A 57671-nucleotide genomic window follows, 5' to 3' on the forward strand; every position below is an offset into this window, starting at 1 on the left:
TTTTATCAATTAAATAAATAGTAGGCGTACCCAACACTGCGTAATTCTTAAAATTCACACCACTTTTACCTTTAAAATCACAGTACTTTCTTGCCCATGGATGTGTATCAGAAGATCTCCTAAAAACCTCTTCACTGGTATCTGAGGAAATGGAAATCACTTCTATCTTTTGCTCCTTTAATTTTTCGTAATTACCTGGTAATTGTTGCATTAACATTTCGCAGGGTCCACAACCGGATTCGTAAAAGACTAATAAGGTTTTTTCAAAACCCTTTTGCGCCAATTGGTTGCTTGGTAAAATGGTGGTTTTATGATTGTGATCTGCTACCTTACCCAGATGTTCTGTAAGTACTAAATCTGGGGCTTGTTTGCCTAATTGTACCTTTTTAGCAGCATATATCTGAGCTACTTTACCACTACCCTTTAACAAGCGCGCATCTGAGGTTTCAGTTAAATAATCTAGAATTTCGGTTTGTGCATCACCCCAATTAAACTGCTCGGTAATTGAGAAAGCTGCTTCAGCCAGTTTAGTATAGGCCTCTGGTTTTTGGGTACGCTCTAGCGCGGCTATCATGTCTGTACCAAATAATGCATGGTAAGGTGACGATGGGTTATAAGCCCCAAGCACTTCGTTAATTTCAGCAAACCAAGCTTCATCATTTTGATATATAGCTTCAAAATCTAGTTCATGTACTAGTTTTTCCCTTAAAATTTGTATTTGTGGCCTAAAATCTTTCATGTTTAAGGCGGCTAATACTTCTGGCGCAGCTTGTTCTTTAATATAGGTTTTGGCATCGTCTTGCATTTTTTCAATATCGGTGCTTTTAGCCATACCACTAGGTTGGTTATGGTATAAATAGCTCTGGTACATGGCAGAAAGTAAAGGCACATTGGCTACCAGTGGATTTTTTAAATCCGTAAACTGGAACAAATTTTTAGCACGATAAGTTTGAAACGCTTCATAGGTCATATTTTCTTTAGGCACCACTTGCTGGTACATTGATGCGTACAAGTTCATATAGGAGCCTTTAGAGTATTGTGATGCTATGCTTTGGCAATAACTGTTGTATGCCATAGTTTTTTCTCTGTAATTACGCATTAGCGCGGTACAAAACGCATCATTTTCGTTTAACAAGCCCCACAATTGCTCCATAGACGTAAGCACTTTTTGGGTAGATTGTAATTTTGTATTTAACGCCTTAATGTGGTTGCTTGCCTCACCACCTTTTATAAAGCTTAGGTAACCTGTTTCTTGGCGCCAAGAGGTTTGGTAACTTACATCTCCACCCATATACACAAAACGTATACTACCGTGCGGATGCGGATTAGCAATATTATTATTCTGTTTATACTCGCCTTCTGAGGCTACCACATATAAGGTGTTTGGGGTATAGATGGCTGGGTTCAACTGTTTGGTAAATGTGCCTTTTTGATCTAGTTGAAGGCTATCCATTAACACATAGCTGCCTTTTTCGTATTTGCCTATGTAATAGTTTTTATACAAATAGCCTTGGTAATCGCCACTAAGGGTTTGTGCCTGTACTAAAACGGTACTGCAAAAAATGAATATACTTATTAGTGTTTTAAAAATCATATTGATGCAATTTAAATGAAAAAATCGGTGGCATACGCCACCGATTACTACTATTGTTAATTTTTATAGTTAAAAGCTTATTCTGCTACACAACGTATGGGTAAACCGTAACCTTGTTAAAGTATGTAGTGCCTTGAAAAGATGGGAAGATTTGCATGTATTCTGCTGTGGTAGCTAAGTCACCGTCAGTAGAAGACCAGTTTAGTCCAAGAGTACTTCTAGATACTAAAGAGCCATCAGTGTTAACGCGAAGACCCGCAGCTCTTACTCCTTAGCATTACAAATGATTTCAAGCTATTCATAAATCTTGCATCTTTAAGACAGCTAGCACTTCTAATACAGGTTAGTATAGCGGCACTTTAAATTTTCACAAAACACTTTATAGTGTATTCTAACTTATTATACCAATTTACATTCCTAATGTCGCACTTGAACCTGAACAAAGGTATATTATAGATGACAGCAGTAAACAAAATATCCCTGTACTGTTGTACCGGGATATTTTATAATTTACTTTAAAAAGACTTACACTAATAGCAATAAGCATGATAAGGCTCAACTAGAATGATATTCTAGCTAAAATTAATCCTTAATACAACGTACTTTTAAAGTACAAGAAGTGAACAATGTAGGGACTGTTTTTTTACAAGTACCCGCCAATTCATCTACGTTAGCAACTAAAATGCCACGCACAGATGTAGGCGCACCCATTTATTTATTAGTTACTGCCGCTGCCAATAATGGCGATTTTACCAATGAAGCTAATGTGACCAAAATAGAAATGACGCTCAACGGAGATTATCTAGAGGCTACCTACAACTTTACAGACGGTGATTACTTTACTTTTGCTAGTGAGGTGAGCTGTATAGGACCTGCAGGTATTGCCAGTAATTTAGAACTGTGGTTAAAAGCAAATGATGGTACCGATGCCACCGCACAAGACGAAGTCATAGGCACTTGGACAGATGCCTCAGAAAAAGGAAATCACGGTACTGGAAGGAATAATCCAGAATTTCAAGCTACTGGTGATGGGGTTGTGAACTATAATCCTTCGGTAGCTTTTAACGGAACAAGTAATTATTTTGAACTGCCAGATGGTTTTGAAGACTTTACCGGCGGTGCCAGTAGTTTTGTGATTCGAAAAGATTTTGGTACACGAGATAGCTATGGTCGCTTTTTTCATCTTTCTACTGGAGGTATGAATAATGCGTATATATTTGGAAGAAATGGCACGACTAATCAAAGTTACTGGACCGTCAGATCAGCTACGGCAGGAAACCCATTTACTTTTACCACTACTACAAATCAGTTACCTTTTTCAGATATACCTAATTTACTAAGTTATACTCAAGAAGGTGGTTTTCCACTAGAAACGGGTAAAGAGCTCAGGTCCTTTTTTAACGGTGAGCTAGACATCACCACAAACAGCGCCGTGGTGCCTACCAAGGTACTTAGAACACTTAATAACATCGGTAAGTCTCATACTACTGAGTATATGAACGGGTATATACCAGAATTCATTATATACACCGAGCAGTTAACTGATTTGCAAGCACAAAAGGTAAGTACCAGTTTAGGGCTTAAATATGGATTATCTTTTAATCATAATTATATATCACCTGCTTATGATGGGACTAATGCTGCTACAGAAACCCTTTATGACATTACTAGCTATAACAACAGGATATTTGGAGTAGGGTATGATAAAATGGGTTGCTTATCGCAAAACCAATCTACCAGTCAGTTAGACGGTAGTTTAATACGCATAAGTGTAGATGGTGTGCTGAATCCGCTGAATTCTGCCGACAATACTGTTTGGACCGCAGATAGAAGTTTTATAGTCATGGGAGACGATGATAAGGATATTACAACCTTTGTGAAGGCAGGCCAAGGCGCTAACGAGCCCTTACCAGCCATTTATGAAGACTGTTTTATTTACCGATTAAATAGAAACTGGAAAGTGCAAGTAAAAGGAGCAATAGTACCTGATGTATTTATCTCAATTCTGGCAAACTCATCTTCAGAAGACACAAAACTACCTACGTTCCCTGATTTAGGAACGCTACGTAGTTATGAATCAAATAGTGTTTATGTGGTGTTAAACGATAATCAAGACTTTACCGTAAACGCAAACATGCAAGAAGTGGCTTTAACCTATAATGCTACTACTGATGCCTATGAAGGAACTATTACAGTGAATCCATCAGAGCTGGCTAACCACACGTTTTATTATACCGTGGTAAGTAAAATATCACCTTCTAGAACCTGCTGTCTCAAGTCTAATAACAATATAAAAAATGCGTATGAATCTAATTAAAGATGCAGTAAGCATGTTGAACTCATCAGGCACTGTGTAGTACCCATTTATTATTTTAAATTAGACCTGTCCGACTAATACAAATGACCGCTATCGCTGATAGACGAAAGACTTTAATTTCAGTGCTTTATAAGTTTTAAAATTTCATAAACAACCTATCATTTTTGCTTTTTAACAACCTTACAAGCACACAATGACAGCTTCCTAATAACTCGTATCATCCAGCTTCACTTTACCGTGAAATGTTTTATACAAAAACAGGAAATAGCCGGCTAAAAGCGGTGCTCCTATCACTACAATAGTGAGCATAATTCCTAGTGATTTTTGAGAAGAGGCTGCGTTATAAATAGTGATATGATAAGCTGGATCTATAGTAGATGGCAATAATACAGGATACAATTGAACGGCAACCAGCATCAATAAAAACGCCATCGTTAAAGAGGAAAAGACTAAGGCATTTGCATACTTCTTTTTAGAGACTAATCTGGGAACATTTGCAACCGCTAGAAATGCTAAAACTGGAATGGTAAAAGATACCGGATATTCTTTAAATCGATCTGTCACTCCTGGTAAAAATACTAAAGTATAAAGTGATGTTGCCGCAAAACTTATAATAAAGAAAATCATTCCCTTTTTGAGTAAAAAGGTAAGTCTAGTGTGTAAACGTCCTTCCGTTTTAAGCAGTAAAAAAATAGCTCCTTGAGTCATAAATAAAGACACCGTAGTGAGCCCTACCATTATAGCATAAGGTGTTAAAAATGAAAAGAACAAACCACCTTTATATGTTAACTCATCACCTATAGCAAGACCTTGTAATAAATTAGCCAGCACTACTCCTAGTAAAAACGAGATGAGTATGTTAGAACCAAAATAAATAATATCCCATGTTTTACGCCACCATAACATCTCCTCAGCACTTCTAAATTTTATAGCCGCAGAACGTAAAACCAGTAACATTAAGAATAACATAAATGGTATGTACATAGCAGATAACATGGTGGCATACATTACTGGAAAACCTGCAAATAATGCGCCACCACCTATAACTAACCATACCTGATTTGCATCCCATAATGGACCTATAGCGTTAATAGCAATACGTCTACTTAAATCTTTTCTAAAAAATAAGTGCCAGGCACCAGCACCATAATCAAAACCTTCTAAAATAGCATAACCAGAAAACAGTAATCCTACTACTAAATACCAAAGCGTTGGGTAATCTATACCTAAAAAATATTCCATACCTATTTTATTAAACTATTTCTAATGAATTTTTAGCTTCATCATAAGGGCCGTGTTTTATCTTTTTGTTTAACGAGTAGATAAACAAAAGAAATAGTAAGGCATACACTACTAAAAATAATATTAATGAAAAAAGAATTTGATTAGAAGATACCTCTTGCGAGAAACCTTCACTAGTTCTTAAATGCCCATAAACAATCCACGGTTGCCTACCCATCTCAGCCGCAAACCAGCCTACTTGATTTGCTATTTGTGGCAGTAATACAGAAAATGCAAAAATCCTGAGTAGCCATTTCTTTTCAAATAAAGTGCCGCGCCACCATAAAAAACTAGCATAAAGCGTGAGCCCAATTAGAAACATACCTATAGCTACCATAATGTGATAAAACTGAAATACGGCATTTACCTGACTAGGTCTGTCTTCTTCTACAAACGCATTTAAACCTGTTACAGGTGTCTCAAAATCTTGATGGAGTAAAAAGGACAAACCACCAGGCATTTTGATACCAGTTACCTCTTGTGTTTCATTATTTACCCAGCCAAAAAGATATAAATCTGCTGGAGCTGATTTTTCATAATGACCTTCCATAGCAGCTAATTTTGCTGGTTGATGTTGAGCTACAATTTCAGCAGACCTATGTCCTGAAAACAGTTGCGTTAACGCTATAATGGTAGCAATACCTAATGCTATTTTAAAAGCCTTTTTTGAAACTTCAACATATCTTCCTTTAAGCAAATAGTAAGCATGAACACTTAACACTAAAAAGGCACCAGCTAGAAACGCACCTTGCCATACGTGAATAATACGATCTACACTAGACGGATTAAAAACCATAGCCCAGAAATCTGTAACCTCTGCCCTAGCATCAAAACCTTCACCTACAATGTGGTATCCTGAAGGTGTTTGCTGCCAGCTATTTGCTACCACAATCCAAACGGCTGAAAACATAGAGCCTATCAATACACCTATGGTAGAAATAAAGTGAACTTTAGGTGAAACACGGTTCCAACCAAAAAGTAAAACACCTAAAAAGGCACTTTCTAGACCAAAGGCAAACAAACCTTCGGCAGCGAGTGCGCTACCAAAAATATCGCCCACGTACCTAGAATACACCGACCAGTTAGTACCAAATTCAAACTCCATTATAATTCCCGTAGCAACGCCAATACCAAAAGTTATGGCAAATATTTTTAACCAAAAACGCGTTAATACTTCGTAGTGTTTATTTCCTGTTTTTAAATACAGTCCTTCCATTATCGCCATAATCAACCCTATACCGATACTCAACGGTGGATAGATGTAGTGAAAGGCAATGGTAAAAGCAAACTGTATGCGGGCAAGGATTTCGGTATCCATCTTGTTCATTTTAGAGCTACAAAATTAAGATGCCATATAGATATTATGTGTTACATAGGTTACTTTAGACTGTTATAATTGTAAACATTACGCTTTCGCGAAAGCGGATACCAAAAACTTTAAATAATGTGACAAATGTCACTTACCTGAAAAATAATACTCGTTATTTTTGCACCGTGAAATTGACTTTAGTTTCCATATTATCCATTTTAATACTGAGCAATATCTTGCGTGTGACTGCTATTTACAGCTGGTATGCACTAGATATGGACAGCTTTGTAGAACAACTTTGTGAAAATAAAGACAAACCTCAATTAAAATGTAATGGAAAGTGCTACCTGAGTAAAATGATGGCCGAAAGTTCTAAGAAAGAAAGCCCATCTCCTTTACTAACAGAATGGGAACCACAGTTTTTTTATGATGCTAGCCGTATAGTTTTACCAGAGCTTGCACCTGTAACAATGCAGCGTAACAATTTTTACTATCTATTTCAAGTATCTGATACTGATTTAGCTTCAGTTTTTCATCCACCACGGAATTCTTAATTCATACCTAGATCAATAGATTAGAGCGATAGTTTATTCTATCTCTCAACGGTGCTATGCCGTAAACTAAGAATTAAGAAAAATGAACATAAAACACATTGCGCTGTTAAGCGTATGGATACCTGTGGCTTTATATGCGCAAGAAAACAAACCCAAAGCGCAAGACACCACCGCTACTAAACCAGTAGCCTTAAATACTGTAATCATTACCGGGCAAGGAACAACAGATCCAGTGCTTACTACAGTAAAAACAGATTTAGTTAAAAAAGTAGTACAACCTAAAAATGTGGCTGACTTATTCAGCGATTTTAACGGTTTCTCACTCATTAAACGTGGAAATTATGCAATTGATCCATCGTTTAGAGCCTCACAATATGAGCAACTCAACATTCAGTTTGATGGTGGAACTAAGGCTATGCACGCCTGCCCTAACCGTATGGATCCTGTTACCACACACGTTGTTCCTGAAGATATAGAACGTATAGAGGTTATTAAAGGACCTTATACGGTACGATATGGTGCCACCTTTGGCGGTATTATTAATCTAGTAACCCAGAAACCGCAACAGTTAGATAACGGTTTACACGGTAGCGTTAGTAGTGGCTATGAGAGTAATGGAAACGCCTTAGTATCTTCTTTAAAGCTGCATCAAGTTACTGAAAAGTATGATATCACTGCAAATGCTGGCTATCGTGATTTTGGTAATTATAAAGATGGAGCTGGCACTGAAATCCCTTCAGCCTTTAGAAGTCTGGACTATGGCTTGAGATTAGGTTATAACATTAAAGATAACCAGCGCATACAGGCACACTGGAGACAATCTTATGGTCGCGATGTGCTTCACGCAGGATTACCTATGGATACTGATGAGGATAATAGCTCTATTTTATCATTAGATTATAAACTTTCAGATTTAAAAGGTTTTGTAAAAGAAGTAAATGCAAAGGCTTATTATTCTTATGTAGACCACATTATGTCTAATACCAGAAGACCATCTTCCATGATGACCGATGCGATATCAACCATAGATGCGACTACCGCTGGTGGAAAAGTAGAGTTTAAAATGAAACCTACAGAAAAATGGATCTTATATAGCGGTATAGACGCCTTACTTATAGCACGAGATGGTGGCAGGACACGTAGCGTAAAACGCAATATGATGGGCGACCTCTTACCACAACCTATGGTGTTTCAAGATAAAGTATGGCAAGATAGTTATATAAATGATTACGGACTTTTTGCTGAAAATAAGTATGCATTTTCAAATAAAACCATGCTTACCGCAGGTGTGCGCTATGATTTAGTTATTTCAGAAACACAAGATCCTGAATTAAATTTTCAACAAATGTACCCTAACTTAGAGCAGCGTGAAGAACACAATGTGTCTGCCACAGTTTCGGTAAAGCATCAACTTTCAGAAAATAACAGGCTAGAAGTAGCTTATGGGCGTGGTGTACGGTCTGCAAATATGATTGAGCGGTACATTAACCATTTTACCGTAGGTCAAGACCCTTTTGAATATGTAGGAAACCCTAATCTAGATGCTGAAGTAAATACCCAATTTGAAATAGGTTTTAAAGGAACAACAAGCTTTGAAAAAGGAATAGATGCTTTACAGTATAGTATTTCTGGATATTATTCTATTTATGAAAACTACATTGTTCCTGTGGTAGATCCTAGCTTAGATAGAAGGTTTATGCCTACTGCACAACCGCAAGAAGTAAAACGATTTATGAATTTAAATAGTGCTTTTAAAACAGGTTTTGAAGCAGAGGCAAATGTATCCTTTGCTAACTATTTTAATTTCAACACGGCTTTTTCTTATGTGTATGCTAGAAATAAAGATCTGGACGAGTCTTTACCTTTAACGCCACCATTTATTACAAGATTAGGACTAGGATTTGAAAAGGAGAAATTCTGGGCAAGCCTAGATTATACGATCACGTCAAAACAAGATGAAATTTCTACCAGTTTTAGAGAGACAGAAACCGCTGGTTATGAAACTTTAGACTTAAGATTAGGTGTTAAACCTTTAAAAGATTTGCAATTAGGTGTTGCAGTTTTAAATATTTTTGATGAAACGTATAACAACCACCTGAATTTTTCATTTACTAATCAAGCAGATTTTGGTCGTGTACCGATCAATGATCCAGGAAGAAACTTTTCTGTATTTGCAAAGTTTGATTTTTAAATAAATAGACTAAAATTAAAAAGCCCTTTTGATCGTTTGAAAAGGGCTTTCTTTATTTTTTGATACCCATAAAACGTATCACCTCAGCTGTTCCTTTGTGGTAATTACCTTCGGCAAGTGTAATGGTTTCTTCTTTTAAAAGCTTAAAATCGAGTTCAGGAAATTCATTTTTAATTTCTTGAATGGAAAATAACATCTCAATATTTTTAGGGCCACCAGAAGGTTTTCCTAATTGCGCTTTGGCGAAAGCTTCAAAAATTACAATCCCATTAGGTTTTAAAAATTTTAAGAGTTGTAAATGAGCTTCTTTTCTTATGCCAACAGGAAAATGGGCATAGCTTAATCCTATAACGTCAAACTGTTTTTTCGTTTCAAAATCCAAAACACCAGCAACTTTATAATCTATCGTAACCTCGAGTTGCTTTGCCAGCTGGACGGCTTTCTCCTTTCCTTGCTGGCTAATATCAAAAGCAGAAACATCCCAACCTTGGGAAGCGGCATAAACGGCGTTGCGTCCTTCGCCTTCGGCAGGAAGTAAGATGCTACCTGGCTTTATTTTATCGAGTTGTTGTTTATAAAACGCATTAGGTTGCGTGCCATAGACAAATTCTTTTTGGATATAGCGATCGTTCCAAAAATTTGCTACTTGCTTATTCATACGCTGCTATTAATCTTGATATGCAGATAGCATCCATACCAGTTTTTCTTGTTCTACAATATAGTCGCTCATTAAGGCAACGGTACCTTCATCATTAGCCTCTGAGGCTATGGTTAAAATAGCTCTTTCTTTAGTTAATAATGTTTTTAGAGCTTCGAGAATACTATTTATGGCTAGCTCTCCATCTGTTATGTTTTCTGCTGGTTTAATGGCAGTAGTCTCAAGATATTTTTCAAAGGAATGAAGTGGTGTTGCACTTAAAGTAAGTACACGCTCTGCAATTTCATCTACTTTAATTAGAGCGTCGTTATACAATTCTTCAAATTTAAGATGGAGTTCAAAGAATTTCTTTCCTTTTATATTCCAGTGAAATCCTCTTAGATTCATGTAGAACACTTGATAGTTAGACAGTAAATCGTTTAATTCTGTCGCGGTAGTTTGTGATGCTTGCGCATCTAAGCCTATGTTGTTTGTGCTTTTCATTGTATTGTTTTTTAAAGATTAAAAAAGGGCTTTAGTATTATAACGTAAAGCCCTTAGTTTTAGTTTTAGATATCCTTTTTTGCAAGATACCAAGTTATTTTTTCAACAGAATTATCTGCTAGTCTTTGGTTTAAAGCATCTAAAGATTTTGGTGGCGGACAAATAGCTTTATCACCACGTTTCCAGTCTAGCGGCATGGCAACCTTATGCTTGTCTGATACTTGTAATGCATCTAAGGCACGTAAAATCTCGTCCATATTACGACCTACATTTAATGGGTAATACATTATTAAACGTATTTTTTTAGATGGATCTATGAAGAATACGGCTCTTACGGCAGCAGTTTCACTCTCGTTAGGTTGCAACATTCCGTACAGTTTTGATACCTTCATATCAATATCTGCAATAATTGGAAAATCAAAGTAAACGCCTGTATTTTCTCTTACGTTTTGTACCCAACCTAAATGTGCGTGAATACTATCGATACTTAATCCAAGTAATTCAGTATTTAGTGCATCAAACTCTGCTTTTCTTTCAGCAAAGCCACTCATTTCTGTGGTACAAACTGGTGTAAAATCTGCTGGATGCGAAAACATAACTGTCCATTTGTCTTTTGCAAATTCAGACATTTTAATGTTTCCTTTAGTAGTAACCGCTTCAAAATCTGGTGCAGTATCACCTATTCTAGGCATAGATACTAGGTTTTCTTGTAATTCATTTTCATTATTCATAATAGCTAAAATTTATTGTTTTTAAATTCGGTATAAAATTAAGCTATATAACAAGCATTGTTGGTAACCTAGGTTACATAGTAGTATTTTTAGTTTTAGAGCTACGCTTTCGCGGAAGCGTAAATTGAAATGATACTATTAAAATAAAATATTTTCCGACTTTTTCCCAAAAGCTACTAGCAACACAGCAACTTTTAAGACGGTAATAGTAACAAGGATAACTCTTTAAAGAACTCTAGTGAACACCAAATATTATAAATTAGAGGAATAAGTAGTTTATAAACTAAAAAAGGTTACAACATAAAGCTGTAACCTTTGAGTTAAACATCTACTTTAAGTTAAACGTTCTCTCCTTTCATCATTTTATTCCAGTAAAGGAATGGCAGCCCGAATTTTTTGAGCATCCATAATCTCCAATGTTCTTTGGCACTATTAAATACTAACATGCGTTTTAATTTAGGATCTGGTGTAAAGTTGCCTTTGTAATCAAACTCAGCTAAAGTCATTTTTCCGTAACCAGTAACAAGCGGACAGCTAGAATAGCCGTTATACGATTGTGTACCTATTTTATTTTGCTTTATTAATAAGCTCAAATTATCTACTACTACTGGAACTTGCTTACGCACAGCGGCACCTGTTTTTGCAGTAGGTAAACCTGCAACATCGCCTAATCCAAAAATATTAGAATATCTATTATGTTGTAAGGAGTGATGATCTACATCTAGCCAACCAGCTTCGTTTACCAAAGTTGATTCTCTTACAAATTTAGGCGCTGCTTGTGGTGGCGCTAGGTGTAACATATCAAAAGGAATTTGAATGATGTTTTCTTCAGTAGATACTTCACCTATATCATTATCTTCATTAAGAACACACTGGTTTTCTTCAGGAGCTACATGTTTAAAGTAGGCTATTTGTTTTTCGGCATCTATTTTAAAAGGTGCGTAAAACGGTTTAAAGTTAATACCATACCTACCTATTACTTTCATTAAAGTATCACGTATAGGTTTTACACCAAAAATAACACTACCAGGTGTAGCAAAAATGACATTGGTATTTTTAAGAATTCCTGTTTTTCTAAAATAATCTGAAGCGAGATAAGCTATTTTTTGAGGTGCACCACCACATTTAATAGGTGTAGATGGTTGAGTAAATAAGGCGTTACCACCTTTAAAATTCTTTATAACATTCCAGGTATGTTCAGGATCTGTATAATTACTACAAACCACACCTTTATCTAGTGCTTCAGGCAAACCTTCTATCATTGATGGTTCCATAACCAGTCCTGGAGCTACTACTAGATAATCATAAGTAATGGCGCCAGTAGCTTTAGTGTTTACCGTGTTATTTTCAGGGTCAAAAGTTGTGGCAAAATCTTTAATCCAGGTAGCACCTTGAGGCATTACCTCTTTCATAGGTTTGCCCGTTTTTTTAAAATTATAGGCTCCAGCACCTACGAGTGTCCACGCTGGCTGGTAATAATGCGTTTCTGCTGGTTCTATAATCGCAACGCTGCTAGACTGCTTTTGTTTAAGTAACTGTGCCGCTGTCATGATACCAGCTGTTCCACCGCCTATAATTAAAACTTGATAATGTGATGCCATAAGTATGCTAAATTTGTTAATTCTATAAAATTACTAAATATAAATTAACAATACTGTAACTTTGGTTACATAAGAATAATAATTTTAGTATTAGTCTTTGGTTAGGCATTATTTAAAAAAACAGAGTTCTAACTAAACTAAAGAACTCTGCTCTTAACAAAAATTACTCTTTAGGAAGAAGTCTTCCACTAACAGGTTCAAGATCATACATTACAAATGTCTCGATAATACTTTCCATATCCTCACTTTCACCGTGGTCGTTTTTACCTTGTTCAGTTTCAAGATAATTGTAAAGTGTTTCCTTTTTGTCATAAGTTGACCATACAACTACGGTGTTTCTTTCTCTATCTACGCTTACTTGATAAGCTAGTAGACCGTCAGATTGTTTGTCCATTTTGATAGTTGGAGCTTTGGCAATTCGGATTAGGTCTTCAAGTTTCCCTGGTTTAGCCGTTGAAACTGACACAAATGTGTACGTTGGATTGTTCATTGTTTTTTCCATTTTTTGATTTTCTATTTGCTTACAAGAGCACGACAATAATAGTATTGCTACTATAACTACTTTATTCATATTCATTGTAAATTTTATTTATTACCATGTTTATGATACAAAATTAGGTATTTATTTCAAAAACACAATATATTTTGTAAATTTGTTCAAAATAGAAGTAAAGTTTAAAGATGAAATACACATTACTCAAGGAATTAATAGCGTATACTGAGGAATATCAAGAAGGAAACGCTTCAAATAAAGTTGAAGATTTTACAATTTGGCTCAACAACAAATTATTTACTAGTAAAAATAAATCTACACATTCAGAACACGATGAATTGCTAATCGCTTTTAAATTGATGCATTTGAATAAGTCATTAAAAAAACAAACGAAAACCGTTTTGTCAGAATCGAATGTTTCTTCTATTGATGAGTATAGTTTTCTTTTGCACTTAGATTATCAAGAAAGCTATAGGAAAATGGAATTAGTTGAAATGCATAATCTTGAGGCACCAACAGGAATAGAAATTATTAAAAGACTTATAAAAAATAAGTTTGTAGAAGAGTTTCCTGACGAAGAAGATAGAAGAGCAAAACGTATTAAAATAACAAAAAACGGAATTAAAGAACTAATAGAAATTAAGCCAAAAATTGAATTGATTTTTACTAAATTCACAGAACCTTTGAACCTTAATGAAAAAATTAGAATTAGTGGAATTTTAGACAAATTGAATACATAAATAATAGTAACGAGTAAGAATAATAGACCCAGAAAGATTATTGGTTTTATAAATACCTAAGAAAATTATGGAGTTTGAATTAAAAAACAATAACGGCTTACTGCGTTATAATATTAAATCTAAGTAATGCAACAAAATTTGCTAACACAACTTATAGGAAAAACAGATATCTACATTGTGGACCAGATAATGAAAGCGCGTTATCTTAAAGAAGATAAAATTCTGGACGCTGGTTGTGCTGAAGGTCGTAACTTAAAATGGTTTTATACTAACGGTATTCATATTACTGGCATTGATACAGATAACGAGCGGCTTGAAGTTGCAAGAGAACACTACCCAAAAGCGGCTGCCCATTTTACAGTAGGTAATGTTGATGCTTTACCGTATGATAATGATTCTTTTCATCACGTTATTTGTAGTGCGGTATTGCATTTTGCAAAAAATGAAGCGCATTTTTATAAAATGTTTGCAGAACTAGTACGCGTTTTAAAACCCAATGGATCGTTGTTTATTAGAGTCGCTTCAAACATAGGACTAGATGGCAATACACCGTATTTAAAAGAAAGTAAAACCGACAGAGAAGGTACTTTTTTTATTACCAGAGCCATTATTAATCAAGTACTAGAAAACTATAATCTAGAATTAATAGATCCTGTAAAAACTACAAATGTGCAAGATATGCGTGCTATGACTACGCTTGTATTGCGTAAAGTGTAACATCTTTACAATTTTAAACCTACACCCAAACCTATGTTCCAGGTATGATAACCATCAAACCGCTGGTCTAAAAACAAATTAGGTAATATGTATAGTGACTTATTTATATCCTGTTCATACTCAATACCTACACGCATTAAATAAAAAGATTCATTTTTTTCTAGCTCTATACCAGGACCTAGCGTCACCACAAAGCCACCACCAAACTGATACAGTGCATCAATAGTAAAAACCAGCGGATTTACACGTTCTACCTCTTCGTTTTCTGAATTTTTTATAATAAAGGTTTCAATCTCCATATCGTTGTGCATGCCTATTCCCCATTTATGGTTAAACCAATACTCTATATCGAGTCCCCAAGATGGCACAAAAACGTTATCCATACCTTCATTATTAACTAATGTATGCCCTATAATACCAGCAATTCTAAAACCGCTTCCATCACCATTGCTCTCGTGATGTTCGTCTTGATGTTGCTGTGCATTACTAGTTAGAGCAAGTAAACCTAACAGCATTATAGTAGCTAATTTTAGTAGTTTCATTTTTTAAATTTTATAAGTTAATGTAGTTTCCCAAATTCGGTTATTTATAAAAATGTCACCTCTTTTTGCATAGATATCGTGATAGCCAGAACGTATTTTAATATGCTCGCTTGCGCGAAAGGATACACCTAAAAACATCCAGTTTTGGTCTAGTTTTTCTGGTCTTAAACCAGTACCAAAATCTATGTGCGCCTCATCATATAAAACAAGACCTAGTGAACGATTAGTAGTAAAGGTGATTACAGGAACCGTAATCTGAAACTTATAGCGAAATCTGTTTTTATGGGTAGTGCCGTCTGTTACAAACTCATTAGTTGAAGTAGCTACAATGTTTTGTGCAAAACGTTCTTCAAATCGTAATCTGTGGTGTAATGAAAATCTTGAAAACTTATGTTTAATGGTAAGTTGCTGGAAGATGTTATGTTCTAAAGCATCAATAGGCTTGCTGTAGTCTGAATAGCTGTAGTTTTTAATGTAACTATAACCTATGGCAATATCTAAGTCGTTTTCAAAAGTGTAGTGAATAAATGGTCTAATAATAAACTGTTCCCAGTCTTTAAGAAAATTTGTTCTTCTAAAATTTAACTCTGTATTTACAGACCATTTGTTATTAATTTCTTTCTGAATATTAATAGTATTCCAGCTGCTATAATGCGTTTCTTGATCTTGAGCTGTGTTTAAAAATGAGATGAAAAAGAAAAATAATACTACTAAACCTTTCATTATTCCTCATTATAGGTAATGCTCCACATACCGCGTACTTCGTTAACAGCATATCCTGTAGCCATATCTTCTGGATACAAATTGTTAATAGTGTTTAAAACCTCAGGCTGAATTTCTTTTTCTGGACTACCGTGACATTGCTGGCACATGGAGTTAGTAGTAATAGGCGCATAAAAATGTACTTTACCATTTACAACTTCTGTAACAGGTGTGTATTCTTCATTTTTAGCGATGGCATTTTTAAACTGTGCAATTAACTCTAATTCTTTTGTATTGGCTTTATTTTTAGGATTTCTAGGCTTATCAGACACACGTTTAATGGTGGCATTTTGGGCAACCGCCATACTATCTGTTATAGGATATGCTTTTTTATTACAAAAGGTAACAGCCTTAAGAGTACCTTTTTTCTGAATGGTTCCCATTAGGTTTTTACCCAATTCTTTTTTGGTGTTTAGGGCATATTCCATTCCTGTTTCAGCATGGTTTTTTGGGTCTGCATGAACTTTACCATCACTATTAATTGTTTTACCACTGTTGCGATACTGCATTTTTCCTTTACTTTCTTCTTCAATATGTTCTTTAAACCATTCTGGTTCGTCTATTTTAAACTCATACATATAATTTGCTATGAGTTTTATATCTTCTTCAGAAAATTGCTGGTACGGCATCACGCCAAAACGCCTAACAGCGCCACGCATTTTAGATTTATCTTCAGATGGTTTCTTTACAAAATTCCAGATGGCGTCTGCAAATTCTTCTTTAGACATATCATCTGTCATATAATGCGATTTCATGGCAACCATAGGTGGCGCTATGCGGTTATCATGATCTGCAGAAGGATTATGACACACATAACACTTTGTTTCCATGAGTTTTTTACCAGGATGATTACTTGCCGTATAGCTAGAAGTTGAAGCAACGGCAGCCGTTGTGTTACTTGATGTCTTGTTGTTTTTACAACTGGTAATAACAACAATAAGGCTTAAAAGGGTGATTATTTTATTCATTAGTTAGCAAGTTTTCCTGTGGCACAGCTTACAAATGATTTTGCTTTAGAAAGCACGCCATTTGTATCTTCTATAGAAGGATAGCCCAATGTTTTTAATTTATTTTTTACCTCAAGGGCATCATTTGCATCTTGAGCTATAAATGAAACGGTTGAGCTGTTAGTATCTACCGTTATTTCAGATATATTTTTTAGTTCAGTGAGTTTATTTGTAATGGTTGTTGCGCAACCACCACATTTTAAATTTTGTACTATAATAGAAGTTCTCATAGGTTAGTAAATTATAGCAGCAAGATATTGCAAAAGCATTTTTACCGCAGTAACATAGGTTACATACAGAAGTATAAAAACTAAAAAAGTGAAGTATTTCTACCTCACTTTTCATATAATAAGTATCTTATTCTTTTAATTCCAGTTCATATAACCACCACGTAAATCGTAGATATTTTTAAAACCTAGACTATCTAATTTTTGTGCAGCCTTATTGCTTCTGTTTCCAGATTTACAATAAATATATACAGGTTTTTCTTTATCCAGTTTCTCAAAAGCTTTTACAAATGCTGTTTGATTAAAAAAGTCAATGTTAATAGCATTTTTAATATGGCCACTAGCATACTCATTAGGTGTACGCACATCTACAAGTTGAACCTTGTGAGCAATAGCATTTTTAAATTCGGCTTTATCAAGCACAGTTATGGTATCTATTTGTTTTGTGTTACCACCAAAAAGGGAAGAGAAAAAGGACATAAGTATAAGTAAGGTTTTCATTAGTAATGATCAAAAGTAGTATTGCGATGTGTATTTATCAGTAACTTAGGTTACACTCACGGTTTTTATTAATTATAATAGTCGTGTCTGACTAAGACAAAAGACCGCTTTCGCTTATAGACTAAAGACGAATGATTTTAATTACTCCTTTTGGTATTAAAACATTCATAAAACTTTAATAGGACACTAATGTAATTAGAATAGGGTTGTATTTATTACGCTTTAACGCTTTGCTCTTCCTACGGTCGTGAATCTCACGAGTTCGATTTCGCGAAAGCAAAAAACAAAAAAGAGATTGCCTTAAACAACCTCTTTTTTAACCAACCAATAAAAATTACTATGAGTTTTTATAAAGTAGAAGGACAAACAAATTCTGAAACAGGAATTCCAGTCTCTTTAATTGCTTTAAAACCTCCTTTTACATCTATTACATTATGTATACCACGACTTTTTAATATAGAAGATGCTATCATGCTTCTATAACCACCAGCACAGTGTAAAAAGAATGGATTCTCTGGGAATTCTGCTAAGTGATCGTTTATAAAATCTAGCGGTGTATTATTTGCATCTAGTACATGCTCAGATAAAAACTCACTTTCTTTTCTTACGTCAAAAATGGGTTTTTTATCTTTTGCTACTTCGTCTTTAAATACCTCAGCAGTAACAGAGCTTACTACATCATATTCTTTTGATTCTTTTTTCCAAGCGTCAAAACCACCTTTTAAGTAACCTAAGGTATTATCAAAACCTACTCGAGATAATCTGGTTACGGTTTCTTCTTCGCGACCAGGTTCTGTAACTAACAAAAGTGGTTGTTTAACATCGGCTATAAGCGCGCCTACCCAAGGTGCAAAGCTACCATCTAGACCTATAAAAATAGATCTAGGCACATGGCCAGCAGCAAAGTCGTCTTGATGTCTTACATCTAGTACTACTGCGCCAGTTTCGTTTGCAGCAGCTTCAAAAGCCGCAGGCGATAGTGCTTGCGTTCCTCTGTTTAACACGTCTTGAATGTCATCATAACCTTCTTTATTCATCTTTACGTTTGCAGGAAAATATTGTGGTGGTGGCAATAAGCCATCTATAACTTCGGCAATAAATTCATCTTTAGTCATGTCTGCACGTAAGGCATAATTCATTTCTTTTTGATTACCTAGAGTATCAACTGTTTCCTTCATCATGTTTTTACCACAGGCAGAACCAGCACCATGTGCAGGATATACAATTACATCATCTGCTAGTGGCATAATTTTAGTGCGCAAGCTATCGTATAAATAACCAGCTAAGTCTTTCTCTGTAATAACGCCCATTTTTTGAGCTAAATCTGGTCGTCCTACATCACCTAAAAACAACGTGTCTCCACTAAAAATAGCGTGGTCTTTTCCGTTTTTATCTCTAAGTAAAAAGGTTGTGCTTTCCATGGTATGACCTGGTGTATGTAGTGCTACTATGGTAACATCACCTAGTTGAAACGCTTGCTCATCTGTGGCAATAATAGCATCAAATGCTGGGCTAGCATTAGGACCAAAAACAATAGGTGCGCCCGTTTGTTTTGCAAGTGTTACGTGGCCGCTTACAAAATCTGCATGAAAATGCGTTTCAAATATATATTTTATGGTAGCATTATCTTTTTGTGCTCGGTTAATATAAGGTTGTACCTCGCGTAATGGGTCTATAATGGCTACTTCGCCATTACTTTCTATATAATAAGCACCTTGTGCTAGACAGCCTGTTTAAATTTGTTCTATTTTCATAATAAAAGTGTTTTAAATAAGAGCTTTTAAAGCTAAAAGCATTAATATAAGGTAAATATATGTGCTGATTTGATGGTTTACAGTAACTAATGTTACATAGTGTTAAACAATTTAAAAGTCTATTTATTAAAGTGTTAAACAAAGAACTCCATATAAAAAATGAAAACAGCCATAATGAATATAAAGTAACCAAATCCTTTTTTTAGTTTCTTACCATCTATAAAGTTGCTTAGGTAACTACCTATAAAAATACCTGCAAATGATATGCTTGTAAAAATGGATAGAAACACCCAGTCAATATCCATCGTTAAGGCGTCACCTAAAAAGAAACCTAGTAACGATTTAAATGCTATAATTACTAGTGATGTACCTACGGCAACTTTCATTTCTACGTTTGCTAAAATGACTAAGGCAGGAATTATTAAAAAACCGCCGCCAGCGCCTATCATTCCGGTAATACCGCCTACTAAAAGACCTTCGCCTATAATTAATGGATAGTTGTATTTAACGGTACCATCGCCTTTTGGTTTTTTATCTTTACGTTCTTTAAGCATAGAAAATGCCGCAGGAATCATAAGTACTGCAAAGAGGCCAAACATTGCCATTCTGCGTGTAAATTCAAAATCGGCTACTGTAAATAAAACATCAGGTAGTGCAGGCACTACAAAACGTCTTACAACACTAACACCTACAATAGCTGGTAAACCAAAAACTACAGCGGTGCGCCAGTCTACATAACCTTTTAAGTGTTGTTTAAGACCACCAACTAAGGCACTTGCGCCAACAATAAATAGTGAATATGCGGTGGCTACTTTTTCGTTTACAGAAAACAGATATGCTAACACTGGTACAGCAAGTATAGAGCCGCCGCCACCTATTAAACCTAAAGATATTCCTATTACTAAGGCACTTAAATAGCCTAAAATTTCAACTAATTCCATTAATATATTCGTATTGGTTTTAGGCGAAGGTATTGTGACTCTAATTATTTAAGAGTAACCTATGTTACATAATTAGTCTAAATGTATAACCTCAATAGAGTTTCTGTGAAGTATGATGTGTTTGAACCCATTTGAATTTAATAAGTCGTTGCTTTAATAATTACTTTTCTCGTGAACTACATCACCCTACCATTTAAAGTCATAATTTAGTGGTATGAATAAAATAGCACCTTTTCTTTTTATTATTTTGATTTTTTTAGGCTGTGACACAAATGGTAATGAAGATGACCAGAGCACCAGCCCTAGCTCCTTTTATAAAGGAATGGATCTTTCTTTTATGGAAGAACAGCTGGATAAAGGTGCGGTTTATAAAGATGAACAAGGTAATAACATATCCAACTTACCTAGCTACCTATCTGATCAAGGCGTGAACTTAATGCGTATCAGATTATGGATTAACAATAGTGATGGTAAATACAACCTCAACTATGTAAAAAGACAAGCGCTAATTGCACAACAAAACAACATGGATTTCTTGTTGTGTCTGCATTTTTCTGACACGTGGGCAGATCCTGGAAGTCAAGACACGCCAGCGGTATGGAGCTCTTTAAACATTAACGAACTTGCCGCTGAGCTGGAAAACTACTGCACCATCGTACTAAGAGAATTACGCGACCAAAACACCTTACCTCAACTAGTTCAAATAGGAAACGAAACGAATAACGGCATGTTATGGCCAGTAGGACAAGTTTACACTAATGGAACTGAGAATTGGGATAACTATATACAACTTACTAAGGCTGCCATAAATGGAGTAACATCCATTAGTCCTGATTCTAAAATCATGATCCACCATGCTGGGATTTCTACCGCTAGTTATTTTTACAATCAGCTAGAAAGCAACAATGTGGTTTACGATATGGTAGGTTTAAGCTATTATCCATGGTGGCATGGTAATGATCTAAACACTATGGAATCAGACTTAAGATCTTTTACCATGAATCAGGATAAGCCCGTCATGATTGTAGAAACCTCTTATCCGTTCACCTTAGACTGGAATGATAACACTAATAATAATATAGGTCTTACCAATCAATTAGCTCCAAGTTATCCTGCTACACAAAATGGTCAATTCCAATTCTTACAACGTATCAATCAGGTGGTAAAAAATCTACCAGATGATAAAGGAATAGGATTTTGCTACTGGGCACCAGACTGGATTGCTATAGATGGAGCAAGTGAAGGATCTAGCTGGGAAAACATGGCGCTTTTTGACTTTATTGGCGCCGCAACTTCTGGCCTAGAAGTATTTCAAGAAGATTAATGTAACAAATCGATTCTTTGGCATACTAATCTTTCAAATCCAAAGAACTCATATTATGTTACTAAGCCTTAAGAACGTATCTAAAACTTATAAAAATGGTGTCAAAGCACTAGATGATGTTACGATAAACATCGAGCAAGGAATGTTTGGTCTACTAGGACCTAACGGTGCTGGTAAATCATCATTGATGCGCACCATAGCAACCTTACAATCGCCTGACACTGGTGAGATTCACCTGGATGGTTTAGATATTTTGAATAATAAAAATGAGTTTAGAAAGACCTTAGGGTATTTACCGCAGGAATTTGGCGTGTATCCTAAAATGAGTGCGCATGATTTACTGCATTATTTTGCGACACTTAAAGGCGTTAGCTCAAAATCAGATCGTAATGCCATCGTAGATAAAGCACTAGAAGTTACTAATCTAAGCGAGGTACGTAATAAACACGTGGCAGGATATTCTGGTGGGATGAAACAGCGTTTTGGGATCGCACAGTTACTATTAAATGATCCTAAATTAATCATCGTAGATGAACCTACGGCAGGACTGGACCCAGCAGAACGTCGCAGATTTTTAAATGTATTACGTGAGATAGGAACTAATCATATTGTGATATTCTCCACGCACATTGTAGATGATGTAAAGGAATTATGTACTGATATGGCCATTTTAAATGGTGGAAAAATCCTAGCTCAAAGCACGCCTAAAAACATGGTTACCACTTTAGAAGGAAAAGTTTATACACAAATTATTGATCGTGAAAGTTTGGAAGATTTTGAAACGCAACACAATGTCATTTCTACCAGCTTTAATGAAGATAACGAGCTTATGGTTCGTGTATTTAGCGATGATGTTATGGATGCCGCTTTCGCGAAAGCGAGTCCTACACTAGAAGACGTCTATTTTACGACCTTACGTAATGAGCAGCCTGTAGTTGAATCTTTAAATGCCTAATCATGTTTAAGACCATATATTTTCATGAACTGAAGACCTGGTTTAAAAAACCGGCTCCTTACATTTTTGCTGCTTTATTGTGGTTACTAGCACTAGCGTTGAGTGCTGCTGCAGTAGGTGTTTTTGATTTCACAGGTGCAACGGTAGTCGCTACTGTAAAAGTAAACAGTGCACTAGCTATTTATAGCATGCTAGGAGTATTTGCTATTTTATTATACTTCCTACTTCCTACACTAGTAGGTGGAACACTACAGCGGGATTATCGTAATAATATGCATAACGTATTGTACAGTTACCCGATGACAAAAACCAGCTATCTACTAGCTAAATTTTGTGCAGGATTTACAGTTGTATTATTAATAGTTTTAGGAACTATTCTGTTTGTAATCATAGGTTGTTATTTACCTGGATCAAATCCAGATAATTTAGGACCATTTAAATTAATAAATTTCCTACAACCTTTTCTAGTTTACACCTTACCTAATATGTTCTTTTATAGCACGATTATTTTTGCTATAACTGTATTTTTCAGGAACCTAAACGCTGCGTTTATTTTTGTTTTGATATTATTCATCATGCAAATTGCATCTGGAATTGCTGTAGGTGAAATGGAAGATACGTACTGGTTTCAATTATTTGAACCTACTGGTGATATTGCCCTAGCAGAAACTATTCAATACTGGACACCAGATGAGCAAAGTAATAAACTTATACCTCTAGAAGGAACTATTTTATACAACAGACTGTTATGGCTCACTATCTCTATTTTAGTATTTGTATTTACCCTATTCAAATTTAACTTCTCGCAACACGCAACGGTAATAAAGCTTTTTAAATCGGCTAAACAACGTGTGGTTAAAAGTAACTTTGGTGTAATTCAACGCGTTGAAATGCCTAAGGTTAACAGAGAGTTTGGTTTTAAAAATCAATTACAATCTTTATGGAAAATGGCTTGGGCAGATTTTGTTTACATTGTTAAAAGCTGGCCATTTATCATTATCACCTTGTTTGCTTTTCTATTTGCCTTCTTGAGTATGATAGACATAGGAAGTGTTTTTGGCACCTCATCTTTACCTAAAACCTGGTCTATGCTATCTAATGCTGGTGGATCGTTTAAGGTTTTTGGTGTAATTCTAATCATGCTATATGGTGGATTCTTAATTAACAGAGCACGACTAGCACACATGGCACAAATCATAGATGCTACACCGGTGAAAAACATAACCATGTTGCTTTCTAAAGGGTTAGCACTATTCATTATGGTAGCATTATACCATTCATTTATTATGTTATGTGGTATAACCGTACAAACTATAAGAGGTTTTTATGAATATGAAATAGGACTATACCTTACCGATTTATTTCTAGTAAACATCTGGTGGTTCATCCCATGGATCGGTCTATCATTACTAGTTCATACGATGGTAAAAAACAGATGGGTTGGCTTTATACTATTACTAGCATCGTTATTAGTTTTAAACCCTATTCTAGGAGCCATAGGTGTAGAACAAGCCATGTTCAAATTCAATAATGGTGGTTCTGGATTAAGTTCTAGTGATATGAATGGATATGGATTTGTCAATAAATTCATTGCGTATCGCTTGTATTGGGGCTTGCTAGGTATAGCTAGTTTAATTACCGCTATCGCATTGTACCGTCGTGGTACTGGTGTACCTATGAAAGAACGTTTTTCTATTGCAAAAGAACGTTTTAAACCTGCCATGCTAGGAACCTTAATCGTATGTTTTATTGGATTTTTCACCATTGGGACTATGATCTGGCGATCTAATAATGTAGATCGTAAAAACCTAACTGGTAAAGAAAGAGAATTGCTGCGTGTAGAAGCAGAACGCGAGCTGTCTAAATACCTCAACGCTCCGCAACCTAGAATTGTTGCTGTAAACACCACTGTAGACATCTATCCCTATAAAGGTGATTTTAAAGGAACTGCTATTATGACCATGGTTAATAAAACTGATGTTGCCATAGACAGCCTACACGTGAACAATGCAGATAGTCTCACGAATATTCACATGAGTAGAAGTGCTCATATCGTTTATGACAATCGTGATTATGATTACACGATTTATAAATTTGAAAAACCGTTATTACCTAACGATACGCTAGAGTTTACAGTAGATGTATGGAATAGAAAAGCGAGTTTATTAAACAATTACTCGCCAGTGGTTCAAAATGGTACTTTTCTAAACAATAACATCTTTCCTACCATAGGATATGATGATCGTTTTGAAATAAGAAATACTAAGCTGCGTGAAAAATACGACCTACCACCTAAAGATCGTTTACCATCACCAGATGCTCCTGGTGCAAGAGATAATAATTACATAGGTGGAAATAGCGACTGGATCGATTTTGAAGCAACGGTAAGTACCGCTTCAGATCAGATTGCTATAGCACCTGGTTACTTGATGAAAGAATGGGAAAAAGATGGTCGCAAATACTTCCATTATAAAATGGATAGTAAAATCCTTAATTTCTATAACTTCATGAGTGGTCGTTATGAGGTGTTAAGAGATGAGCACGATGGAGTGAAGTTAGAAATTTACTATCATCCAGATCATGACTACAACGTAAATCGCATGATGAGCGGTTTAAAAGATGGACTAGATTATTATAATGATAATTATACACCATACCAGCATAGACAGGCACGTATCATTGAATTCCCTAGAACTGGTGGTGGATTTGCACAAGCCTTTCCTAATACCATTCCGTTTAGTGAAGCCATAGGTTTCATAGCAGATGTGGATGAAGACGACCCTAATGGTGTGGACGTTCCTTATAGTGTTACCGCACATGAGCTAGCTCACCAGTGGTGGGCACATCAAGTAATAGGTGCAAATGCAAAAGGGATGACCTTACTTTCAGAAAGCCTTTCAGAATATAGTTCACTTAAAGTCTTAGAAAAAGGAAGTGGAAAAGATCAAATGCGTAAATTCTTAAAGAATGCCATGGATCGTTATTTACTAGGTAGAACCGTAGAATCCATTGGAGAGAATCCATTGATGTATAATGAAAATCAACAGTATATTCATTATCAAAAAGGATCACTCGTCTTATATGCAATGAGTGACTATTTAGGTGAGAAAAAATTCAATGATGTGGTAAAACGATTTGCAGAGAAATATCAGTTTAAAGGAGCACCATATCCAGTATCAACAGAATTTGTAGATGATATAAGAGCTGTGACTCCAGATTCACTACAGTATTTAGTGACTGATATGTTTGAAACTATTACTCTTTATAACAATAAAGTTAATGAAGCAAATTATAGGGAACTTCCAGATGGTACCTATCTAGTAACTTTAGATGCTCAAGTCATTAAGTACAGATCAGATAAAAAAGGGAAATCGGTTTACAAAAATGAAGCTGGTGATAGCTTAAGTTTTACTCCAGAAGGTAAGACACGAGCACTTAAATCACTACCACTAGCCGATTATATTGAAGTAGGCGTATTTGCAGCAGCTGATGAAGAAACGGGAAAGGAAAAAGAACTGTATCTTAAAAAGGTGAAGGTGACTGATATCGATAATAGCTTTGACATCATCGTAAGTGAAAAACCTGCTACTGCAGGAATCGATCCTTACAATAAACTCATCGATAGAAACAGTGATGACAATAGACAGGTCATCAGTGAAAAAAGGAAAAACTCAGAATAATTCTTTAATCACAAATACTAAAAACGCGGTCCTAATGACCGCGTTTTTTATTGAGTCACTTTTAACAGGTTTCAGTGGTATACTCACTATCTTTAAAGCTATGAAAGTTCTACTTACTGGTGCAAATGGCTATATAGGCGTACGCTTACTATATGAACTACTAAAACAGGATCATGAGGTGATTTGTGCCGTGCGCAGCGCTGCCAGACTTTCTGTTCCTCAAGAGATAAAAGATCAAATAGAAATCGTAGAAATAGACTTTCTTAAAGTTGATAAAACGACTAGTCTACCTCAAAACATAGACGCTGCATATTACTTGATTCATTCCATGAGCAGTAGTACGGACAGCTTTGACAGTCTAGAAGCAGAAAGTGCGCAACATTTTGTAAAACTCATCAATGCCACTAGCTGTAAACAAATTATTTACCTCTCAGGTATCGTTAATGAGGATAAGTTGAGTAAACATTTGCTTTCGCGAAAGCGTGTTGAAGAACTACTTTATCAGGCAGATTGTTCCCTTACTGTATTACGAGCTGGAATCATTGTAGGTAGCGGAAGCTCATCCTTTGAAATTGTGCGTGATTTATGTGAAAAACTACCCATTATGATCACGCCAAAATGGGTCAACACCAAAACTCACCCTATTGCTATACGTAACGTAATGAGTTATTTAACTGGCGTTTTAGGACGTACAGACTGTTATGATCTTAGTTATGACATCGGTGGGAAAGATGTGCTTACTTATAAAGAAATGATGACGCGTTATGCTGCTATGCGTAAGATCCAACTCTATATTTTTACCGTTCCTATAATGACGCCTAAGTTAAGTTCCTACTGGCTCTATTTTGTAACCAGCACTTCTTATAAACTCGCCCAAAACTTAGTCAATAGCATGACTATAGAAGTTGTTGCTACAGAAAATGATCTGACCCAAAAATTAGACATCCCATTATACACGTATGAAGAAGCGCTGCACATGGCGTTTGCAAAAATTGAACAAAACCAAGTTGCCAGCAGCTGGAAAGACTCTATGGTAAGCGGTCGTTTTAAGTATAATATTAATAAGTATAAACAAGTACCCAGCTATGGTTGCCTTAAAGACGCACAGCAATTAAAAACTGATGATACGGCAGCAGCTCTGGAACGTATCTGGTCCATAGGCGGTAATAACGGTTACTACTACGCTACCTTTCTATGGAAAATAAGAGGTTATGTGGATAAGCTTTTAGGCGGTGTAGGATTGCGTCGTGGTCGTACTAATGCAAATACTATATATGCTGGAGATTCATTGGACTTTTGGCGTGTTCTCGTAGCAGATAAAAAAGAAAAACGATTATTACTGTTTGCCGAAATGCGCGTTCCAGGAGAAGCCTGGCTAGAGTTTGAAATCGATGACAATAATACCGTTCATCAAACAGCCACTTTTAGACCTCGTGGAATATGGGGCAGATTGTACTGGTACAGTATGCTGCCGTTTCATTACTTTATTTTTGCTGGGATGATTAGGCATATTGCAAATGGGAAGTAACAATCGTAAACCAATATGATTCTATTAGTAGGTAATATCTAAAAAAAAGTGCTCTGTCATTTTGAGTTTAGCCAAAAAATCTACTGCTATAGCTACTCAATATTTTGTTATTTACAGAGATTCTTCATTTCATTCAGAATGACAGCTTTCATAAAACCTTGACGACTAATAAGAACTAATACAATTAATCTCTAGGCAAAAAAACCTCGGCCATCATACATCTTACAGAGCCACCACCTAATGTTTCTATGGTCTCAATAGATGGGTGCACAATCTCGTTATACTTTTCTAATTTATTGATTTGGTCAGTAGTTAAAGACTGGTATGCCTGGTCGCTCATTACCAGCAATCGTTCTCCTGCGGTATTATGAACCTGCATCATATTCCCGGCAAAGGAGTTCACTTGAGCCTCAGTAATAGCTATGACTTCTTTACCATCTTCTTTGAGATGTTTTAGAACGTTTTTACGTTCTGTTTTATCATCTATACAATCCAGACAGATCACCGCATAATTTTCTCCTAGAGCCATCATCACATTAGTATGATAAATAGGTAAGCGCTTCTCCTCTACCGTTTGATAAGCTGTAAAAATCACAGGAGTATATTCAAAATCTTCACAGAATTCAATCATTAGCTCTTCATCTGCTCGTGGAGAGATGCTGCAGTAGGCTTTTTTATTCACTCGGTCTAATAATAGACTTCCTGTTCCTTCTAGAAAAAAACCTTCATCCTCAGCACTGGTGTAGTCTATAATATTTAAAATTGTGAAACCTTCTTTTTCCAGTGTATCAAGCACGTCTGGCCTTCTTTCTAGCCTACGATTCTCTGCAAACATGGGATAAAGAGCTATATCACCATTTTGATGTGTAGAAATCCAGTTATTAGGAAAAATAGAATCTGGTGTATCGTTTTTCTCATCATCTGAGATGACTATGACCTTAATTCCCTTATCCTGCAATCTAGATACAAAAGTGTCAAACTCTTCTTGAGCCTTGGCATTATGATCAAGTATTTTAATTCCTGCGTCTTGGTAATAATTATTAACAGCCGTTTGCTCGTTTAAACGGAATTTTATGGGCCTTATCATAAAGACCGTATCTGTGATTTGTTTCATTATGTGTTGAGGTTATCTGCTTTCGCGAAAGCGAGAACTAAAAGTCTTAATTTTTAATCCCTAATTAATGGTAAAGTGGAACATCTTAACAAACCTTCTTGCTTAGCGATCTCAGCATAAGGAATTTCCTCTACGGTAATTCCATGAGTGCGCAACCAAGTGTTTAACCTGGTAAAATTCTTTTCTGAAATGACTACATCTGGTGCGATAGAAAAAATATTTGAATTCATGTGATACATTTCTTCTTTGGTAATTTCAAAACAGTTCTCCTTACCATAAAAGTCCACTAAATACTGATATTCTTCTTCTTCTAAAAAACCATTTTTATGGATAATACACTTATCAGCGCCCACGGGTTGAAAACAGCAATCTAAGTGAAGAGCGTTTTCAAAAGGGTCGTCATTATTCTTGCGCAGGTTAAAACCTTTAACCTTTTTATCAGGAAATTTTTGCTCTAACCATTTTACTGCTGCGGTATTAGTGCGCGCCGTTATAAAGTCTCGATAATCATCACCTCTATAAGTTCCTACAAAAATATAATCACCACATAACATAACATCTCCACCTTCTATATGAACATCTTGAGGTGGTTTTATAACGTTATTCATTTTATCTAGCACGTGTTTTATGGCTACAATTTCTTTTTCACGATCTGGTAAAATATTAGATCGCACAAAAGTGTCTCCTATAACAAAACCTATATCTCTAGTAAATATCTGATTATAGTTTTGAATTTGCACGGGTTGATAGACGTCCACATTATGTTTCACTAATGCAGCTGCTAGATGCGCCATTTCTAAGATCATATCCTCATTTTTAGGATAAGTTCCTGCAGCTATGTGTATTTTAGACTTAGGGTCATAAGCCTCTTCTATGGATGGAACTGCTCCATTACTAGTAGCAGATCCTATGATAACTGCTCGTAATCGAGAGGTTTCATCATGTACGTTAATATTCATACTATTCATATTGCGAATTTAATAATATACCACCAGAATAATTACGATATTATAGATGAGGTTATAAACTCTTTTAAAACAACTTTAATCCCTATTTGAATTTATAAAGTCTTAATAAATAGTTTCTTTTTCTTTAGTGTCCGATTATAGTTTTATAAATACTATAAAACCTACTGATAGCATCGCTTCATAAGGTTTTTCAAAAAGCACACCTTGCTATTGAAAAGCAAAAATGATACGTTATTTATGAAATTTTAAAACTTATAAAGCACTGCAATTCAAACTCCTTAATAAAGTCTTTCGTCTTTAGTCTATCAGCGACAGCGATCTTTTGTCTTAGTCGGACACGACTATTTCTTTTTCACATACTTTTCACTTAAAATCATTTCCTTAGCTAAGGCTATGCAAAGGATTTCCAGCTTCAACTAAGCAAAAAATAATTCAATTTATTTTAACGACATTATAAACACAAATTGGAATAACAAGTTCATTATAAATAAGTAGACACAAAAAACTCCTTAACCAGATCTGGTTAAGGAGTTTTTCAGTCATTGTTAATTTATTTTATCTATCAGACACCTCTTTAAATGGTCTATAGTTTTCACCTATATAAACTTGACGTGGACGTCCTATAGGCTCCTTACGGTTACGCATTTCTTTCCATTGAGCAATCCATCCTGGCAAACGTCCCAAAGCAAACATTACGGTAAACATTTCTACAGGAATACCCATCGCGCGATAGATAATTCCAGAATAGAAGTCTACGTTAGGATATAATTTACGGTCTACAAAATAAGGATCATTTAGAGCTTCTTGTTCTAGACCTTTTGCTATTTCTAGAATAGGGTCATCTACGCCTAATTCGTTAAGAACTTCATCTGCTGCTTTTTTGATAATACGTGCACGTGGATCAAAGTTTTTATAAACTCTATGCCCGAATCCCATTAAACGGAAAGGGTCATTTTTATCCTTAGCCTTTGCCATGTACTTTTTAGTATCTCCACCATCTTCTTTAATAGCCTCTAGCATTTCAAGTACTGCCTGGTTTGCTCCACCGTGCAGTGGTCCCCATAATGCAGATATTCCTGCACTTAAACTTGCAAAAAGCCCTGCATGTGATGAACCTACAATACGCACTGTAGAGGTTGAACAATTCTGTTCATGATCAGCATGAAGGATTAATAATTTATCTAATGCGTTAGAAACCACAGGATCAACTACATACTCAGCATTAGGTTTTTTAAACATCATTTTAAGGATATTATCCACATAACCTAAACTATCATCACCATAATCTAGTGGTTGTCCTTCACGCTTGCGTAATGCCCATGCTACGAGTACCGGGAATTTACCCATGATTTTCACAATAGCATTATACATGTCATCATCATTTTCAATATTTACTGATGATGGATTAAAAGCTATTAAAGCACTAGTAAGTGATGAAAGCACGCCCATAGGGTGAGCACTCTTAGGGAAACCATCTAATATTTTCTTTACGTCTTCATCTACATGAGAATGTGCTTTTATGTCTCCATGAAATTTATCAAGTTGCTCCTGAGTAGGCAACTCTCCAAAAATCAATAAATAAGCTACTTCTAGAAAATCTGCCTTATCTGCAAGTTCTTCAATGGAATATCCTCGATATCTTAAAACACCTTCTTCTCCATTAAGGAAGGTGATTGCACTCTCACAACTACCAGTGTTTTTATATCCAGGATCTATAGTGGTAAGTCCACCTGTTGCACCTCTTAAAGCCTTAACATCTATGGCTTTTTCATTTTCTGTTCCAGTGATTACGGGAAACTCATATTTCTTCCCATCAAATTCTAAAATAGCTTTATCTGACATTCTTTGTGTTTTGTATTAACTTATCTCAAAAATAATGCATAGAGCGTTAATAAGTAGTTAACAAAGCCCAGTAATTTAACATTTTTAAGATAATTTTCTCATTTACAATAGAACTTAAGTAGACAGTTAAAACGTTACTTTCATAAACCCATAAGTTAAATTGAATTTACTCCAGGTTCAACGAGTTTTAAAAAACAGTAAGGAATTAAAACAATGATAAGTACAATGGTTTTTGTACTAATTTGGCATAAGATTTTTATGTGTAAATAAAAGGATAGAAATCAAAAAATCTCATTGAAGCTAGCTTCAATGAGATTTAAATAAAAAAGTAATCAATAATGATCTGAGTAGATCATTTATGACTAATCAGAATTATAACTGAAATGCTTTTCTTGCTGGATAATATGCGCTATCGTTAAGTTCTTCTTCTATACGGAGCAGTTGGTTGTATTTTGCCATACGGTCTGATCGAGAAGCACTACCTGTTTTTATTTGTCCTGTTGATAAAGCAACAGCAAGATCTGCTATAGTATTATCTTCAGTCTCTCCACTTCTATGAGACATTACTGAGGTATAGCCTGCTTTATGCGCCATAGTCACCGCAGCAATAGTTTCAGTTAGGGTTCCTATTTGATTCACCTTAATAAGAATAGAGTTTGCAATTCCCTCTTTAATACCTCTAGATAGGCGCTCTACATTAGTTACAAACAAATCATCTCCTACTAGCTGTACTTTATCACCTGCAAGATCAGTTAAGATTTTCCAGCCTTCCCAATCATTTTCATCCATTCCATCTTCTATGGATATGATCGGATACTTTTCTGCAAGTGATGTAAGGTATTCAGCCTGTTCCTTACTTGTTCGTATCACGCCACCAGCACCTTCAAACTTAGTGTAATCATATTTTCCATCCACAAAGAACTCTGCCGCAGCGCAATCTAATGCAATCATCACATCCTTTCCTGGTGTATATCCCGCATTTTTAATCGCTTTTAAAATCGTATCAAGTGCGTCTTCAGTACCATCTAACGTAGGTGCAAAACCACCTTCATCTCCTACTGCTGTGCTTAGACCGCTATCATGAAGAACGTTCTTTAAATGATGAAATATTTCAGTTCCCATTTGCAAAGCATGAGAAAAACTTTCTGCTTCTACAGGCATTACCATAAACTCTTGAAATGCTATAGGTGCATCACTATGAGAGCCACCGTTGATAATATTCATCATAGGAACTGGTAAAGTGCAGGCACTCATACCACCGATATACTTATATAATGGCTGATTAAGCTCTGTAGCCGCAGCTTTTGCGCAAGCTAAAGAAACACCTAGTATGGCATTTGCCCCAAGTTTTGCTTTATTAGGAGTCCCGTCAAGATCAATCATTAATTGATCGATATATTGTTGATCAAACACAGAAGTTCCCATTAATTCCACCGCAATAAGTGTATTAACATTATTAACAGCCTTACCTACTCCTTTACCCATGTAGGACTTACCACCATCTCTTAACTCTACAGCTTCATGCTCACCTGTTGATGCTCCTGAAGGCACTGCAGCTCTTCCCGTTATACCGTTAGATGTTATCACATCTACTTCTACGGTAGGGTTTCCTCGAGAATCAAATATTTGTCTTGCGTGTACGTCTATTATTGTACTCATTCTATTTAGTTTTTAGTTGTTTTAATTAAATCTATAAATTGGTCAAAAAGATAAGTTGCATCATTAGGACCAGGTCCAGCTTCTGGATGATACTGTACAGAGAAACAAGGTTTGTTCTTTATACGCATACCAGCAACAGTATCATCATTCAAATGTACGTGTGTTATTTCAATCTCGCTATGTGATTGTGCTTCTTCCTTATTGATGGCAAAACCATGATTTTGAGAAGTGATTTCACCCTTACCAGTAATTAGGTTTTTAACAGGATGATTTATACCTCTATGGCCATTATGCATTTTATAAGTTGATATACCCATAGCAAGGGCCATAACCTGATGACCTAAACAAATTCCAAATAAAGGCTTGTTAGCTTCAATAATCTTTCTAGCGGTTTGAATAGAACGTGTAAGTGGTTCTGGGTCACCTGGACCATTAGAAATGAAAAAACCATCAGGATTAAAAGAAACTAAATCTTCATAAGAAGCGTCAAAAGGAAAGACCTTAATATAAACACCTCTTGCTGCTAAATTGCGTAAAATGTTAGTCTTAATCCCTAAATCTAAGGCAGAGACTCTATACATAGACTTCTCATCTCCATAAAAATAGGGCTCTTTACAGGAAACCTGAGATGCAAGCTCTAAACCTTTCATACTAGGAACATTAAGAAGCGTTGCTTTTAATGCATTAAGATCCTCAACCTCAGTAGAGATTATAGCATTTTGAGCACCATGATCTCTAATATATCTAACTAGTGCCCTCGTATCAACATCAGAAAGTATAACCAATTTATTTTCATTCAAATATTCAAATAAATTAGATTGTGCCGCTGTACGCGAAAACTCCTCAGAAAAGTTTTTACAGATTAAACCAGCAATTTTAACCGAACCAGATTCTGCGTCTTCTTTTGCAACACCATAATTACCTATATGTGCATTAGTAGTAACCATAATTTGCCCGGTATAAGAAGGGTCTGTAAACACCTCTTGATATCCTGACATACCCGTATTAAAACAAATCTCACCAGTAGCTGTTCCACCTTCACCGATAGCCTTCCCGTAAAAGATTGTTCCATCTGCTAATAAGATAACAGCATCCTTTTTATTTAAATACCCCATGATCGTCAATTCTTTTTCAAAAATAATTCAAAAAAAAAGGATCAATGCGAAAGCATTGATCCTTTTATCTACATATTGTTAAAGATTTTACTCTTCTTCATTATTGGTTTCAGTTGCAGCTTCAACAGGAGCAGTAGTATTAGATTTACCACCACGACGCGAGCGACGTGTTGATTTCTTTTTAGTTTCGTTAGGACTATAGATTTCATTGAAATCAACAAGTTCTATCATTGCCATATCTGCATTATCACCTAAACGATTACCCAATTTAATGATACGTGTGTATCCACCTGGACGATCTGCAACCTTAGAAGAAACCTCTCTGAATAACTCAGTTACAGCTTCCTTGCTTCTCAATTTTGAGAAAACTAGTCTACGATTGTGCGTAGTATCTTCTTTAGATTTAGTGATAAGAGGCTCTACAAACTGCTTTACAGCCTTTGCCTTTGCGACAGTAGTATTAATACGCTTATGCTCTATAAGAGAACAAGCCATATTTGCTAGCATTGCCTTACGGTGTGCTGTTTTTCTACCTAAGTGATTAAATTTCTTTCCGTGTCTCATTTTATTTTATTTCTTTAACTAGTATATACTAGTCACGGTCAAGTTTATATTTTGATAAATCCATACCGAAGTTAAGTCCTTTAACGTTCACTAATTCTTCTAATTCAGTAAGCGATTTTTTACCGAAATTTCTGAATTTCATTAAATCGTTTTTGTTATAAGAAACTAGATCACCAAGTGTTTCAACTTCAGCAGCTTTTAAACAATTAAGTGCACGTACAGAAAGTTCCATATCTACAAGTTTTGTTTTAAGCAGTTGTCTCATGTGAAGGCTCTCTTCATCATAAGTTTCTGTTTGTGCTATCTCATCAGCCTCTAGAGTGATACGCTCATCTGAGAACAACATGAAGTGATGAATAAGTGTTTTTGCGGCTTCAGTAAGCGCTTCTTTAGGATGAATACTACCATCTGTAGAAATTTCAAAAACTAATTTTTCATAATCAGTCTTTTGCTCTACACGATAGTTCTCGATACTATATTTTACATTCTTAATAGGTGTAAAAATAGAATCTATAGCAATTGTACCTATTGCAGCATTTGAATTCTTATTCTCTTCTGCAGGAACATATCCTCTACCTTTTTCAATGGTAAGTTCTAAATTTAAACTTACAGAAGACTCTGTATTACAGATAACCATCTCAGGATTTAAAACTTGAAAACCTGAAATATATTTTTGCATATCACCAGCAGTGAAAGTGTCCTTTCCTGAAAAAGAAACATTAACCACCTCACTATCTACTTCATCAATCTGACGTCTAAATCTAACTTGCTTAAAGTTAAGAATCATTTCAGTTACGTCTTCTACAACACCTTCGATAGTAGAAAACTCATGATCCACACCTTCTATACGAACAGATGTAATCGCAAATCCTTCAAGTGAAGAAAGTAATACTCTTCTAAGAGCATTTCCCACAGTAAGACCATAACCAGGTTCTAACGGTCTGAATTCGAATTTACCTTCAAAATCAGTAGAATCAATCATGATTACTTTATCCGGCTTTTGGAAATTTAATATTGCCATAAGATTACTTTGTGGATTAATTATTATTTAGAATACAATTCAACGATCAGTTGCTCCTTAATGTTCTCAGGAATCTGCATCCTTTCTGGAACACTAACAAAAGTTCCTGACATACTAGCCTTGTTAAAAGTAATGAAATCATATACATGCTCGTTACTAGATAAAGACTGTTCAATCGCAGTAAGTGATTTAGATTTCTCTCTTACCGCAACGACATCACCTGGCTTTAACTGATAAGAAGGAATATTTACCAACTCACCATTTACTGTCATGTGCCTATGAGATACTAACTGACGTGCACCACGACGAGTCTTAGCTATTCCCATTCTGTAAACCACGTTATCTAAACGTGACTCACATAATTGAAGAAGAACCTCACCAGTAATACCTGTACTACGTACAGCCTTCTCAAACATTAGACGGAATTGCTTCTCTAAAACACCATAAGTATATTTTGCTTTCTGCTTTTCTTTAAGCTGAACCGCATACTCTGATTCTTTTCCACGGCGTCTTGCGTTACCGTGCATACCTGGAGGATAGTTTTTCTTCTCCAGTGCTTTACTAGGGCCAAAAATTGGTTCTCTGAAACGACGTGCAATTTTTGCCTTAGGACCTCTATATCTTGCCATTTTACAAAATTTATTGAATGATGTACTGTGAATTCAGGTCTATATCCTTCGACAGCGCGATAATCACTCGTTATTAATAATTAATTATACTCTACGACGTTTAGGAGGACGACAACCATTGTGCGGTAAAGGAGTTACATCAATGATCTCTGTAACTTCAATTCCTGAATTATGAATACTACGAATAGCACTTTCACGACCATTACCTGGACCCTTAACATAGGCCTTCACTTTTCTTAAGCCTGCTTCATGTGCAACTTTTGAACAATCTTCAGCTGCAAGTTGTGCCGCATAAGGAGTATTCTTCTTAGAACCACGGAAACCCATCTTTCCTGCAGATGACCAAGAAATAACCTCACCTTTTTTATTAGTCAAAGAAACTAAGATATTATTGAAAGATGAAGAAATATGAGCTTCTCCAACTGATTCTACAATTACTTTACGCTTTTTTGATACTGTTTTAGACTTTGCCATATCAATTAGTTATTATTTAGTTGCTTTTTTCTTGTTAGCAACAGTCTTACGTTTTCCTTTACGAGTACGTGAGTTGTTTTTAGTACGCTGACCTCTCAATGGAAGTCCAGATCTATGACGAATACCTCTATAACAACCAATATCCATAAGACGCTTGATGTTAAGCTGAGTTTCAGATCTTAGTTCACCTTCAATAGTGAACTCACCAACGGCTGCACGAATCTTACCTATCTCATCATCGTTCCAGTCTGTTACCTTCTTATTCAAGTCAACGCCTGTATCGATAAGAACCTGCTTTGCACGATTGCGACCAATACCATATATGTAGGTTAACGCAATTTCTCCTCGTTTGTTTTTAGGTACATCTACCCCTGCAATTCTAGCCATAGCTTAACCTTGTCTTTGTTTAAATTTTGGATTCTTCTTGTTGATCACATAAAGACGTCCTTTACGACGTACTATTTTACAATCAGCACTTCTCTTTTTAATGGATGCTCTTACTTTCATATTAGTATCTATAAGTGATCCTTGCTTTCGTTAAATCGTAAGGACTCATTTCTAATTTTACTTTATCTCCTGGTAGCAACTTGATATAATGCATACGCATCTTTCCAGATATGTGTGCCGTAACCACGTGGCCATTTTCTAACTCTACTCTAAACATTGCATTAGACAATGCTTCGATTATTGAACCGTCTTGTTCTATTGCTGACTGTTTTGCCATTACGCTACTGATTTTCTATTCTTACCTGTTTTAATTAAACCATCATAATGACGATTTAATAAATAAGAATTTATTTGTTGCATAGTATCTATTGCGACACCTACCATAATTAATAGTGACGTTCCACCATAAAATAACGCCCATTGCTGTGTAACGCCCATTAAGGAAACAAACGCTGGAAATATAGCAACTAACGCTAAAAATATAGAACCTGGCAAGGTAATCTGAGACATGATCTTATCTAGGTAATCTGCCGTTTCAGTTCCAGGTCTGATACCAGCGATAAATCCACCATTACGTTTCAAATCATCAGCCATTTTATTAGTAGGAACTGTGATCGCAGTATAAAAATAAGTAAAAACAATAATTAATAAAGCAAATACTAAATTATACCAAAAACCAAATATATCACCAAAAGCGGTTTGAACTGACGTCGCCCAAGAAGTATCTAACTGACCTAGAGCCGCTGGAACAAACATAATCGCCTGTGCAAAGATAATAGGCATTACACCTGATGCATTCAATTTCAATGGAATAAATTGTCTTGAACCTTCTTCATGCTTTTCATAGCCGCCAGAAGCTGCTCTACGAGCATATTGTACTGGAATTTTACGTACTGCCATAACAAGCATAATACATAAAAGGATAATCACAAACCAAACAAGTAATTCAATCAACACTAGCATAACACCACCTGTTCCATCTACTCTAGATACAACTTCCTGAACAAAAGCCTTAGGAAGTGTAGCAATAATACCTACCATAATCAGTAATGATATTCCATTACCGATACCTTTATCAGTAATTTTCTCACCAAGCCACATTGCAAAAACACAACCTGTAACAAGAATGATAACACCAGGTACCATAAACTCTAAACCTTTACCAAGAACAAAGGCACTATCAGGAACACCTAAAGAACCAAGACTCAATAAATAACTAGGAGCCTGAATTAAACAAATACCAATAGTCAACCATCTTGTAATTTGATTAATCTTCTTTTGACCACTAGCACCTTCCTTTTGAAGTTTTTGAAGATAAGGAATAGCTATTCCCATTAATTGAACAACAATACTAGCAGAAATATAAGGCATAATACCTAGTGCAAACACTGACGCGTTTGAAAAAGCTCCTCCAGTAAATGCATTCAAGATAGAACCTATACCACCACCATCAAAATTACTAGCCAAACCAGTAAGTTGATCTGCATCAATACCAGGTAATACCACTTGAGCACCAAAACGGTAAACAAGAAGTAAACTGAAAGTCATAATTATACGATCCTTCAGTTCTTCGATATTCCAGATGTTCTTTAACGTATCTATTAACTTCATCTGCTGATATTAAACGGTTTGTGCCTCGCCACCAGCTTTTTCTATAGCAGCTTTCGCGGAAGCAGTAAATTTATGAGCATTAATAGTTATACCACTCTTGATTTCACCACGTCCTAATATCTTAACTAGGTCCTTTTTACCAACAAGACGTTCAGAAATAAGGTTTTCTAGGGTAATAGTTGAAGTAAAACGACCTTCATCAATGTAAGCTTGAATAACATCAAGGTTTACACCAGCATATTCCTTACGATTAATATTTGTAAAACCAAATTTAGGGACACGTCTCTGAAGAGGCATCTGACCACCTTCAAAACCAATCTTTTTAGAGTAACCAGAACGTGACTTAGCACCTTTGTGACCACGAGTTGCAGTACCACCTTTTCCAGAACCTTGACCACGACCAATTATTTTGGCTGCTTTTTTTACCGAACCTGCTGCCGGCTTAAGATTATTTAAACTCATCTTATATATTTTTAGGCCTTCTCAACAGAGACCAAATGTTCAACTTTAGCGATCATACCTTGAATAACTGGGGTATCATCATGCTCTACTACCTGATTCATCTTGCGTAAACCAAGAGCTTCAAGCGTACGCTTTTGTCTCAACGGTCGCTTAATTGCACTACGCACCTTTGTAATTTTTAACTTTGCCATTATAATAATATTAACCGTTAAATACCTTATCCAATGAAACACCTCTTTGCTTTGCTACTGTATGCGCATTACGTAATTGCAATAAAGCATCAAATGTAGCCTTAACAACGTTATGAGGATTAGAAGAGCCTTGATTCTTAGAAAGAACATCGTGAACTCCAACTGCTTCTAATACGGCACGAATAGCACCACCAGCGATAACTCCTGTACCAGTTGCCGCAGGAATAAGCAACACACGTGCACCACCAAATTTACCCTTTTGCTCATGAGGAATTGAACCCTTTACAAGAGGTATTCTTACTAAATTCTTCTTTGCGTCTTCAACAGCCTTAGCAATAGCCTCAGATACTTCCTTAGATTTACCAAGTCCGTGACCTACAACACCATTCTCATCTCCTACTACAACGATAGCAGAAAAACCAAAGGCACGTCCACCTTTTGTTACCTTGGTAACACGTTGAACACCTACTAAGCGATCTTTAAGCTCAAGACCACTTGGCTTTACTAACTCTACGTTTTTATATTTTTGGTACATTACTGTAATGTTTGTAATTAAAATTTAAGTCCTGCCTCTCTTGCGCCTTCCGCAAGTGATAAAACACGACCATGATATAAATATCCTCCTCTATCGAAAGAAACTGATTCAATACCTGCAGATTTTGCTTTCTCAGCAACAGCTTTACCAACTTCCTTGGCAACAGCTTTTTTCTCCCCAGAAGCTTTAATGTCTCTAGATGAAGCCGAAGCGATAGTAACACCATCAACATCATTAATCACCTGAGCATAAATCTCTTTATTACTACGATATACGGAAAGACGTGGACGCTGAGCAGTACCAGAAACCGTTTTGCGGATTCTTCTACGAATTTTATTTCTTCTTTCAGTCTTTGAAAATGCCATAACTTATGTTCTTATGCTGACTTACCAGCTTTTCTTCTTAATTGTTCTCCTACAAACTTAACACCTTTTCCTTTATAAGGTTCAGGCTTTCTAAATGAACGAACCTTAGCAGCTACCTGACCCACAAGTTGCTTATCAAAAGAAGTTAATTTAACAATAGGATTTTTACCTTTCTCAGAAATAGTTTCAACTTTAACTTCTGGAGCAATATCTAAAACAATATTGTGTGAATAACCCAAAGCTAAATCCAAAACCTGACCTTGGTTCGAAGCTCTGTAACCTACACCCACAAGCTCTAATTCCTTAGTCCAGCCTTCAGAAACACCAGCTATCATATTAAAAACTAGAGATCTGTAAAGACCATGCTTAGCCTTGTGATCCTTAGCATCTGAAGGACGTGTTACAAACACTTCATCACCTTCAACCTTAACAGAAACATCTGAAAACTCCTGTGTAAGCTTACCTAACTTACCTTCTACAATTATAACTCCGTCATTTACCTTAACAGTAACACCAGCTGGAATAGCTACGGGATTATTTCCAATTCTTGACATATCTTAAAATTTAATAAACGTAACAAAGAACCTCACCACCTACATTCTCAGAACGGGCTTGTTTATCTGTCATTACACCTTTACTAGTTGAAACAATAGCTACACCTAAACCATTTAAAATTCTTGGTAGCTCACCTGCACCAGCATATTTACGTAAACCAGGCTTACTTAATCTCTGAATATCTTTAATAACCGATTCTTTAGTATCACGGTCATATTTTAAAGCTATTTTAATATTATCTTGAGCTGACTGCTCTTCAAACTTATAACTAAGGATATAACCTTGATCAAAAAGAATCTTTGTGATTTCTTTCTTTAACTTAGAAGCAGGAACATCTACCACACGGTGGTTAGCACGTACTGCATTTCTAATTCTAGTTAAATAATCTGCGATTGGATCTGTATTCATAATGCTATCTTTAAGCTGTTTACCAACTAGCTTTTTTAACTCCTGGGATTAAACCTTGATTTGCCATTTCTCTAAATGTTACACGAGAGATACCAAATTGTCTCATGTAACCTTTAGGACGACCAGTTAACTTACACCTGTTGTGTTGTCTAACTGGTGAAGCATTTTTTGGTAACTTCTGAAGTCCTTCATAATCACCTGCTTCTTTTAATGCCTTACGCTTTTCAGCATATTTTGCAATTAAAGCTTCACGTTTGCGCTCACGCGCTTTCATTGATTCTTTTGCCATTCTATTAGTCCTTTTTAAAAGGCAAGCCTAACTCACCCAATAAAGATTTAGCCTCTTTATCTGTTTGCGCTGAAGTAACAAAAGTAATGTCCATTCCAGCAATTTTATTAACCTTATCTATATTGATTTCAGGGAAGATGATTTGTTCCGTGATACCTAAATTATAGTTTCCACGACCATCAAAACCACTAGCTTTAATCCCCTGAAAATCTCTAACCCTTGGTAACGCAACAGTTACTAAACGATCAAGAAACTCATACATGCGCTCACCTCTCAACGTAACCTTAACACCAATCGGCATACCTTTACGTAATTTGAAAGAAGCGACATCTTTTTTAGATAAAGTAGCTACCGCCTTTTGTCCAGTGATTGAAGTAAACTCATCTAAAGCATAATCAATAAGCTTTTTATCAGCAACTGCACCACCAACACCGCGGCTTAAAACAATCTTCTGTAATTTAGGAATTTCCATTACATTCTTGTAACCAAATTCTTCCTTTAAAGAGCCTGAAATACGCTCCTTATATTCTGTCTTGAGTCTAGGGATATATGCCATGACTTATATAACTTCGTTTGTTGATTTCGCAAATCGAACCTTACTTCCATTTTCCATACGATACCCAACACGTGTTGTTTTACCGTTCTTATCTATTAAAGATAAGTTAGAAATATTCAAAGCAGCTTCTACTTCCTTAATTCCACCCTGAGGGTTTGATGCACTAGGCTTCTCATGTTTAGAAACCATATTTACACCTTCCACGATGGCTTTATTTTTCTGTTTAAAGATACGAGTTACAACACCTTCAGAACCTTTATGCTCTCCGGCTAATACTCGCACTTTATCACCTGTTTTAATCTTTACTTTTACCATGATCGGAAATTATAATACTTCTGGAGCTAATGATACAATCTTCATGAACTGCTTATCACGCAACTCTCTAGCCACTGGACCAAATACACGAGTTCCTCTCATTTCTGAAGTAGGATTCAACAACACACATGCATTGTCATCAAAGCGTATATACGATCCGTCTGGACGACGTACCTCTTTTTTTGTTCTAACCACTACTGCAGTTGAAACAGCTCCTTTTTTTATGTTCCCATTAGGAGTAGCCTCCTTAACCGAAACAACAATTTTATCACCAACAGAAGCATATCTTCTCTTAGTACCTCCTAAAACTCTAATACATAGCACTTCTTTAGCACCAGTATTATCAGCAACTTTAAGTCTTGATTCCTGTTGTAACATTATTTAGCTCTTTCTATGATTTCTACTAATCTCCAGTTCTTAGACTTACTCAAAGGACGCGTCTCCATGATACGAACAGTATCACCTTCATTACACTCATTCTTCTCATCGTGAGCTACATACTTCTTAGTCTTTAAAACGAACTTACCATACATAGGGTGTTTCTGTTTCTTAACTTCAGCAACAACGATGCTTTTATCCATCTTGTTACTTCTAACCACTCCTATACGTTCTTTTCTTAAATTTCTAGTTTCCATAATGTTCGTCTACTGATTATTTATAGCAGTCTTTAATCTAGCAATAGTTCTACGTAAACTTTTGATCTGTGAAGGATTCTCCAAAGGAGAAACGATATGAGTTCTTGTAAGATCTGCATAAACCTTCTGAGATTCTGCTAGCTTATCATTAAGCTCGGCAGCAGAATAACCTTTTACCTCTGATTGTTTCATAACTATTTACTATTCTTGAAAATCGCGAGCGACTATAAATTTTGTTTTTACCGGTAACTTTTGCGCGGCCAATCTTAAAGCTTCCTTTGCAGTTTCAAGTGGAACACCTGACACTTCAAATAAAATTCTACCTGGCTTCACTACAGCAGCCCAGTACTCTACTGCACCTTTTCCCTTACCCATACGAACCTCAAGAGGCTTCTTTGTAATAGGCTTATCTGGAAATATTTTAATCCATAAAGAACCTTCTCTCTTCATAAAACGGGTAGCAGCAATACGCGCAGCTTCAATTTGACGAGAGTTAATGAACTCTGAATCTAATGATTTGATACCAAAGGTACCATACGCTAGCTGATTACCGCGTCCGGAATTACCCTTCATGCGACCCTTCTGCTGTTTTCTAAACTTTGTCTTTCTAGGTTGTAACATCTCTAGCTCTTATTTTCTACGACGACGATTACCACCTCTATTGGCAGAACCTCCATCTGATTTACCTTGTTTTTTTGATAGACCAACTAGAGGGGAAAGCTCACGCTTACCATATACCTCACCCTTCATGATCCAAACCTTCACACCTAAGCGGCCATAAGTTGTATGCGCCTCTACCAATGCATAATCAATATCAGCTCTAAAAGTAGATAACGGGATACGTCCATCTTTATACGACTCAGAACGAGCCATCTCAGCACCATTTAATCTACCAGAAATCTGAATTTTTATTCCCTCAGCATTCATGCGCATTGCAGCAGCAATAGCCATTTTGATAGCACGTCTGTATGAAATTCTATTTTCAATCTGACGAGCAACACTAGCACCTACTAAATGAGCATCAAGTTCAGGTCTCTTAATTTCATGAATGTTAATCTGCACATCTTTACCAGTAATCTTCTTAAGCTCCTCCTTAAGACGATCAACTTCTTGACCACCTTTACCAATAATGATACCAGGCCTAGCCGTAGTAATGGTAACAGTAACAAGCTTTAAAGTACGCTCAATAATTACTCTTGAAACACTAGCTTTAGAAAGACGAGCATGAATATACTTACGAATCTTATCGTCTTCAGCCAGCTTATCTCCGTAGTCATTACCACCATACCAGTTAGATTCCCAACCTCTGATAATTCCTAAACGATTTCCTATTGGATTAGTTTTTTGTCCCATATCCTAAATTAGTTAACCTCTGTATTATTAGTTTGACCTAACACGAGAGTAACGTGGTTTGATCTTTTTCTTATTCTATGCGCTCTACCTTGAGGTGCTGGACGCAATCTCTTTAACATAGTACCGCCATCTACTCTTATCTCCTTGATAAACAAACCAGCTTCAGCAACATCACCATCTTCATTCTTTGCTTGCCAGTTAGCAATCGCAGATAAAACTAGTTTATCCAATCTACGAGCTGCTTCTTTAGAAGAGAACTTAAGGATATTAAGAGCATCCTCAACCTTCTTACCTCTAATTATATCAGCCACTAATCTCATTTTACGTGGACTAGTAGGACAATTATTAAGTTTTGCAAAAGCAATACTTTTTCTTTCTTCCTTCAGCTTTTCAGCCATCTGTTTTTTACGAACTCCCATAGCTGAATTATTTTTTACCTTTATTCTTAGCTCCCGCGTGACCTCTAAAAGATCTTGTCGGTGAGAACTCACCCAACTTGTGACCAACCATATTCTCAGTTACATATACTGGAATAAATTGCTTACCGTTGTGAACACCTATTGTTTGCCCAACAAAGTCAGGGGTAATCATAGATGAGCGTGACCAGGTTTTAATAACTGTCTTTTTTCCGGACTCAACATTCTGAGCCACCTTAGTTTCCAACTTATGGAATACATAAGGTCCTTTTTTAAGTGAACGAGCCATAATTATTTCTTTCTACGTTCTAAAATATATTGAGCACTTGCTTTATTCTTATCTCTAGTACGATAACCCTTAGCAGGTATTCCGTTACGAGATCTTGGATGACCACCAGAAGACTTACCTTCTCCACCACCCATTGGGTGATCGACTGGGTTCATCACTACCGGACGAGTTCTAGGCCTTCTACCTAACCATCTTGACCTACCAGCTTTACCACTAACAACCAATTGATGATCACTATTTGAAACCGCTCCAATTGTAGCAAGAGCCTCTTGCAATATCAAACGAGTTTCACCAGAAGGCATTTTGATCGTAGCATACTTACCATCTCTTGCCATTAACTGAGCAAAGGAACCAGCACTTCGAGCTATAACAGCACCTTGACCTGGATGCAACTCAATGCAACTCACAATACTACCTAAAGGAATATTAGCAAGCTTCATAGCGTTACCTACCTCAGGAGCGACAGAATCACCAGAAACGATATTCTGACCTACCTTCATTCCGTTCTGAGCAATAACATAACGTTTTTCACCGTCTTGATAGTTAACCAAGGCTATGAAAGCAGTCCTATTAGGATCATACTCAATAGAGGCGATAGTTGCAGGCACACCTTGCTTATCTCTTTTAAAGTCTATAATACGGTAGCGTCTTTTATGACCACCACCCTTGTAACGCATAGTCATACGACCACTAGCATTACGTCCACCTGAGCGTTTTTTCGGAGCGAGCAAGCTCTTCTCCGGCTTATCAGTTGTAATAGCATCGTAGCCATTTACAACTCTAAATCGCTGCCCAGGAGTAACAGGTTTTAATTTTCTTACTGACATCTTTTGTCTGTATTATTTATAGATTACTATAAAGGTCGATGGTATCTCCATCTTGCAATTGTACAAAAGCCTTTTTACTTGCCTTAGTTTTACCAACTTGCATCCCTGATTTTGTAAATTTAGTTTTACGCTCTACACGCACATTCATGGTTCTTACTTTAGTAACAGTAACTCCATAAGTAGCCTCAACCGCATTTTTAATTTGAATCTTATTAGCAGTAGGCATAACCTCAAACCCATAACGATTCAATAACTCACTATCGCTAGTAGCTTTTTCTGTAATGATTGGTTTTATTAAGATATTCATAACCTATTTGCTTAAAGTTTCCTCGATTCCTTCTAGTGAACTCTCTAATACAACAACATTATTAGCATGAAGTATTTTATAAGTGCTTAATTCTGAATTAGTTATAACTTCAGACCCCTTAAAATTTCGAGAAGACAAATATACATTATTATTTGAACCACCCAACACAAAAAGAGATTTTTTATTATCTAATCCTAAAGACTTTAAAACATCCATAAAATCCTTGGTTTTAGGAGCCTCAAAATTAAAGTCTTCAACTACATGTAAATTACCTTCAGCCATCTTCTGACTTAAGACAGATTTACGTGCTAAACGCTTCTGACCTTTATTCAATTTAAAAGAGTAGTCTCTAGGTACAGGCCCAAACATACGTCCACCACCTCTAAAAACACCAGACTTGATAGAACCAGCACGAGCTGTACCTGTTCCTTTCTGCTTCTTAATCTTACGAGTACTACCAGAGATCTCAGCACGTTGCTTTGCTTTATGAGTACCTTGACGTTGATTTGCTAAATACTGCTTAACGTCTAAGTATATAGCGTGATCATTAGGTTCAATACCGAAAATGCTATCAGATAATTCAACCTGACGACCAGTTTCTTTTCCTTTAATGTCTATAACTGCTACCTTCATTACTTCTGTAAGATTACATAAGAATTCTTATGACCAGGAACACAACCTTTTACTACTAAAAGATTTTTTTCTGGAACTACCTTAAGAACTCTTAAATTTTCAACTTTAACTTTTGCATTACCCATCTGTCCTGCCATGCGCATTCCCTTGAATACACGTGCTGGATAAGATGCTGCTCCTATGGAACCTGGTGCACGTAAACGGTTGTGCTGACCGTGAGTCGCTTGACCTACTCCAGCAAATCCATGACGTTTAACAACACCCTGGAAACCTTTACCTTTTGACGTTCCTGACACATCAATAAATTCACCTTCAGTGAAAATATCTACAGAAACTGAATCACCTAATTTGTACTCCTTATCAAAACCTTGGAATTCTACAACTTTTCTCTTGACACCAGTTCCCGCCTTCTTAAAGTGCCCTTGAGCTGCTTTAGATGCGTTTTTGTCTGATTTGTCATCGAAACCTAGTTGAAGGGCTTCATACCCATCATTCTCTTCAGTTCTGACTTGGGTAACAACGCAAGGACCTGCCTCAATGATCGTACATGGCATATTCTTACCATTCTCATCATAAATGCTAGTCATTCCGATTTTTCTTCCTATTAACCCAGACATATTTATTATTTATTATTATTAATGATATAAAGAAATACGCTTTCGCGAAAGCGTATTTCTAAACTTTTGTATTACACTTTGATCTCCACTTCAACTCCACTAGGAAGCTCTAATTTCATTAGAGCATCAATAGTCTTACTAGAAGAACTATAGATATCTAACAATCTTTTATAAGAACTTAGTTGAAATTGTTCACGTGACTTTTTGTTAACGTGTGGTGATCTCAATACAGTAAATATTTTCTTGTGTGTAGGTAACGGGATAGGCCCAGTTACAACAGCACCAGTGCTTTTTACTGTTTTAACGATTTTTTCAGCAGACTTATCTACCAGCATATAATCGTAAGACTTTAATTTGATTCTGATTTTTTGACTCATCTTTTGAAAATTAATTAGTTGCACCTTTAGCTGCTGCAATTACCTCTTCACTAATATTTGAAGGAGTCTCAGCATAGTGTGAAAATTCCATTGTTGAAGTTGCACGACCAGATGAAAGAGTACGTAAAGTAGTTACATAACCAAACATTTCTGAAAGCGGCACTTCTGCCTTCACCACTTTGGCACCAGCACGATCACCCATATCATTAACTTGTCCACGACGACGGTTCAAGTCACCTACTATATCACCCATGTTTTCTTCAGGAGTAATAACCTCAAGTTTCATGATAGGCTCAAGTATTACAGCACCAGCAGACTTTGCAGACGCTTTGTAACCCAATCTAGCAGCAAGCTCAAATGAAAGTGCATCAGAATCTACTGGGTGGAAAGAACCATCCTTAAGAGTTACACGCATACTATCCATTTCAAATCCTGCAAGAGGACCAGCTTTCATAGCTTCACGGAACCCTTTTTCAATAGCAGGGATAAATTCCTTAGGAACATTACCACCTTTAATTTGGTTAATAAACTGTAATCCTTCCTCTACTTTACCTTCTTCATTTTCCTCTGCAGGCTCTATAGTAAAGACAATATCACCGAACTTACCACGACCACCAGACTGTTTCTTATAAGTCTCTCTATGATCAGCAGCTCTAGTAATAGCCTCTTTGTACTCCACTTGTGGTGCACCTTGATTAAGCTCTACTTTAAACTCACGACGCATACGGTCTACAATGATATCTAAGTGAAGCTCACCCATTCCAGAAATAATAGTCTGGCCTGAAGCTTCATCTGTTCTTACTTGGAAAGTAGGATCCTCTTCAGCTAATTTAGCTAAAGCCATACCCATTTTATCTACATCAGCCTTAGTTTTAGGCTCAACAGCGATACCTATTACTGGATCAGGGAAGTCCATCGATTCAAGTACGATAGGATGCTTCTCATCAGTCATAGTATCACCTGTCTTAATATCTTTAAAACCAACAGCTGCCCCTATATCTCCTGCTTCAATAAAATCGATAGCATTTTGTTTATTAGAGTGCATTTGATAGATACGAGAGATACGCTCCTTCTTACCTGAACGATTATTCAAGATATATGAACCTGCATCTAGACGACCAGAATAAGCACGGAAGAAAGCTAAACGACCTACAAAAGGATCTGTTGCAATCTTAAAAGCAAGTGCAGCAAATGGCTCTTTCACATCTGGTTTACGGATTTCTTCTTGCTCTGTATCAGGATTAATTCCTTTAATACCGTCTTTATCTGTAGGAGAGGGCAAGTAACGACAAACTGCATCCAGCAAGAACTGAACACCTTTATTCTTAAATGCACTACCACAAATCATAGGAATGATAGACATATCCATTACAGCAGCACGAAGAGCAGCATGCACTTCATCTTCAGTAATTGAATCTTCATCTTCCATGAACTTTTCTAGAAGATTCTCATCATAAGCAGCTACCTCTTCAATAAGAAGAGCGCGATATTTCTTTGCTTCTGCCTTTAATTCTTCTGGAATCTCGATAACATCAAAAGTTGAACCTTGTGTATTATCATGCCATACAATAGCACGGTTCTTTACAAGATCTACAATACCTTTAAAGTCAGCCTCTTCACCGATATTCAAAACGATCGGCACAGCATTAGACTTTAACATATCTTTCACTTGCTGACAAACAGCAAGGAAGTTAGAACCCTGACGGTCCATCTTATTTACAAATCCAATACGTGGAACCTTATAATTATCAGCTAGCCTCCAGTTAGTTTCAGACTGTGGCTCAACACCATCAACTGCACTAAACAAGAATACTAACCCATCAAGGACACGTAATGATCTATTCACCTCTACCGTAAAGTCTACGTGACCAGGAGTATCGATAATATTAAAATGATAATCCTTTGTTTCAGGAAGTGGCTTTGCATTCTCTAAAGGAAACTTCCAGGTACAAGTTGTAGCTGCAGAAGTAATCGTGATACCACGCTCCTGCTCTTGCTCCATCCAGTCCATAGTTGCCGCACCATCGTGCACCTCACCAATTTTGTGAGAAACACCAGTGTAATAAAGAATACGCTCTGTTGTAGTGGTTTTTCCTGCATCAATATGAGCAGCAATACCTATATTTCTTGTGAATTTTAAATCTCTTGCCATTATTTCTTAGAATCTAAAGTGAGAGAATGCCTTGTTAGCCTCGGCCATTTTATGTGTATCTGTCTTTTTCTTAACAGCAGCACCTTCTTCTTTTGAAGCAGCTAGAATCTCTGAAGCTAACTTCTGAGAAAAACTTTTCTCATTGCGCTTACGTGAGTAACCTATCAACCACTTCATAGCAGTAGATATTTTTCTATCTGGACGGATTTGCATAGGGATTTGAAAAGTAGCTCCACCTACACGACGGCTACGTACCTCTACGTGAGGCATTACATTTGATAATGCATCTTTCCAAACTTCTAATGCTGTTTTCTCGTCATCCTGCTTTTTTTCTTCTACGATATCAATCGCGTCATAAAAAAGCTTGAATGCCGTTGATTTTTTACCATGTAACATCATCATGTTCACAAAACGTGTTACTAGCTGGTCATTGAAACGCGGATCCGGAAGGATCGGGCGTTTTTTGGCCTGTCTTTTTCTCATTTCTTCTCTTTTGAGTTGTTAATTAAAGCTTGCGCACTGAGTATAGCACACCTACTTAAAAAAAATTACTTCTTAGGGCGTTTTGCTCCATACTTAGATCTACGTTGTGTACGGCCTGCAACACCTGCTGTGTCCAGTGCACCGCGCACTATGTGATATCTAACTCCTGGCAAATCTTTTACCCTTCCACCTCTAACCAATACTATCGAGTGCTCTTGTAGATTGTGTCCTTCTCCTGGGATGTAGGCGTTTACTTCCTTACCGTTAGTAAGTCTAACCCTTGCAACCTTTCTCATTGCTGAGTTAGGCTTCTTAGGTGTAGTAGTGTAAACACGAGTACATACTCCACGACGCTGAGGACAAGAATCTAAAGCAGCCGATTTACTCTTCTTGGTTATTTTGGCTCTTCCTTTACGTACTAATTGTGAAATCGTTGGCATATTGTTTTACGCTAATAAATTAATCCCTTATTTTAGGGTCGGCAAAGGTATAAATAAAAATGAGTTATTCAAACCTCAGTTTCAAGTTTTTACAATATCTTTTTTTTAACCCATAAGAAAAGTGCTTAAAAAGCCGTTAAAAGTACGTAATAATGCCATTTAACACCAATATATTGAAAAACACACTTCTCCTTATTATATATACACTAACGAGTACAGTTTGCTTATCGCAATCTTTAAAACTATCTTATTCAAGCAAAAAGGAATCTCAAAAGACTATTACAGACAGTCTCACTAAGAATAATATTCTTTTTAAAAACTACAATGACCTAACTGAACATAATGACAGCATCATTTCACAACTTAAAAAAGCTGGATATATTAACCTATTATCAAACCCAATTAAAAAAGAAACAGACAGTAGCTTTAATCAAGTATTGGATTTGGGAAAAAAATATGGCACTATAAAAATTAGAACACAATCAGATCTTTCAGAAATAGACAGCTTGTTAGAAATCACGCTTTCGCGAAAGCATAATAAACACTACATCACACCAGAAAATTTACAAACAAGAATTAACGAGATTTACAGGTATTTAACAAAAAAAGGATACCCTTTTACTACTATAAAAACACAAAAGGTAAAAATCACGGAATCAGACACGATAACCATTCAGCTAAACGTAACAACCAATAAAAAACGATTCATAGATCATATAAAAATAAAAGGCTATGATAATTTCCCTGAAAACTTTACTAAAAATCTGATTGCAAAAAAACACCTCCTTAACGAAAAAAACATAAAGAAGATTCAAAAAACAATTGAAAAACTATCTTTTGTAGAAACAACTAAAAAACCTGAGTTACTATTTAAAAAAGATTCCACCACCCTTTATATGTATTTAAAAAAGAAAAACAATAATATACTCGATGGACTCATAGGTTTCAACAACACAGATGGCAGCAAGCTTGAAATAAACGGTTATCTAGATTTACAGCTTAACAATAATTTAAACAATGGCGAACAACTCCATATCATTTACAGAGGAGATGATCTAGACCAAACAAAACTTAACATAAACCTGAACCTTCCCTACCTCCTAAAGAGCAATATAGGACTTACTACAAACCTGAATATTCTTAGAAGAGACAGCACCTATCAAAACACATCATTCAGCGGCGGATTGTTTTATTCTTTCAGCCCACAAATTAGATCTGGAATATCTTATAAGACAACCAACTCCTCCACTGAAAACAACGACACGAACAGTGAAAGTTACAAAAGCCAAAATGTAAAACTAGATTTTAATTACGAATCATTTTCAAATGATGATTTGATAATCTATAAATCCAGAGCAACAGCAGAAATAATTACTGGAAACAGAAATACCGAAGAACAACAATCAAAACAATTTAGAATTAACATTGAGGGAGAACATAATCTTCAAATTAATTCCAAAAACAGCCTTAATATTCAAGGAACTGTAAAATTCCTAAACAGCGATAACATCATCTTTAATGAACTATACCAAATAGGAGGAACAAACAGTATAAGAGGATTTAATCAAAACAGCATAGACACCTCATTCTTCACCGCTGTAAACACCGAATACCGCAGAAGAATAAGTAACGGAATCTACCTACACACTATTTTAGATTATGGAATTTTTGAAGAATACTTAAGTAAAAGAGTGGAAAAAATTTATGGAATAGGTGTAGGTACAGCAATTTTAACACAATCAGGAATTCTGAGAATAAGTTTTGCAAACGGATCATTTCCTGGAGCTAACTTGAACTTTTCCAACACAATAGCTCACATAAATCTTAAAATATTGTTCTAGAATGTTACCTAAACGTTAACTTTAACTAAAATAATTGCATAAAATCATTGGATAAAAGTTGTTTTATTAACTATTATTTGTGACTTTTGGCTTTGGCTAATTCAAATAAATCAAAAATGAAAACAAAATTAAATGGAATTTTGACGCTATTCTTAGCGTTAATTGTGCAAGTTTCAATTGCGCAAACGGTGACCGGTAAGGTCTTAGATCCTGATGGAGAACCTGTATTAGGAGCAACAGTTCTTGTAAAAGGAACAGCAAATGCTACCACGACTGACTTTGACGGTAACTATAGCATAAATGCTGCCGCGTCTGATGTATTACAATTCTCATTTGCAGGATATGATACACAAGAAGTTACTGTAGAAGAGAAATCTGTTATAAACGTAACGATGGCTACTTCATTAGAAGTAATTACTTTAATTGGTTATCGTACTGCAACAAAGGAGACGACTAACATTGCTTCTACAACAATAAGTAGTAAAACTATTGAAAACCGACCAAATGCATCGGTTGTTCAAACACTAACAGGTCAAGTTGCCGGTCTTAACATCGCGACTAACTCAGGTCAACCTGGAGGTAATTCTACTATTAACATTCGCGGTGTCGGGTCCATAAATGGAGATTCTGAACCGCTATTTATTATAGACGGCACATTTGCAGATCAAGATAACTTCCGTAGTTTGAATCCACAAGATGTGGAATCTGTTACCGTACTTAAAGATGCTGGTGCTTTAGCAATTTATGGTAACCGTGGAACAAACGGTGTTATCATAATTACAACAAGAAGAGGTGAATACCAACAACCTTTAAAAATTAGTGTTAATTCGATTTTATCTTACACTTCGTTACAAGATAACGATTACAACTTGTTAAACTCACAACAACTCTTAAGTCTAGAAAGAGAAAGAGGACTTGGAGTTGGAGGACGAGGATTTGATAATTCAGGAACTCCTTTAACTGATGCTCAAATATCCGCAGCGGCTAATACTGATTGGACAGATGTGTTTTTCCGAACTGGTGTAACACAAAATCAAACTGTAAGCCTATCCAGCGGTGGTAAAAAGTCTACTCAGTTTACGAGTATAGGTTACTTCAACCAAGAAGGTATACTTCAAGACTCTGATCTAAAACGTTTTAACATAAGAAACAATTTTAGCGCAACATCTGAAAATGATAGATTTAATTTCAATACTTCTTTTTCAGCAAACTACTCTAAATCAAATGAGCCAAATGAAATTGGAGGTTCCGGAATTAATCGTAACTATATATTAGGAGCTTACCAATCGGTTCCTTATTTAACACCGGGTGACTACACAAATGGCGCTGATCTTTTAGCTCCATTATTATTTAGAAATACTCCTTTATTTCTTTTAGACCGTCTAGCAACTTATGATCGTTTTGATGAAGAGGTACGTATTTTAGGAAACATTGATACTAGTTATAAAATCACCGATAATATAACCGTTAAATCTAACACAGGTATAGATTTCACAAACACTTATTTAACGAGAGCCGAGCAGTCATTGTCTTTCAACTCTCAATTATTTGCTGCTGATCCTTATCCTACTACGTCAGGATTCCAGCAACAAAACTCAAATAGAACTTTTGCTTTTAATCAATCAACATCTATCAACTATAACAAAGTTTTTAATGAAAAACACACTTTGAATGTAGGGCTATATACAGAGTATTTGAAGCAACACTTCAGAGGTATGGGATACTTTGCCAACGGTCTAGATCCTAGAACATTTGAATTAGGAGATGGAGATGCTATTATTTCTGATAATGGTAATGATGATTTCTTAGTAGACACTGTAAGTGCTCAAAAACTTAACGGAGGTCAGTTTTCATACTTCACAGCAGTGGATTATGATTATGACACACGATTTGGTTTTAGTGGTGTTTTAAGAAGGGATGCATCATACCGCTTCATAGGAGATAATAAATGGGGAACATTTTTCTCTGTTGCCGGTAGATGGAATATAGACAAGGAAAGTTTTATGGACGATGTAGATTTCGTAAAAGTCCTTAAACTTAGAGGATCCTATGGTGTAACTGGAAATCAAGATGTTAATGGGGATGGATACTTCAGTGGTTCCGGACTAGTTTTAGATACGTTTACCACAGGCGCTGGTTATGGAAATGCTAACTCTTTATTTGTAAACGCCATCGGTAACCCTACATTACAATGGGAAGAGGTTGCACAATGGAATGTAGGAATTGATTTTGAGTTATTAAACAGAGGACGATTAAGAGGAGCTGTTGATGTTTATAGCAGGAATTCACGAGATTTATTCCAATCTAATCGAATTTCCGGAGTATTTGGAAATGGTGGATATGCTCAAAGCGCAAACGTTGGTAACCTATATAACCGAGGTATTGATTTCGATGTGAAATATGACGTTGTACAAGCTCTCACAAGAGATGATTTAGGAGTAACAGTAGGATTAAATTTTAACCATAACCGTTCTGAATTACAAAATCTTCCTAATGAAGATGGTGAAATCATAGGTATAGGTAGAAATGGTGGTCAATTAGGTGAATACTCTCTAGTACGACAAGTAGGTGTAAATCCAGCAACTGGTAACTTATTATTCTTAGATGCAGACGGAAACCCTACTGAAACTCCAGATCCAGACAATGATCAAGTATGGTCTGGTAAAAACCTACAACCAGAGTTTACAGGTGGATTTAATTTTAATGTAGATTATAAAGGATTCTACTTAGAAACTTTATTTCAATTTGCAGCCGGTATAGATCGTTTTGACAATGATCTAAATGGTTTCCAAGATCCAAGTAATATTGGTCAATTTAATTTATCAAACGATATATTGAGAGCATGGGAAAACCCTGGTGACATCACTGATATTCCTTCTCTCGATGCAACAAACTTAGATTTTGGTTCTGATAGATATTTAAGAGAAGCTGACTTCCTTAGATTAAGGTTTGTTAATGTTGGATATAGTTTTGATCAAAGTGTAATAAGCAAATTTAAGTTAGATAGATTAAGATTGTTTGTTAATGCAGAAAATCTTATAACTTGGTCTAAATGGAGAGGATTTGATGCTTCTACATTAAGTAATACTTCTAGATTATACCCAACACCAAGAATTATATCATTCGGAATAGAATTAGGACTTTAAAATAAAAAAACGATGAAAAATTTAAAATACATAATAGTACTTGCATTGCTCGCCTTCTTAGGTAGTTGTGAAGATGCAACAGACATAATTCAACCTGGTACACTGGATGCAAACCGAGCGTATAGTAACGCACAAGACTTGGAACTAGGACGTCTAGGACTTTATAGGCTATTAGATACAAGCGATGAGATAGCCTTTACATCTCGATTCACAGATGAAACCCGTTTAGGTTTTGACAACGGTGGTCAAGCGAGAGCATTATACACATTTAACTTAAATAGTGAAAGTGTTAACCCATCTTCCATGTGGGCAAGTCAGTATCGAATCATTAGAGAAGCAACCCAACTCATAAATGCGGCAAACACTTTAGACGTTGATCCAGCTGATCAGGCTCTCGTAGACGATGTGAAAGGACAAGCATCTGCAATTAGAGCATTTGCACACTTTAGTCTACTTAGTTATTTCTCAACAGACTTAACTGATGATGACGCATTAGGTGTTCCAGCAGTGGACTTTATCGCAGGTGCAGACATTCAGCCTAGAAGAAATACAAATGGTGAAGTTTTTACACTTATCGACTCAGATCTTGCCGTAGCTAGTTCTTCTATTACTGCATCTGATCCAACATTCTTTACAGTAGATGCTGTAAATGCATTTAAAGCGCGTATGGCAGCATACAGAGGTCAATATAATATTGCAGGACCACTAGCAGAGCAATTATTAAATGCTTATCCACTAGCTAATCAGGCCAATTATGACTTGATGTTTCAAGACGTTTCTAACGATGAAGTTATTTTTAAGTTAGAAAGAACTGTAAATGATATTTATGATGGTCAAGGAACGGGTGATACCGGTGGTGGAACTTTAGGTTCTCTATTTGCATTTACCGGACCTGACTTGAATGGTTCACCTTACATGGAAATGGCAAAAGAACTGGCTGATTTACATGTAGCTGGTGATATACGTACAACAGTAAACTTGATTTCTTACCCAGCTCCTGCTGTTGTTAATGATAGAGATGTTCACATCGTAGATAAATATGAAGGATCTGAAAGCAATCCTTTAATGAACGATATTAAAGTGTTTCGTTCATCTGAAATGTTATTTATTCTTGCTGAAGCTCGTGTAGACCAAGGTCTTCTAAA

At 36.1% G+C, this 57671-nt stretch carries 64 protein-coding genes (1 of these 64 running past the window's edge); 12 read left to right on the forward strand and 52 right to left on the reverse strand.

Going from position 1 to position 57671, the window contains the following annotated elements; all coding sequences use genetic code 11:
• Positions 1–1594 (reverse strand): peroxiredoxin family protein (locus ACTF48_RS02700; RefSeq protein WP_438961599.1); only part of this gene is annotated, 1594 nt, incomplete at its 3' end.
• 682 nt (positions 1595–2276) lie between these two features.
• Between ACTF48_RS02700 and ACTF48_RS02705 the strand changes: the two genes are divergently transcribed.
• Entirely contained in the window at positions 2277–3911 is a 1635-nt protein-coding gene (locus ACTF48_RS02705) for a hypothetical protein (protein WP_438961600.1), read from the forward strand.
• 204 nt (positions 3912–4115) lie between these two features.
• On the opposite strand, the gene cydB is transcribed toward ACTF48_RS02705, so the two are convergent.
• Together cydB and ACTF48_RS02715 are read right to left on the reverse strand one after the other, a co-directional pair.
• Complete coding sequence (cydB, locus tag ACTF48_RS02710) at positions 4116–5153, reverse strand: cytochrome d ubiquinol oxidase subunit II (RefSeq protein ID WP_438961601.1); 1038 nt, start codon at positions 5151–5153, stop codon at positions 4116–4118.
• A 10-nt stretch (positions 5154–5163) separates the two neighbouring features.
• Positions 5164–6510 carry a cytochrome ubiquinol oxidase subunit I gene (locus tag ACTF48_RS02715; RefSeq protein ID WP_438961602.1) on the reverse strand — a complete coding sequence of 449 codons (1347 nt, stop codon included), beginning with the start codon at positions 6508–6510 and terminating at the stop codon, positions 5164–5166.
• A 176-nt stretch (positions 6511–6686) separates the two neighbouring features.
• On the opposite strand from ACTF48_RS02715, the gene ACTF48_RS02720 reads away from it, so the two are divergent.
• Both ACTF48_RS02720 and ACTF48_RS02725 read left to right on the forward strand, forming a co-directional pair.
• The gene (locus ACTF48_RS02720; protein WP_438961603.1) at positions 6687–7055 is read left to right on the forward strand and encodes a hypothetical protein; all 369 of its coding nucleotides are present in this window, start codon (positions 6687–6689) and stop codon (positions 7053–7055) included.
• Positions 7056–7137: 82 nt separating this feature from the next.
• Complete coding sequence (locus tag ACTF48_RS02725) at positions 7138–9246, forward strand: TonB-dependent receptor domain-containing protein (RefSeq protein ID WP_438961604.1); 2109 nt, start codon at positions 7138–7140, stop codon at positions 9244–9246.
• Between the two features lie 52 nt (positions 9247–9298).
• Here the strand turns inward: ACTF48_RS02725 and ACTF48_RS02730 are convergent, their stop codons facing one another.
• From ACTF48_RS02730 to ACTF48_RS02750, 5 genes are all read right to left on the reverse strand, one after another.
• The gene (locus ACTF48_RS02730) at positions 9299–9904 is read right to left on the reverse strand and encodes a class I SAM-dependent methyltransferase (RefSeq protein ID WP_438961605.1); all 606 of its coding nucleotides are present in this window, start codon (positions 9902–9904) and stop codon (positions 9299–9301) included.
• 9 nt (positions 9905–9913) lie between these two features.
• The gene (locus ACTF48_RS02735; protein ID WP_438961606.1) at positions 9914–10387 is read right to left on the reverse strand and encodes a Dps family protein; all 474 of its coding nucleotides are present in this window, start codon (positions 10385–10387) and stop codon (positions 9914–9916) included.
• 65 nt (positions 10388–10452) lie between these two features.
• Positions 10453–11118 (reverse strand): peroxiredoxin, encoded by a 666-nt coding sequence (locus ACTF48_RS02740; RefSeq protein WP_438961607.1) that lies wholly within the window; start codon positions 11116–11118, stop codon positions 10453–10455.
• A gap of 338 nt (positions 11119–11456) precedes the next feature.
• The gene (locus ACTF48_RS02745; protein ID WP_438961608.1) at positions 11457–12719 is read right to left on the reverse strand and encodes an FAD-dependent oxidoreductase; all 1263 of its coding nucleotides are present in this window, start codon (positions 12717–12719) and stop codon (positions 11457–11459) included.
• 163 nt (positions 12720–12882) lie between these two features.
• Positions 12883–13290, reverse strand: a complete 408-nt coding sequence (locus tag ACTF48_RS02750) for a hypothetical protein (protein ID WP_438961609.1) — start codon at positions 13288–13290, stop codon at positions 12883–12885.
• Positions 13291–13400: 110 nt separating this feature from the next.
• On the opposite strand from ACTF48_RS02750, the gene ACTF48_RS02755 reads away from it, so the two are divergent.
• Both ACTF48_RS02755 and ACTF48_RS02760 read left to right on the forward strand, forming a co-directional pair.
• Positions 13401–13952: a MarR family winged helix-turn-helix transcriptional regulator gene (locus ACTF48_RS02755; RefSeq protein WP_438961610.1), complete on the forward strand. Its 552-nt coding sequence runs from the start codon at positions 13401–13403 to the stop codon at positions 13950–13952.
• A 126-nt stretch (positions 13953–14078) separates the two neighbouring features.
• Positions 14079–14669, forward strand: a complete 591-nt coding sequence (locus ACTF48_RS02760) for a class I SAM-dependent methyltransferase (RefSeq protein ID WP_438961611.1) — start codon at positions 14079–14081, stop codon at positions 14667–14669.
• A gap of 5 nt (positions 14670–14674) precedes the next feature.
• Here the strand turns inward: ACTF48_RS02760 and ACTF48_RS02765 are convergent, their stop codons facing one another.
• From ACTF48_RS02765 to ACTF48_RS02795, 7 genes are all read right to left on the reverse strand, one after another.
• Positions 14675–15211, reverse strand: a complete 537-nt coding sequence (locus ACTF48_RS02765) for a hypothetical protein (RefSeq protein WP_438961612.1) — start codon at positions 15209–15211, stop codon at positions 14675–14677.
• Positions 15212–15214: 3 nt separating this feature from the next.
• Positions 15215–15934 (reverse strand): DUF2490 domain-containing protein, encoded by a 720-nt coding sequence (locus tag ACTF48_RS02770; protein WP_438961613.1) that lies wholly within the window; start codon positions 15932–15934, stop codon positions 15215–15217.
• A complete protein-coding gene (locus ACTF48_RS02775; protein ID WP_438961614.1) occupies positions 15934–16941 on the reverse strand; it encodes a c-type heme family protein in 1008 nt (335 codons plus the stop codon). The genes ACTF48_RS02770 and ACTF48_RS02775 overlap by 1 nt, the downstream gene beginning before the upstream one ends.
• Entirely contained in the window at positions 16941–17210 is a 270-nt protein-coding gene (locus tag ACTF48_RS02780) for a heavy-metal-associated domain-containing protein (protein WP_438961615.1), read from the reverse strand. The genes ACTF48_RS02775 and ACTF48_RS02780 overlap by 1 nt, the downstream gene beginning before the upstream one ends.
• Before the next feature lie 135 nt (positions 17211–17345).
• A complete protein-coding gene (locus ACTF48_RS02785) occupies positions 17346–17708 on the reverse strand; it encodes a rhodanese-like domain-containing protein (RefSeq protein WP_438961616.1) in 363 nt (120 codons plus the stop codon).
• Between the two features lie 347 nt (positions 17709–18055).
• Positions 18056–19411: an MBL fold metallo-hydrolase gene (locus ACTF48_RS02790; protein WP_438961684.1), complete on the reverse strand. Its 1356-nt coding sequence runs from the start codon at positions 19409–19411 to the stop codon at positions 18056–18058.
• 185 nt (positions 19412–19596) lie between these two features.
• Complete coding sequence (locus ACTF48_RS02795; RefSeq protein WP_438961617.1) at positions 19597–20403, reverse strand: sulfite exporter TauE/SafE family protein; 807 nt, start codon at positions 20401–20403, stop codon at positions 19597–19599.
• A gap of 214 nt (positions 20404–20617) precedes the next feature.
• On the opposite strand from ACTF48_RS02795, the gene ACTF48_RS02800 reads away from it, so the two are divergent.
• The 4 genes from ACTF48_RS02800 to ACTF48_RS02815 all read left to right on the forward strand — a co-directional run bounded on the left by ACTF48_RS02800 (position 20618) and on the right by ACTF48_RS02815 (position 27890).
• The gene (locus tag ACTF48_RS02800; RefSeq protein WP_438961618.1) at positions 20618–21727 is read left to right on the forward strand and encodes a glycoside hydrolase family 53 protein; all 1110 of its coding nucleotides are present in this window, start codon (positions 20618–20620) and stop codon (positions 21725–21727) included.
• A 55-nt stretch (positions 21728–21782) separates the two neighbouring features.
• On the forward strand, positions 21783–22682 hold the full coding sequence (locus tag ACTF48_RS02805; protein ID WP_438961619.1) for an ABC transporter ATP-binding protein: 900 nt from the start codon (positions 21783–21785) through the stop codon (positions 22680–22682).
• Between the two features lie 2 nt (positions 22683–22684).
• Entirely contained in the window at positions 22685–26362 is a 3678-nt protein-coding gene (locus tag ACTF48_RS02810) for a M1 family aminopeptidase (protein ID WP_438961620.1), read from the forward strand.
• 100 nt (positions 26363–26462) lie between these two features.
• On the forward strand, positions 26463–27890 hold the full coding sequence (locus tag ACTF48_RS02815) for an SDR family oxidoreductase (protein ID WP_438961621.1): 1428 nt from the start codon (positions 26463–26465) through the stop codon (positions 27888–27890).
• 184 nt (positions 27891–28074) lie between these two features.
• Here the strand turns inward: ACTF48_RS02815 and ctlX are convergent, their stop codons facing one another.
• The 37 genes from ctlX to rpsL form a co-directional block, all read right to left on the reverse strand.
• Positions 28075–29004: a citrulline utilization hydrolase CtlX gene (gene ctlX / locus ACTF48_RS02820; protein WP_438961622.1), complete on the reverse strand. Its 930-nt coding sequence runs from the start codon at positions 29002–29004 to the stop codon at positions 28075–28077.
• 53 nt (positions 29005–29057) lie between these two features.
• Positions 29058–29972: a dimethylarginine dimethylaminohydrolase family protein gene (locus ACTF48_RS02825; protein WP_438961623.1), complete on the reverse strand. Its 915-nt coding sequence runs from the start codon at positions 29970–29972 to the stop codon at positions 29058–29060.
• Positions 29973–30527: 555 nt separating this feature from the next.
• Entirely contained in the window at positions 30528–31814 is a 1287-nt protein-coding gene (locus ACTF48_RS02830) for a citrate synthase (RefSeq protein ID WP_438961624.1), read from the reverse strand.
• Positions 31815–32186: 372 nt separating this feature from the next.
• Positions 32187–33473 carry a phosphopyruvate hydratase gene (eno, locus tag ACTF48_RS02835; RefSeq protein ID WP_438961625.1) on the reverse strand — a complete coding sequence of 429 codons (1287 nt, stop codon included), beginning with the start codon at positions 33471–33473 and terminating at the stop codon, positions 32187–32189.
• Between the two features lie 5 nt (positions 33474–33478).
• Complete coding sequence (carA, locus tag ACTF48_RS02840; RefSeq protein WP_438961626.1) at positions 33479–34588, reverse strand: glutamine-hydrolyzing carbamoyl-phosphate synthase small subunit; 1110 nt, start codon at positions 34586–34588, stop codon at positions 33479–33481.
• 87 nt (positions 34589–34675) lie between these two features.
• A complete protein-coding gene (gene rplQ, locus ACTF48_RS02845; protein ID WP_438961627.1) occupies positions 34676–35152 on the reverse strand; it encodes a 50S ribosomal protein L17 in 477 nt (158 codons plus the stop codon).
• Positions 35153–35180: 28 nt separating this feature from the next.
• Positions 35181–36173, reverse strand: coding sequence for a DNA-directed RNA polymerase subunit alpha (locus ACTF48_RS02850; RefSeq protein WP_438961628.1), 993 nt, complete (start codon positions 36171–36173; stop codon positions 35181–35183).
• A 23-nt stretch (positions 36174–36196) separates the two neighbouring features.
• Complete coding sequence (rpsD, locus tag ACTF48_RS02855) at positions 36197–36802, reverse strand: 30S ribosomal protein S4 (protein ID WP_438961629.1); 606 nt, start codon at positions 36800–36802, stop codon at positions 36197–36199.
• An 84-nt stretch (positions 36803–36886) separates the two neighbouring features.
• Positions 36887–37276 (reverse strand): 30S ribosomal protein S11, encoded by a 390-nt coding sequence (gene rpsK, locus ACTF48_RS02860; RefSeq protein WP_438961630.1) that lies wholly within the window; start codon positions 37274–37276, stop codon positions 36887–36889.
• A gap of 12 nt (positions 37277–37288) precedes the next feature.
• The gene (gene rpsM, locus ACTF48_RS02865) at positions 37289–37663 is read right to left on the reverse strand and encodes a 30S ribosomal protein S13 (protein ID WP_438961631.1); all 375 of its coding nucleotides are present in this window, start codon (positions 37661–37663) and stop codon (positions 37289–37291) included.
• Between the two features lie 3 nt (positions 37664–37666).
• Positions 37667–37783 carry a type B 50S ribosomal protein L36 gene (gene ykgO / locus ACTF48_RS02870; RefSeq protein ID WP_015361145.1) on the reverse strand — a complete coding sequence of 39 codons (117 nt, stop codon included), beginning with the start codon at positions 37781–37783 and terminating at the stop codon, positions 37667–37669.
• Position 37784: 1 nt separating this feature from the next.
• Positions 37785–38000: a translation initiation factor IF-1 gene (gene infA, locus ACTF48_RS02875; protein WP_015361146.1), complete on the reverse strand. Its 216-nt coding sequence runs from the start codon at positions 37998–38000 to the stop codon at positions 37785–37787.
• Positions 38000–39334, reverse strand: a complete 1335-nt coding sequence (gene secY / locus ACTF48_RS02880; protein WP_438961632.1) for a preprotein translocase subunit SecY — start codon at positions 39332–39334, stop codon at positions 38000–38002. The genes infA and secY overlap by 1 nt, the downstream gene beginning before the upstream one ends.
• A 9-nt stretch (positions 39335–39343) precedes the next feature.
• Positions 39344–39796, reverse strand: a complete 453-nt coding sequence (gene rplO, locus ACTF48_RS02885) for a 50S ribosomal protein L15 (RefSeq protein WP_438961633.1) — start codon at positions 39794–39796, stop codon at positions 39344–39346.
• Positions 39797–39807: 11 nt separating this feature from the next.
• On the reverse strand, positions 39808–39987 hold the full coding sequence (gene rpmD, locus ACTF48_RS02890; RefSeq protein ID WP_438961634.1) for a 50S ribosomal protein L30: 180 nt from the start codon (positions 39985–39987) through the stop codon (positions 39808–39810).
• Positions 39988–39997: 10 nt separating this feature from the next.
• Entirely contained in the window at positions 39998–40522 is a 525-nt protein-coding gene (gene rpsE / locus ACTF48_RS02895; RefSeq protein WP_438961635.1) for a 30S ribosomal protein S5, read from the reverse strand.
• A gap of 17 nt (positions 40523–40539) precedes the next feature.
• Positions 40540–40887 (reverse strand): 50S ribosomal protein L18, encoded by a 348-nt coding sequence (rplR, locus tag ACTF48_RS02900; protein ID WP_438961636.1) that lies wholly within the window; start codon positions 40885–40887, stop codon positions 40540–40542.
• An 11-nt stretch (positions 40888–40898) separates the two neighbouring features.
• On the reverse strand, positions 40899–41441 hold the full coding sequence (gene rplF, locus ACTF48_RS02905; protein WP_438961637.1) for a 50S ribosomal protein L6: 543 nt from the start codon (positions 41439–41441) through the stop codon (positions 40899–40901).
• Positions 41442–41451: 10 nt separating this feature from the next.
• Positions 41452–41850 (reverse strand): 30S ribosomal protein S8, encoded by a 399-nt coding sequence (gene rpsH, locus ACTF48_RS02910; protein ID WP_438961638.1) that lies wholly within the window; start codon positions 41848–41850, stop codon positions 41452–41454.
• Positions 41851–41869: 19 nt separating this feature from the next.
• A complete protein-coding gene (gene rpsN, locus ACTF48_RS02915; RefSeq protein WP_438961639.1) occupies positions 41870–42139 on the reverse strand; it encodes a 30S ribosomal protein S14 in 270 nt (89 codons plus the stop codon).
• 4 nt (positions 42140–42143) lie between these two features.
• Positions 42144–42695 carry a 50S ribosomal protein L5 gene (gene rplE, locus ACTF48_RS02920; protein WP_438961640.1) on the reverse strand — a complete coding sequence of 184 codons (552 nt, stop codon included), beginning with the start codon at positions 42693–42695 and terminating at the stop codon, positions 42144–42146.
• Positions 42696–42698: 3 nt separating this feature from the next.
• The gene (gene rplX, locus ACTF48_RS02925) at positions 42699–43010 is read right to left on the reverse strand and encodes a 50S ribosomal protein L24 (RefSeq protein ID WP_438961641.1); all 312 of its coding nucleotides are present in this window, start codon (positions 43008–43010) and stop codon (positions 42699–42701) included.
• A gap of 9 nt (positions 43011–43019) precedes the next feature.
• Positions 43020–43388 (reverse strand): 50S ribosomal protein L14, encoded by a 369-nt coding sequence (rplN, locus tag ACTF48_RS02930; protein WP_438961642.1) that lies wholly within the window; start codon positions 43386–43388, stop codon positions 43020–43022.
• A complete protein-coding gene (rpsQ, locus tag ACTF48_RS02935) occupies positions 43388–43645 on the reverse strand; it encodes a 30S ribosomal protein S17 (RefSeq protein WP_040002781.1) in 258 nt (85 codons plus the stop codon). The genes rplN and rpsQ overlap by 1 nt, the downstream gene beginning before the upstream one ends.
• 9 nt (positions 43646–43654) lie before the next feature.
• Positions 43655–43837 carry a 50S ribosomal protein L29 gene (rpmC, locus tag ACTF48_RS02940; protein ID WP_438961643.1) on the reverse strand — a complete coding sequence of 61 codons (183 nt, stop codon included), beginning with the start codon at positions 43835–43837 and terminating at the stop codon, positions 43655–43657.
• A 9-nt stretch (positions 43838–43846) separates the two neighbouring features.
• Positions 43847–44266 (reverse strand): 50S ribosomal protein L16, encoded by a 420-nt coding sequence (gene rplP / locus ACTF48_RS02945; RefSeq protein ID WP_438961644.1) that lies wholly within the window; start codon positions 44264–44266, stop codon positions 43847–43849.
• A 9-nt stretch (positions 44267–44275) separates the two neighbouring features.
• Positions 44276–44998, reverse strand: coding sequence for a 30S ribosomal protein S3 (rpsC, locus tag ACTF48_RS02950; RefSeq protein WP_438961645.1), 723 nt, complete (start codon positions 44996–44998; stop codon positions 44276–44278).
• Positions 44999–45006: 8 nt separating this feature from the next.
• On the reverse strand, positions 45007–45417 hold the full coding sequence (gene rplV, locus ACTF48_RS02955; RefSeq protein WP_438961646.1) for a 50S ribosomal protein L22: 411 nt from the start codon (positions 45415–45417) through the stop codon (positions 45007–45009).
• Positions 45418–45424: 7 nt separating this feature from the next.
• The gene (rpsS, locus tag ACTF48_RS02960) at positions 45425–45703 is read right to left on the reverse strand and encodes a 30S ribosomal protein S19 (protein WP_438961647.1); all 279 of its coding nucleotides are present in this window, start codon (positions 45701–45703) and stop codon (positions 45425–45427) included.
• Between the two features lie 2 nt (positions 45704–45705).
• Positions 45706–46530, reverse strand: a complete 825-nt coding sequence (gene rplB / locus ACTF48_RS02965; RefSeq protein WP_438961648.1) for a 50S ribosomal protein L2 — start codon at positions 46528–46530, stop codon at positions 45706–45708.
• 16 nt (positions 46531–46546) lie between these two features.
• Positions 46547–46837: a 50S ribosomal protein L23 gene (gene rplW, locus ACTF48_RS02970; RefSeq protein WP_438961649.1), complete on the reverse strand. Its 291-nt coding sequence runs from the start codon at positions 46835–46837 to the stop codon at positions 46547–46549.
• Between the two features lie 3 nt (positions 46838–46840).
• A complete protein-coding gene (gene rplD, locus ACTF48_RS02975) occupies positions 46841–47470 on the reverse strand; it encodes a 50S ribosomal protein L4 (RefSeq protein ID WP_438961650.1) in 630 nt (209 codons plus the stop codon).
• Positions 47470–48087, reverse strand: coding sequence for a 50S ribosomal protein L3 (gene rplC, locus ACTF48_RS02980; RefSeq protein ID WP_438961651.1), 618 nt, complete (start codon positions 48085–48087; stop codon positions 47470–47472). The genes rplD and rplC overlap by 1 nt, the downstream gene beginning before the upstream one ends.
• 71 nt (positions 48088–48158) lie before the next feature.
• On the reverse strand, positions 48159–48464 hold the full coding sequence (gene rpsJ, locus ACTF48_RS02985) for a 30S ribosomal protein S10 (RefSeq protein WP_006795812.1): 306 nt from the start codon (positions 48462–48464) through the stop codon (positions 48159–48161).
• 10 nt (positions 48465–48474) lie between these two features.
• The gene (fusA, locus tag ACTF48_RS02990) at positions 48475–50616 is read right to left on the reverse strand and encodes an elongation factor G (RefSeq protein WP_438961652.1); all 2142 of its coding nucleotides are present in this window, start codon (positions 50614–50616) and stop codon (positions 48475–48477) included.
• A 6-nt stretch (positions 50617–50622) separates the two neighbouring features.
• On the reverse strand, positions 50623–51099 hold the full coding sequence (gene rpsG, locus ACTF48_RS02995) for a 30S ribosomal protein S7 (RefSeq protein WP_438961653.1): 477 nt from the start codon (positions 51097–51099) through the stop codon (positions 50623–50625).
• A gap of 65 nt (positions 51100–51164) precedes the next feature.
• A complete protein-coding gene (rpsL, locus tag ACTF48_RS03000) occupies positions 51165–51539 on the reverse strand; it encodes a 30S ribosomal protein S12 (protein ID WP_006795815.1) in 375 nt (124 codons plus the stop codon).
• Between the two features lie 173 nt (positions 51540–51712).
• On the opposite strand from rpsL, the gene ACTF48_RS03005 reads away from it, so the two are divergent.
• The 3 genes from ACTF48_RS03005 to ACTF48_RS03015 all read left to right on the forward strand — a co-directional run.
• Positions 51713–53380 carry a hypothetical protein gene (locus tag ACTF48_RS03005; protein WP_438961654.1) on the forward strand — a complete coding sequence of 556 codons (1668 nt, stop codon included), beginning with the start codon at positions 51713–51715 and terminating at the stop codon, positions 53378–53380.
• A 116-nt stretch (positions 53381–53496) separates the two neighbouring features.
• Entirely contained in the window at positions 53497–56526 is a 3030-nt protein-coding gene (locus ACTF48_RS03010; protein ID WP_438961655.1) for a SusC/RagA family TonB-linked outer membrane protein, read from the forward strand.
• 12 nt (positions 56527–56538) lie between these two features.
• Positions 56539–57671, forward strand: partial view of a RagB/SusD family nutrient uptake outer membrane protein gene (locus tag ACTF48_RS03015; RefSeq protein WP_438961656.1) — the 5' portion only. The gene runs 334 nt beyond the window's last position; only the first 1133 of its 1467 coding nucleotides appear in the window; its start codon is at positions 56539–56541; its stop codon lies off the right edge, out of view.

Source organism: Nonlabens sp., from assembly GCF_965660805.1.
GTDB lineage: Bacteria > Bacteroidota > Bacteroidia > Flavobacteriales > Flavobacteriaceae > Nonlabens.

Coding starts and splice junctions, on each gene's coding strand:
- ACTF48_RS02705 (WP_438961600.1), top strand. CDS start 2,277: ATGCCACGCACAGATGTAGGCGCACCCATTTATTTATTAGTTACTGCC.
- cydB (WP_438961601.1), bottom strand. CDS start 5,153: ATGGAATATTTTTTAGGTATAGATTACCCAACGCTTTGGTATTTAGTA.
- ACTF48_RS02715 (WP_438961602.1), bottom strand. CDS start 6,510: ATGGATACCGAAATCCTTGCCCGCATACAGTTTGCTTTTACCATTGCC.
- ACTF48_RS02725 (WP_438961604.1), top strand. CDS start 7,138: ATGAACATAAAACACATTGCGCTGTTAAGCGTATGGATACCTGTGGCT.
- ACTF48_RS02730 (WP_438961605.1), bottom strand. CDS start 9,904: ATGAATAAGCAAGTAGCAAATTTTTGGAACGATCGCTATATCCAAAAA.
- ACTF48_RS02735 (WP_438961606.1), bottom strand. CDS start 10,387: ATGAAAAGCACAAACAACATAGGCTTAGATGCGCAAGCATCACAAACT.
- ACTF48_RS02740 (WP_438961607.1), bottom strand. CDS start 11,118: ATGAATAATGAAAATGAATTACAAGAAAACCTAGTATCTATGCCTAGA.
- ACTF48_RS02745 (WP_438961608.1), bottom strand. CDS start 12,719: ATGGCATCACATTATCAAGTTTTAATTATAGGCGGTGGAACAGCTGGT.
- ACTF48_RS02750 (WP_438961609.1), bottom strand. CDS start 13,290: ATGAATAAAGTAGTTATAGTAGCAATACTATTATTGTCGTGCTCTTGT.
- ACTF48_RS02755 (WP_438961610.1), top strand. CDS start 13,401: ATGAAATACACATTACTCAAGGAATTAATAGCGTATACTGAGGAATAT.
- ACTF48_RS02760 (WP_438961611.1), top strand. CDS start 14,079: ATGCAACAAAATTTGCTAACACAACTTATAGGAAAAACAGATATCTAC.
- ACTF48_RS02765 (WP_438961612.1), bottom strand. CDS start 15,211: ATGAAACTACTAAAATTAGCTACTATAATGCTGTTAGGTTTACTTGCT.
- ACTF48_RS02770 (WP_438961613.1), bottom strand. CDS start 15,934: ATGAAAGGTTTAGTAGTATTATTTTTCTTTTTCATCTCATTTTTAAAC.
- ACTF48_RS02775 (WP_438961614.1), bottom strand. CDS start 16,941: ATGAATAAAATAATCACCCTTTTAAGCCTTATTGTTGTTATTACCAGT.
- ACTF48_RS02780 (WP_438961615.1), bottom strand. CDS start 17,210: ATGAGAACTTCTATTATAGTACAAAATTTAAAATGTGGTGGTTGCGCA.
- ACTF48_RS02785 (WP_438961616.1), bottom strand. CDS start 17,708: ATGAAAACCTTACTTATACTTATGTCCTTTTTCTCTTCCCTTTTTGGT.
- ACTF48_RS02795 (WP_438961617.1), bottom strand. CDS start 20,403: ATGGAATTAGTTGAAATTTTAGGCTATTTAAGTGCCTTAGTAATAGGA.
- ACTF48_RS02800 (WP_438961618.1), top strand. CDS start 20,618: ATGAATAAAATAGCACCTTTTCTTTTTATTATTTTGATTTTTTTAGGC.
- ACTF48_RS02805 (WP_438961619.1), top strand. CDS start 21,783: ATGTTACTAAGCCTTAAGAACGTATCTAAAACTTATAAAAATGGTGTC.
- ACTF48_RS02810 (WP_438961620.1), top strand. CDS start 22,685: ATGTTTAAGACCATATATTTTCATGAACTGAAGACCTGGTTTAAAAAA.
- ACTF48_RS02815 (WP_438961621.1), top strand. CDS start 26,463: ATGAAAGTTCTACTTACTGGTGCAAATGGCTATATAGGCGTACGCTTA.
- ctlX (WP_438961622.1), bottom strand. CDS start 29,004: ATGAAACAAATCACAGATACGGTCTTTATGATAAGGCCCATAAAATTC.
- ACTF48_RS02825 (WP_438961623.1), bottom strand. CDS start 29,972: ATGAATAGTATGAATATTAACGTACATGATGAAACCTCTCGATTACGA.
- ACTF48_RS02830 (WP_438961624.1), bottom strand. CDS start 31,814: ATGTCAGATAAAGCTATTTTAGAATTTGATGGGAAGAAATATGAGTTT.
- eno (WP_438961625.1), bottom strand. CDS start 33,473: ATGAGTACAATAATAGACGTACACGCAAGACAAATATTTGATTCTCGA.
- carA (WP_438961626.1), bottom strand. CDS start 34,588: ATGGGGTATTTAAATAAAAAGGATGCTGTTATCTTATTAGCAGATGGA.
- rplQ (WP_438961627.1), bottom strand. CDS start 35,152: ATGAGACACGGAAAGAAATTTAATCACTTAGGTAGAAAAACAGCACAC.
- ACTF48_RS02850 (WP_438961628.1), bottom strand. CDS start 36,173: ATGGCAATATTAAATTTCCAAAAGCCGGATAAAGTAATCATGATTGAT.
- rpsD (WP_438961629.1), bottom strand. CDS start 36,802: ATGGCAAGATATAGAGGTCCTAAGGCAAAAATTGCACGTCGTTTCAGA.
- rpsK (WP_438961630.1), bottom strand. CDS start 37,276: ATGGCAAAGTCTAAAACAGTATCAAAAAAGCGTAAAGTAATTGTAGAA.
- rpsM (WP_438961631.1), bottom strand. CDS start 37,663: ATGGCTAGAATTGCAGGGGTAGATGTACCTAAAAACAAACGAGGAGAA.
- ykgO (WP_015361145.1), bottom strand. CDS start 37,783: ATGAAAGTAAGAGCATCCATTAAAAAGAGAAGTGCTGATTGTAAAATA.
- infA (WP_015361146.1), bottom strand. CDS start 38,000: ATGGCAAAACAGTCAGCAATAGAACAAGACGGTTCAATAATCGAAGCA.
- secY (WP_438961632.1), bottom strand. CDS start 39,334: ATGAAGTTAATAGATACGTTAAAGAACATCTGGAATATCGAAGAACTG.
- rplO (WP_438961633.1), bottom strand. CDS start 39,796: ATGAGTTTAAATAATCTTAAGCCGGCAGCAGGTTCGGTAAAAAAAGCA.
- rpmD (WP_438961634.1), bottom strand. CDS start 39,987: ATGGCAAAGTTAAAAATTACAAAGGTGCGTAGTGCAATTAAGCGACCG.
- rpsE (WP_438961635.1), bottom strand. CDS start 40,522: ATGTACCAAAAATATAAAAACGTAGAGTTAGTAAAGCCAAGTGGTCTT.
- rplR (WP_438961636.1), bottom strand. CDS start 40,887: ATGGCATTTTCAAAGACTGAAAGAAGAAATAAAATTCGTAGAAGAATC.
- rplF (WP_438961637.1), bottom strand. CDS start 41,441: ATGTCAAGAATTGGAAATAATCCCGTAGCTATTCCAGCTGGTGTTACT.
- rpsH (WP_438961638.1), bottom strand. CDS start 41,850: ATGAATACAGATCCAATCGCAGATTATTTAACTAGAATTAGAAATGCA.
- rpsN (WP_438961639.1), bottom strand. CDS start 42,139: ATGGCAAAAGAATCAATGAAAGCGCGTGAGCGCAAACGTGAAGCTTTA.
- rplE (WP_438961640.1), bottom strand. CDS start 42,695: ATGGCATATATCCCTAGACTCAAGACAGAATATAAGGAGCGTATTTCA.
- rplX (WP_438961641.1), bottom strand. CDS start 43,010: ATGGTAAAAGTAAAGATTAAAACAGGTGATAAAGTGCGAGTATTAGCC.
- rplN (WP_438961642.1), bottom strand. CDS start 43,388: ATGTTACAACAGGAATCAAGACTTAAAGTTGCTGATAATACTGGTGCT.
- rpsQ (WP_040002781.1), bottom strand. CDS start 43,645: ATGGAAACTAGAAATTTAAGAAAAGAACGTATAGGAGTGGTTAGAAGT.
- rpmC (WP_438961643.1), bottom strand. CDS start 43,837: ATGAAACAATCAGAGGTAAAAGGTTATTCTGCTGCCGAGCTTAATGAT.
- rplP (WP_438961644.1), bottom strand. CDS start 44,266: ATGTTACAACCTAGAAAGACAAAGTTTAGAAAACAGCAGAAGGGTCGC.
- rpsC (WP_438961645.1), bottom strand. CDS start 44,998: ATGGGACAAAAAACTAATCCAATAGGAAATCGTTTAGGAATTATCAGA.
- rplV (WP_438961646.1), bottom strand. CDS start 45,417: ATGGGAGTTCGTAAAAAACAGATGGCTGAAAAGCTGAAGGAAGAAAGA.
- rpsS (WP_438961647.1), bottom strand. CDS start 45,703: ATGGCTCGTTCACTTAAAAAAGGACCTTATGTATTCCATAAGTTGGAA.
- rplB (WP_438961648.1), bottom strand. CDS start 46,530: ATGTCAGTAAGAAAATTAAAACCTGTTACTCCTGGGCAGCGATTTAGA.
- rplW (WP_438961649.1), bottom strand. CDS start 46,837: ATGAATATCTTAATAAAACCAATCATTACAGAAAAAGCTACTAGCGAT.
- rplD (WP_438961650.1), bottom strand. CDS start 47,470: ATGAAGGTAGCAGTTATAGACATTAAAGGAAAAGAAACTGGTCGTCAG.
- rplC (WP_438961651.1), bottom strand. CDS start 48,087: ATGTCTGGGTTAATAGGAAGAAAAATCGGAATGACTAGCATTTATGAT.
- rpsJ (WP_006795812.1), bottom strand. CDS start 48,464: ATGAGTCAAAAAATCAGAATCAAATTAAAGTCTTACGATTATATGCTG.
- fusA (WP_438961652.1), bottom strand. CDS start 50,616: ATGGCAAGAGATTTAAAATTCACAAGAAATATAGGTATTGCTGCTCAT.
- rpsG (WP_438961653.1), bottom strand. CDS start 51,099: ATGAGAAAAAGACAGGCCAAAAAACGCCCGATCCTTCCGGATCCGCGT.
- rpsL (WP_006795815.1), bottom strand. CDS start 51,539: ATGCCAACGATTTCACAATTAGTACGTAAAGGAAGAGCCAAAATAACC.
- ACTF48_RS03010 (WP_438961655.1), top strand. CDS start 53,497: ATGAAAACAAAATTAAATGGAATTTTGACGCTATTCTTAGCGTTAATT.